At 56.9% G+C, this 57,671-nt stretch carries 53 protein-coding genes, 1 pseudogene and 1 riboswitch (2 of these 55 only partly in view); of the genes and pseudogenes, 26 read left to right on the forward strand and 28 right to left on the reverse strand.

What is annotated here, in order from left to right; genetic code table 11:
• The 5 genes from C8N30_RS02695 to C8N30_RS02715 form a co-directional block, all read left to right on the forward strand.
• Window positions 1-1,155, forward strand: partial view of a 3-deoxy-D-manno-octulosonic acid transferase gene (locus C8N30_RS02695; protein ID WP_170151155.1) — the 3' portion only. Its footprint begins 99 nt before the window's first position; the window shows 1,155 of its 1,254 coding nt (coding positions 100-1,254); the start codon falls outside the window, past its left edge; the stop codon is at window positions 1,153-1,155.
• A gap of 83 nt (window positions 1,156-1,238) precedes the next feature.
• On the forward strand, window positions 1,239-2,087 hold the full coding sequence (locus tag C8N30_RS02700) for a glycosyltransferase family 17 protein (protein ID WP_025062956.1): 849 nt from the start codon (window positions 1,239-1,241) through the stop codon (window positions 2,085-2,087).
• 395 nt (window positions 2,088-2,482) lie between these two features.
• Window positions 2,483-4,102: a GMC family oxidoreductase gene (locus C8N30_RS02705; protein ID WP_025062957.1), complete on the forward strand. Its 1,620-nt coding sequence runs from the start codon at window positions 2,483-2,485 to the stop codon at window positions 4,100-4,102.
• A 26-nt stretch (window positions 4,103-4,128) separates the two neighbouring features.
• Entirely contained in the window at window positions 4,129-5,850 is a 1,722-nt protein-coding gene (locus C8N30_RS02710; protein ID WP_025062958.1) for an aldehyde dehydrogenase family protein, read from the forward strand.
• A gap of 78 nt (window positions 5,851-5,928) precedes the next feature.
• Complete coding sequence (locus tag C8N30_RS02715; RefSeq protein WP_025062959.1) at window positions 5,929-6,531, forward strand: TetR/AcrR family transcriptional regulator; 603 nt, start codon at window positions 5,929-5,931, stop codon at window positions 6,529-6,531.
• Between the two features lie 432 nt (window positions 6,532-6,963).
• Here the strand turns inward: C8N30_RS02715 and C8N30_RS02720 are convergent, their stop codons facing one another.
• A complete protein-coding gene (locus C8N30_RS02720; protein WP_025062960.1) occupies window positions 6,964-8,832 on the reverse strand; it encodes a sigma 54-interacting transcriptional regulator in 1,869 nt (622 codons plus the stop codon).
• A 192-nt stretch (window positions 8,833-9,024) separates the two neighbouring features.
• Between C8N30_RS02720 and C8N30_RS02725 the strand changes: the two genes are divergently transcribed.
• Genes C8N30_RS02725 through cynS form a run of 5 tightly spaced genes read left to right on the forward strand, consistent with a single transcriptional unit; the run spans window position 9,025 to window position 13,108 of the window.
• Entirely contained in the window at window positions 9,025-10,398 is a 1,374-nt protein-coding gene (locus C8N30_RS02725; RefSeq protein WP_025062961.1) for a CmpA/NrtA family ABC transporter substrate-binding protein, read from the forward strand.
• Window positions 10,398-11,231 (forward strand): nitrate ABC transporter permease, encoded by an 834-nt coding sequence (ntrB, locus tag C8N30_RS02730; protein WP_025062962.1) that lies wholly within the window; start codon window positions 10,398-10,400, stop codon window positions 11,229-11,231. Before C8N30_RS02725 ends, ntrB begins: the two co-directional genes overlap by 1 nt.
• A 9-nt stretch (window positions 11,232-11,240) precedes the next feature.
• Window positions 11,241-12,137, forward strand: a complete 897-nt coding sequence (locus tag C8N30_RS02735) for an ABC transporter ATP-binding protein (RefSeq protein ID WP_025062963.1) — start codon at window positions 11,241-11,243, stop codon at window positions 12,135-12,137.
• A complete protein-coding gene (locus C8N30_RS02740) occupies window positions 12,134-12,613 on the forward strand; it encodes a nuclear transport factor 2 family protein (protein ID WP_025062964.1) in 480 nt (159 codons plus the stop codon). The genes C8N30_RS02735 and C8N30_RS02740 overlap by 4 nt, the downstream gene beginning before the upstream one ends.
• 42 nt (window positions 12,614-12,655) lie before the next feature.
• Entirely contained in the window at window positions 12,656-13,108 is a 453-nt protein-coding gene (gene cynS / locus C8N30_RS02745; protein WP_025062965.1) for a cyanase, read from the forward strand.
• 38 nt (window positions 13,109-13,146) lie between these two features.
• Here the strand turns inward: cynS and C8N30_RS02750 are convergent, their stop codons facing one another.
• From C8N30_RS02750 to C8N30_RS02805, 12 genes are all read right to left on the reverse strand, one after another.
• Window positions 13,147-14,637: a glycosyltransferase gene (locus C8N30_RS02750; protein ID WP_084273604.1), complete on the reverse strand. Its 1,491-nt coding sequence runs from the start codon at window positions 14,635-14,637 to the stop codon at window positions 13,147-13,149.
• Window positions 14,618-15,544: a glycosyltransferase gene (locus C8N30_RS02755; RefSeq protein ID WP_025062967.1), complete on the reverse strand. Its 927-nt coding sequence runs from the start codon at window positions 15,542-15,544 to the stop codon at window positions 14,618-14,620. Before C8N30_RS02755 ends, C8N30_RS02750 begins: the two co-directional genes overlap by 20 nt.
• A 111-nt stretch (window positions 15,545-15,655) precedes the next feature.
• Window positions 15,656-16,858: a M24 family metallopeptidase gene (locus C8N30_RS02760; protein WP_025062968.1), complete on the reverse strand. Its 1,203-nt coding sequence runs from the start codon at window positions 16,856-16,858 to the stop codon at window positions 15,656-15,658.
• 220 nt (window positions 16,859-17,078) lie between these two features.
• Window positions 17,079-18,359: a D-amino acid dehydrogenase gene (locus tag C8N30_RS02765; protein ID WP_338054580.1), complete on the reverse strand. Its 1,281-nt coding sequence runs from the start codon at window positions 18,357-18,359 to the stop codon at window positions 17,079-17,081.
• Between the two features lie 43 nt (window positions 18,360-18,402).
• Window positions 18,403-21,246, reverse strand: a complete 2,844-nt coding sequence (gcvP, locus tag C8N30_RS02770) for an aminomethyl-transferring glycine dehydrogenase (RefSeq protein ID WP_025062970.1) — start codon at window positions 21,244-21,246, stop codon at window positions 18,403-18,405.
• Between the two features lie 17 nt (window positions 21,247-21,263).
• The gene (gene gcvH / locus C8N30_RS02775; protein WP_025062971.1) at window positions 21,264-21,623 is read right to left on the reverse strand and encodes a glycine cleavage system protein GcvH; all 360 of its coding nucleotides are present in this window, start codon (window positions 21,621-21,623) and stop codon (window positions 21,264-21,266) included.
• A gap of 17 nt (window positions 21,624-21,640) precedes the next feature.
• Window positions 21,641-22,762, reverse strand: a complete 1,122-nt coding sequence (gene gcvT, locus C8N30_RS02780; RefSeq protein ID WP_025062972.1) for a glycine cleavage system aminomethyltransferase GcvT — start codon at window positions 22,760-22,762, stop codon at window positions 21,641-21,643.
• Between the two features lie 164 nt (window positions 22,763-22,926).
• Window positions 22,927-23,013: riboswitch (glycine riboswitch) on the reverse strand.
• 213 nt (window positions 23,014-23,226) lie between these two features.
• Entirely contained in the window at window positions 23,227-25,467 is a 2,241-nt protein-coding gene (ptsP, locus tag C8N30_RS02785) for a phosphoenolpyruvate--protein phosphotransferase (protein ID WP_025062973.1), read from the reverse strand.
• A 177-nt stretch (window positions 25,468-25,644) separates the two neighbouring features.
• Window positions 25,645-26,883, reverse strand: coding sequence for an aspartate kinase (locus tag C8N30_RS02790; protein WP_025062974.1), 1,239 nt, complete (start codon window positions 26,881-26,883; stop codon window positions 25,645-25,647).
• 63 nt (window positions 26,884-26,946) lie between these two features.
• Window positions 26,947-27,591, reverse strand: coding sequence for an SDR family NAD(P)-dependent oxidoreductase (locus C8N30_RS02795; protein ID WP_025062975.1), 645 nt, complete (start codon window positions 27,589-27,591; stop codon window positions 26,947-26,949).
• A gap of 15 nt (window positions 27,592-27,606) precedes the next feature.
• Window positions 27,607-28,053, reverse strand: a complete 447-nt coding sequence (locus tag C8N30_RS02800; protein ID WP_025062976.1) for a DUF1178 family protein — start codon at window positions 28,051-28,053, stop codon at window positions 27,607-27,609.
• A 61-nt stretch (window positions 28,054-28,114) separates the two neighbouring features.
• Complete coding sequence (locus C8N30_RS02805) at window positions 28,115-28,621, reverse strand: NUDIX hydrolase (protein ID WP_025062977.1); 507 nt, start codon at window positions 28,619-28,621, stop codon at window positions 28,115-28,117.
• A 123-nt stretch (window positions 28,622-28,744) separates the two neighbouring features.
• On the opposite strand from C8N30_RS02805, the gene modA reads away from it, so the two are divergent.
• Genes modA through modC form a run of 3 tightly spaced genes read left to right on the forward strand, consistent with a single transcriptional unit; the run spans window position 28,745 to window position 31,247 of the window.
• Window positions 28,745-29,482, forward strand: coding sequence for a molybdate ABC transporter substrate-binding protein (modA, locus tag C8N30_RS02810; RefSeq protein WP_025062978.1), 738 nt, complete (start codon window positions 28,745-28,747; stop codon window positions 29,480-29,482).
• Window positions 29,479-30,171 carry a molybdate ABC transporter permease subunit gene (gene modB / locus C8N30_RS02815; RefSeq protein ID WP_025062979.1) on the forward strand — a complete coding sequence of 231 codons (693 nt, stop codon included), beginning with the start codon at window positions 29,479-29,481 and terminating at the stop codon, window positions 30,169-30,171. Before modA ends, modB begins: the two co-directional genes overlap by 4 nt.
• A complete protein-coding gene (gene modC / locus C8N30_RS02820; protein ID WP_025062980.1) occupies window positions 30,168-31,247 on the forward strand; it encodes a molybdenum ABC transporter ATP-binding protein in 1,080 nt (359 codons plus the stop codon). The genes modB and modC overlap by 4 nt, the downstream gene beginning before the upstream one ends.
• 22 nt (window positions 31,248-31,269) lie before the next feature.
• Here modC and C8N30_RS02825 read toward each other — a convergent pair whose 3' ends face one another.
• Together C8N30_RS02825 and C8N30_RS02830 are read right to left on the reverse strand one after the other, a co-directional pair.
• Window positions 31,270-32,031: an EcsC family protein gene (locus tag C8N30_RS02825; RefSeq protein ID WP_025062981.1), complete on the reverse strand. Its 762-nt coding sequence runs from the start codon at window positions 32,029-32,031 to the stop codon at window positions 31,270-31,272.
• A 45-nt stretch (window positions 32,032-32,076) separates the two neighbouring features.
• Window positions 32,077-32,562, reverse strand: a complete 486-nt coding sequence (locus C8N30_RS02830) for a GNAT family N-acetyltransferase (protein ID WP_025062982.1) — start codon at window positions 32,560-32,562, stop codon at window positions 32,077-32,079.
• 86 nt (window positions 32,563-32,648) lie between these two features.
• On the opposite strand from C8N30_RS02830, the gene C8N30_RS02835 reads away from it, so the two are divergent.
• Together C8N30_RS02835 and C8N30_RS02840 are read left to right on the forward strand one after the other, a co-directional pair.
• On the forward strand, window positions 32,649-33,254 hold the full coding sequence (locus tag C8N30_RS02835; RefSeq protein ID WP_025062983.1) for a flavin reductase family protein: 606 nt from the start codon (window positions 32,649-32,651) through the stop codon (window positions 33,252-33,254).
• Window positions 33,255-33,280: 26 nt separating this feature from the next.
• Window positions 33,281-33,835, forward strand: coding sequence for a pyridoxamine 5'-phosphate oxidase family protein (locus C8N30_RS02840; RefSeq protein WP_025062984.1), 555 nt, complete (start codon window positions 33,281-33,283; stop codon window positions 33,833-33,835).
• Window positions 33,836-33,842: 7 nt separating this feature from the next.
• Here C8N30_RS02840 and C8N30_RS02845 read toward each other — a convergent pair whose 3' ends face one another.
• A complete protein-coding gene (locus tag C8N30_RS02845) occupies window positions 33,843-35,513 on the reverse strand; it encodes a SulP family inorganic anion transporter (RefSeq protein ID WP_025062985.1) in 1,671 nt (556 codons plus the stop codon).
• 326 nt (window positions 35,514-35,839) lie between these two features.
• Here C8N30_RS02845 and C8N30_RS02850 point away from each other — a divergent pair, with 326 nt between their 5' ends.
• From C8N30_RS02850 to C8N30_RS02865, 4 genes are all read left to right on the forward strand, one after another.
• On the forward strand, window positions 35,840-36,712 hold the full coding sequence (locus tag C8N30_RS02850; RefSeq protein WP_025062986.1) for an S-methyl-5'-thioadenosine phosphorylase: 873 nt from the start codon (window positions 35,840-35,842) through the stop codon (window positions 36,710-36,712).
• A 71-nt stretch (window positions 36,713-36,783) separates the two neighbouring features.
• Window positions 36,784-37,359 (forward strand): hypothetical protein, encoded by a 576-nt coding sequence (locus tag C8N30_RS02855; RefSeq protein ID WP_037967957.1) that lies wholly within the window; start codon window positions 36,784-36,786, stop codon window positions 37,357-37,359.
• Between the two features lie 110 nt (window positions 37,360-37,469).
• On the forward strand, window positions 37,470-37,739 hold the full coding sequence (locus tag C8N30_RS02860) for a hypothetical protein (RefSeq protein ID WP_147419674.1): 270 nt from the start codon (window positions 37,470-37,472) through the stop codon (window positions 37,737-37,739).
• A complete protein-coding gene (locus C8N30_RS02865; protein ID WP_025062988.1) occupies window positions 37,736-38,266 on the forward strand; it encodes an adenine phosphoribosyltransferase in 531 nt (176 codons plus the stop codon). The genes C8N30_RS02860 and C8N30_RS02865 overlap by 4 nt, the downstream gene beginning before the upstream one ends.
• Window positions 38,267-38,278: 12 nt before the next feature.
• Here C8N30_RS02865 and C8N30_RS02870 read toward each other — a convergent pair whose 3' ends face one another.
• From C8N30_RS02870 to coxB, 11 genes are all read right to left on the reverse strand, one after another.
• The gene (locus C8N30_RS02870) at window positions 38,279-39,700 is read right to left on the reverse strand and encodes an FAD-binding oxidoreductase (RefSeq protein ID WP_025062989.1); all 1,422 of its coding nucleotides are present in this window, start codon (window positions 39,698-39,700) and stop codon (window positions 38,279-38,281) included.
• Between the two features lie 52 nt (window positions 39,701-39,752).
• Complete coding sequence (locus tag C8N30_RS02875; RefSeq protein WP_025062990.1) at window positions 39,753-40,580, reverse strand: MBL fold metallo-hydrolase; 828 nt, start codon at window positions 40,578-40,580, stop codon at window positions 39,753-39,755.
• Between the two features lie 182 nt (window positions 40,581-40,762).
• The gene (locus C8N30_RS02880) at window positions 40,763-41,347 is read right to left on the reverse strand and encodes a GNAT family N-acetyltransferase (protein WP_025062991.1); all 585 of its coding nucleotides are present in this window, start codon (window positions 41,345-41,347) and stop codon (window positions 40,763-40,765) included.
• A complete protein-coding gene (locus tag C8N30_RS02885; RefSeq protein WP_025062992.1) occupies window positions 41,347-42,609 on the reverse strand; it encodes a M16 family metallopeptidase in 1,263 nt (420 codons plus the stop codon). The genes C8N30_RS02880 and C8N30_RS02885 overlap by 1 nt, the downstream gene beginning before the upstream one ends.
• Window positions 42,606-43,994 (reverse strand): threonine synthase, encoded by a 1,389-nt coding sequence (gene thrC / locus C8N30_RS02890; protein ID WP_025062993.1) that lies wholly within the window; start codon window positions 43,992-43,994, stop codon window positions 42,606-42,608. The genes C8N30_RS02885 and thrC overlap by 4 nt, the downstream gene beginning before the upstream one ends.
• A 3-nt stretch (window positions 43,995-43,997) precedes the next feature.
• Window positions 43,998-44,678: an SURF1 family protein gene (locus tag C8N30_RS02895; RefSeq protein WP_025062994.1), complete on the reverse strand. Its 681-nt coding sequence runs from the start codon at window positions 44,676-44,678 to the stop codon at window positions 43,998-44,000.
• A 97-nt stretch (window positions 44,679-44,775) separates the two neighbouring features.
• The gene (locus C8N30_RS02900) at window positions 44,776-45,585 is read right to left on the reverse strand and encodes a cytochrome c oxidase subunit 3 (RefSeq protein ID WP_025062995.1); all 810 of its coding nucleotides are present in this window, start codon (window positions 45,583-45,585) and stop codon (window positions 44,776-44,778) included.
• Window positions 45,586-45,608: 23 nt separating this feature from the next.
• Window positions 45,609-46,184, reverse strand: a complete 576-nt coding sequence (locus C8N30_RS02905; RefSeq protein WP_025062996.1) for a cytochrome c oxidase assembly protein — start codon at window positions 46,182-46,184, stop codon at window positions 45,609-45,611.
• The gene (locus tag C8N30_RS02910) at window positions 46,184-46,378 is read right to left on the reverse strand and encodes a hypothetical protein (RefSeq protein WP_025062997.1); all 195 of its coding nucleotides are present in this window, start codon (window positions 46,376-46,378) and stop codon (window positions 46,184-46,186) included. Before C8N30_RS02910 ends, C8N30_RS02905 begins: the two co-directional genes overlap by 1 nt.
• Window positions 46,378-47,316 (reverse strand): heme o synthase, encoded by a 939-nt coding sequence (cyoE, locus tag C8N30_RS02915; RefSeq protein WP_025062998.1) that lies wholly within the window; start codon window positions 47,314-47,316, stop codon window positions 46,378-46,380. Before cyoE ends, C8N30_RS02910 begins: the two co-directional genes overlap by 1 nt.
• A 113-nt stretch (window positions 47,317-47,429) precedes the next feature.
• Entirely contained in the window at window positions 47,430-48,326 is an 897-nt protein-coding gene (gene coxB, locus C8N30_RS02920; RefSeq protein WP_025062999.1) for a cytochrome c oxidase subunit II, read from the reverse strand.
• Between the two features lie 213 nt (window positions 48,327-48,539).
• Between coxB and tldD the strand changes: the two genes are divergently transcribed.
• From tldD to C8N30_RS02950, 6 genes and pseudogenes are all read left to right on the forward strand, one after another.
• Window positions 48,540-49,961, forward strand: coding sequence for a metalloprotease TldD (gene tldD, locus C8N30_RS02925; RefSeq protein ID WP_025063000.1), 1,422 nt, complete (start codon window positions 48,540-48,542; stop codon window positions 49,959-49,961).
• An 87-nt stretch (window positions 49,962-50,048) separates the two neighbouring features.
• Window positions 50,049-51,235 (forward strand): annotated as a pseudogene (gene dprA / locus C8N30_RS02930) (DNA-processing protein DprA).
• A 176-nt stretch (window positions 51,236-51,411) separates the two neighbouring features.
• The gene (gene topA / locus C8N30_RS02935) at window positions 51,412-54,231 is read left to right on the forward strand and encodes a type I DNA topoisomerase (RefSeq protein ID WP_025063001.1); all 2,820 of its coding nucleotides are present in this window, start codon (window positions 51,412-51,414) and stop codon (window positions 54,229-54,231) included.
• Between the two features lie 152 nt (window positions 54,232-54,383).
• Window positions 54,384-54,950 carry a L,D-transpeptidase gene (locus tag C8N30_RS02940; RefSeq protein ID WP_025063002.1) on the forward strand — a complete coding sequence of 189 codons (567 nt, stop codon included), beginning with the start codon at window positions 54,384-54,386 and terminating at the stop codon, window positions 54,948-54,950.
• Between the two features lie 100 nt (window positions 54,951-55,050).
• Complete coding sequence (locus tag C8N30_RS02945; RefSeq protein WP_025063003.1) at window positions 55,051-55,755, forward strand: CoA transferase subunit A; 705 nt, start codon at window positions 55,051-55,053, stop codon at window positions 55,753-55,755.
• A 2-nt stretch (window positions 55,756-55,757) separates the two neighbouring features.
• Window positions 55,758-56,381, forward strand: coding sequence for a 3-oxoacid CoA-transferase subunit B (locus C8N30_RS02950; RefSeq protein WP_025063004.1), 624 nt, complete (start codon window positions 55,758-55,760; stop codon window positions 56,379-56,381).
• Window positions 56,382-56,429: 48 nt separating this feature from the next.
• Here the strand turns inward: C8N30_RS02950 and C8N30_RS02955 are convergent, their stop codons facing one another.
• Window positions 56,430-57,254, reverse strand: coding sequence for a lytic transglycosylase domain-containing protein (locus C8N30_RS02955; protein WP_025063005.1), 825 nt, complete (start codon window positions 57,252-57,254; stop codon window positions 56,430-56,432).
• Between the two features lie 360 nt (window positions 57,255-57,614).
• Between C8N30_RS02955 and C8N30_RS02960 the strand changes: the two genes are divergently transcribed.
• Window positions 57,615-57,671: the 5' portion of a Flp family type IVb pilin gene (locus tag C8N30_RS02960; RefSeq protein WP_025063006.1), read on the forward strand. 147 nt of this gene lie beyond the right edge of the window; only the first 57 of its 204 coding nucleotides appear in the window; the start codon lies at window positions 57,615-57,617; the stop codon falls past the right edge of the window.

Here is a 57,671-nt window from a genome sequence, read left to right on the forward strand (position 1 = left end):
GGCGCGTTGCAAAGCCATGCTCCTGTTATATGGTTTCACGCCGCCAGTCTGGGCGAGGTTATGCAGATTGCACCCTTGGCGCAGGATCTAGCCCAAACCGAAAACTCCGCTATACTGGTGACAACGACCACCGCCACAGGTGCCGCCTGGGTTGCGCGGGAAATGCCCGATGCCATACACCGCTTCGCGCCCATCGACACCCCTTCGGCTGTTGCCTGTTTCCTGAATGGATGGTCGATATCAGCAGCTATTTTTGTTGAAGGCGATCTGTGGCCACGGCTGCTTTCAGAGCTTGGTCGTCGCGGTATCCCTCGCATACTCCTCAATGCGCGCCATTCCAAAACGCGTGCCCGTCTTCCGGCTGTTTTTTCGACGCTTCTCATGCCGTTTGCGCTCGTGACATGCCGCTCCGAAAGGGTTGCGGAGGATATCCGTGCGCTCGGCCTCCCTGCCGAAAACATCTATGTTCTTCCGGATTTACGGCTAACAGTTGAAAAGCTCAAAGTCCCGCAAGACCACCTAAAGGAGCTTTCGCAAGCTCTGGGGGACCGTCCTATGTGGCTGGCCGCCTCGACCCACCCCGCGGATGAGGACGCTATTTTGACAGCCCATCAGGAGGTTATAAAAACCTTTCCGGATGCCTTACTTATCCTCGCACCGCGTCACCCTGACCGTGGACCGCCACTGCAAAAGCTTGCAAAGACAAAAACACTCGTATCAGCCCGGCGCAGCAAAGGCGAAACGCTGTCGGATGCCACGCAACTCTATATCGCCGATACACTTGGAGAGCTTGGTATATTTTTTTCCCTCTCTCCCATTGTCTTCCTTGGAGGATCGTTCGGAGACGAGGGTGGCCATAACCCGTATGAACCTGCTCATTTTGGAGCAGCGCTGGTGCATGGCCCTCACGTTAAAAACTTTGCCGATGCTTATGATGCGCTTCATGTGGCAGGCGCAGCAGTTCAGGTGGACGCGCCAGAGCAGCTTGGCCCTGTCCTTGCGGATCTGATGAAAGGGGGTGAGGCACATGGAATGGCGCAGGCGGGACTGACTTTTATTGCAGATACGCAAAAATCGAGCGCCACTTATGCAGAACTGATTACCGGCGTGATAAGACGCTGCAATTCAACGGACGGGGCATACGATCACCGCTAATTACTTAAATTGCCGTATAATTTACTCCTATCTCGGTGTTTAAGACAGCTACCCGCCAAAAGATTACAGGATGAACGGACGATATGCGAATTTTTGACTGCTTTCCTCTTTTCAACGAAATTGACCTTCTTGAGCTCCGCCTCAACGAGCTTTGGAATGTCGTTGATGTATTCGTGATCGTCGAGGCCAGACAAACCTTCAGCGGCAACCCTAAACCCATGTGCCTGCTCGACAATAAGGAGCGGCTCGCAAAATATATGGATAAAATCCGCTACGTTGTGGTTGAAGAGTTCCCGAAAGGTCTGGATGACTGGGGTAAGGAAACTCACCAGCGCAACGCGATCCGCAAAGAGCTTCATGACCTTTCGCCAGATGACATTGTGATACTGTCAGACGTGGACGAGATTCCGCGGGCAGACGTAGTGAAACGCATTGCAGATAACGGCATACAGCCCAAAGAGATATTCTGTCTGTCTCTTGATTGGTTTTCTTATTACCTGAACGTCAAACTTCCCGAAAAATGGGATCGCCAGTCCACACGCATGATCCGCGCAGCCGATCTTCACGATGTTCAATCCTTGCGCCGTGTAAAAGGCCCGACCAAGGGGCTCGGCCGCAATCTGGTACGTCAAATAAAGTCTAGCAGAAGCATGGGATATTGGGTTCGGCGCGTTTTGGTCCCTGATGCGGGATGGCATTTCACGTGGTTGGGCGGTGCCGAGGCCGTGGCCCTGAAAGGCAGTTCGATCGCTGTGCATTCCAGTCTGCCGCAGGGCGAAAAAAGCACACAATGGGCAGATGCGCGAATGAAAGCACTTTTGGGGGATGCATCGGGTTATACAGTGATGAAAATAGATGAAAGCTTTCCGTCTTTCGTACGTGAAAATCCGGATATTTTCGACAAAAACATATTGCGCAAAACACCTGCATAGAACCTGAAGCACTGATTTCGAGAATAAGATCGCCCAAAAATACGATAGTCTGTTCTGACAGTACTGCCGTTGAGGCAAACTCGAGGATCCAAAGGCCGGCGTTCCGGCGTGTGGAGTGCGACATTACAGCGGATTAGCGTAGAATAGAAATTTCCATCTGGCGATGAATGGCTAATCGCAGACCCTGCAATCGGCAGCAGCCTATTTCCGATGTCTACCCCCTCCGCGCAGTGAAACACGATTGGGCCGCGCGCTCTTGGCCACTGTCACAGACCGGTCGACGCGCCCGCTCAGTCGTTGAAACAAAGCACCCTCCCGAAGAGGGAGTATATTTTCTGGACAGTTGTACAAATTTTCTGCTTAGCTGGTTGAAACTGGATCTTGGGAGGGATGCATTGGAGGAATTCGACTTTGTAATTGTCGGCGGCGGCTCTGCGGGATCAACACTCGCGTCACGGCTGAGCGAGAACCCCGATTTCCGTGTCTGTCTGATTGAAGCTGGCGGCAAAGGCACCAACATTTTGTTGCGCGCCCCCGCAGGGGCAGTCACCGTCATCCCCGGTCATGGTAAAATGTTCAACTGGGCGTTCAACACATTACCACAAGCAGGCCTGAAAGGGCGCCGCGGCTACCAGCCGAGAGGCCGCGCCCTTGGTGGATCTTCCGCAATCAATGCAATGCTCTATGTCCGTGGGCACAAATCGGATTACGACGATTGGGCGAACGAAGGATGTGATGGCTGGTCGTGGGAAGATTGCCTGCCATTTTTCAAGAAATCCGAAAACAACGAGTTGGGCAGTGACGGCATCCATGGCAGTGCGGGTCCGCTACAGGTTGCCAACCAGAAACAGCCGCGCCCAATTACCCATGCCTTTATTGAGGCGGCAAGCAAACTTCAGCACCGTCAGCGCAGCGACTTTAACGGCGGCGACAATGAGGGCGTTGGCCTCTATCAGGTCACGCAATTCCACAAAGGTGACAAAAACGGCGAGCGATGCTCTGCCGCGGCGGCATATCTACATCCTGTGATGGACCGCACCAACCTGACCGTCCTCACAAAAGCCCGCGCTACAAAAATCCTGTTCGAAGGCAAACGCGCCGTGGGAGTGACCTACCGGCAAGGAAGGTCGAACCGGCAGGTGCGTGCCACGCGTGAGGTTATTCTGTCGGGCGGGGCCTTCCAGTCTCCCCAGTTGCTACAGCTGTCAGGTGTGGGCCGCGCAGAAGACATCACACCCCACGGCATCGACATGGTGCACGCCCTTGGCGGTGTAGGACAGAACCTTCAGGACCATCTCGACTTCACCCTCGCTTATAAAACCGCAGACACCGACAACTTCGGCATCGGGCTTGCGGGCACCGCGCGACTGCTTGCCGCGATGGTAAAATGGTGGCGCAAGGGCACTGGCTTGATTGCCACCCCCTTTGCCGAAGGTGCAGCGTTTCTCAAGACAAGCCCAGCGCTTGACCGTCCGGATGTGCAACTGCATTTTGTCATCGCGATCGTAGACGACCATGCGCGCCGCCTGCATCTTGGCTACGGGTACAGCTGTCACGTCTGCGCGCTGCGCCCCTACAGCCGCGGCACTGTGGCATTGCAAAGTGCTGATCCGCTTGCCGATCCAGCCATCGACCCCCGATATCTTTCGGATCCCCGTGACCTCGAGACCCTGATCGCAGGTGCAAAGATGACCCGCGACATCATGAAGGCCGACCCTTTGGCAAAATATGAAAAGTGCGAATTGTTCGGTGTCGTGGACAACATGACTGACGGCGAATGGGAGGCCCACATCAGAGCGCGGGCAGATACGATCTATCACCCAGTCGGCACCTGCAAGATGGGCACCGACGATATGGCTGTGGTGGACCCACAGCTCAAGGTTCACGGAATGCAAGGCCTGCGTGTCGTAGATGCCTCGGTCATGCCGACGCTTATCGGCGGCAACACCAACGCCCCTACGATCATGATCGCAGAGAAATGCGCGGATATGATCAAAGCTGAATACGCGATATAACTTTAACAATTACAGGAGTTTACGATATGGACGGAACAATGAATGCCCCCCACCTTGAAGAATATGACGCGGCATTACACGCGCTGGACAAGGCCAAGGACAGCTGGGCGCGCACATCTGTCGCCAACCGCATCGCACTGCTGCAACAGGTAAAAGAAAACCTGATGGGTGTCGCAGAAGAGTGGGTCGCCATCGCCACCCGCAAAAAGCAAATTCCCGAAGGTTCCCCCCTCTCGGGTGAAGAATGGACCTCTGGCCCTTATGCGGTGATGTCGGCCTGCAACGGCTTGATGCACACCCTGAGCCAGATGGAGGGAAAATCGTTTCTTAAACATCTGCCGACCCGAACATTGACCACCGGCCAGACCGCGGTGAAGGTCATGCCCCATTCGATCTGGGATCACTTGTTGTTGTCAGGGGTAAAAGCCGAAGTATGGATGCAGCACGGCATCACACCGGCAAATTTGCCCCAACATACTGCTGTGGCATATGACATCCCGCCAAGCGACCGGCAGGGCAAAGTCGCCCTGATCCTCGGCGCAGGGAACATTGCCTCCATCGCCCCGCTTGATGTATTTCAAAAACTGTTTTTGGAAAATCAGGTCGTGATCCTCAAGATGAACCCAGTGAACGATTACCTGACCGAGTTCCTGACCATTGCCTTAAAGCCGCTGATAGACGTCGATGCCCTGCGCATTGTCAAAGGCGACGGCGCGGCGGGCGCATACCTCACCAATCATGACATTATCGACGAACTTCACATCACAGGGGCGGGCGCTACGCATGATGCCATCGTGTGGGGCACCGGACCCGAGGGCGCAGCGAACCGCGCCGCAAACACACCAAAGAACACCAAGCATTTCACCTCGGAGCTGGGTGCCGTCTGCCCAACGATTGTAGTACCCGGCCCGTGGTCTGCCGCAGATCTGCAATTTCAGGCAGAACATATCGCAACGCAGAAGCTGCACAATTCCGGTTTCAACTGTGTTGCCTGTCAGGTCCTCATCATGCCACGCGGCTGGGACAAAGCGGCGGTATTGCTAAAAAACATCGAGAAGGTCGCGCTTAAATCCACCCGTGGCGCTTATTACCCCGGTGCGAACGATCGGATGGACAGTTTTGCCGAAAAGGCCAAAAATCCGAAATTAGTCAAGCGGACCGCATCCCCCGCGCTGCTGATTAATGATGTGGATGACGCAGACTGGTTCCGCTCCAACGAAGTCTTTGCACCTGCGATGTCGACACATGAAATGGATGCGCCCGATGCGGCGACCTATCTAGTCAACGCTGTCCGGTACGCAAACGAACAGCTTTACGGCACACTTGGGGCGAACATACTTATCCATCCCAAGACAATCAGGGAAATCGGTAAAAAGCGGTTTGAGGAGATCATCGCCGAGCTGCACTATGGCACAATCGCTGTCAACGCATGGACAGGTTTGGCCTTTTTGGCAACATCCTGCCCTTGGGGCGCCTTCCCCGGTCACACACCGCAGGATGTTCAATCCGGGATCGGGACGGTGCATAACACATTCATGCTTGAAAATACGCAGCGCGTCGTAATCGAGGCGCCTTGGGCTCCCTTCCCCCGTAATGTAGTGTCAGGTCAGTTGACCTTGCTGCCGCGCCCGCCTTGGTTTGTATCCAATAAAAAGCAGGACAAAATCGGGCGTTTACTGACATCCTTCCAGTATAAGCCAAGCTGGTTCAAAATTCCTCGTATTTTCCTTAACGCCCTGCTCGGGTGACATCAAATCGGGCCGTATGAAGAATTTGCATCCGGCCCGACCTTATCCTGACATATCATACTCGAGATCCTGACAGATATGCCTACCGCTCCAGATTCCAGCGCAGTGCGAAAATCGGCAAAGCGCGACAGTAAAAAGCGCCAGATCGCAGACAGTGCGATCACGGCGCTACGCACCCTTGGCTATGCCAATACCAGCCTGCGCGACATCGCTGAATATAGCGGTATGTCGTTGGGAATTCTGCATTACTATTTTGAGGATCGCTCGGATCTAATTATCTATTGTGTGCGCCTGTACAAACAGGAGTTTGTTACCGGTATCCTTGAGACGTTGAGCGGCGCAGTGGGGCGCGCAGAAGTCATCAACATCTTGTCCGGTGCTCTTGCGCGCTCTATTGCCAAAGACTCAGACACGCACCGACTCTGGTACGATATCCGTAATCAGGCACTCTTTGATCCAGTTTTCAGGCCTGTAACGGCAGAAATCGAAGCGATGCTGGTCAGGATCGTGGCATCCGCATTCGCCAAATCAGGCCATGCCGTACCACCGATGATCGACCTTCAACTCGCCCTCCTTGATGGAGTGTTCCGTCACCTGATGCAAAAGCAACTCACGGAACAAAGCCGGACCGCAGCCGCGCTCAAGATCACGTTTGCTTCGGTGCTTGAACAAATTCTGTGACACCACAGCCCAGTGCGTCCTCTTTTATTTTGTTGGCGACGACAGCAGTTGCCTGACGATAGCCGCATTACGCTGCCTTTGGCTAAAACCGCGATAACGAAGGCATGCTACGCATTATTCTATCTGGCTCGTACTGCCCTAACCACAGTCCAATCACACAATAAAGGCTGGCCCGTCACTGCACAATCAGGGCTGCGTCACCGTCAGTCGGTAGCTCTGCCCCGTGCAGATCGTAGTCCATCTGTCAGCCCCGCGACATTATCTGCCTTCGACGGAATTCGCCTAATCTGGCCTACGCATGTTCTTAAGTCTGACAGCAATCAATAGCGGCAGCACAAGCAGTGCCGCGATGCCTGCAAACATCTTCTACGCCGATAAGCCGCACCTGGAGCTCGCGTGTACGCAGTGGACCAGATGGCACTGCACTTTAGGCTAACGCCTGCTTTCGCTTGCGGAGAGATTCCAATCGTCTTCGGACACGGACAGCGCCTTGATCTTCGAATACACCGTAGTCGGTGCCAGCTCCAGCAATCGCGCAGCGCCTTGCGGGCCGGATACCTTTCCTTGTGACCGGACAAGGCACCGGATCAGATTTTCGCGCTCGATGCGCCGGATATCCGCGCTGGATAAAATCCGGTCACTGGCATGAACAGTCGCTCCATGACCGGTCTGAAATTCGAACTGTAGCTTGCCTCCCTGCGCCAAAATGGCCGCACGCTCGATCACGTTCTCAAGTTCGCGCACATTTCCGGGCCAGTCATAGGCCAGTAGCGTTTCAATGTTAGCCTTTGAAAGCCGCGCTGCTGGCAATCTTAGCCGGCGCGACACACGGTCAAGAAAATGCTTGGCCAGCAGCGGGATGTCATCGGGTCGGTCGCGCAATGCGTCACACTGGATCGAGAATACGTTTAGCTCGAAAAAGAGGTCCTGCCGGAACCTGCCTGCCTGCACTTCCGCCGCAAGGTTACGGGTCGTGGTCGAAATGATCGTCATGTCCACCCGGATGTCGGTTGTATCGCCCAGACGGCAAAACATTCCTTCTTTGATCACTGTCATCAGCTTTGCCTGAAACGACTTGGGCAAAGCAGACACTTCATCCAGACACAGTGTGCCATTGTTGGCTAACGCCAGCTTGCCCACGGTGTCACGTACCGCCCCCCGGAACGCACCGCGTCTGTAGCCGAAGACCTCCGCCTCAAGTGCCTGCGCGGTGATGTCAGAGCAATTCACATGGACCAGTGGCCGCTTTCGACCACTGCTGGCCTCGTGCAACGCGCTAACGGCCAAACTTTTACCCGTGCCCGCAGCGCCCGTTATCAACACGTTTGTCTTAGTATCTGCCACCAGATCAATCTGCACATTAAGGTTCCGAACGGCCGCCGATTGACCCACAATGCCCGCATGTGAACGTACGTTACGAATTTCGGTGAGCAGGTAGTCGTTCTCCTGCTCGAGTTGCACGCGCAGCGTTTCCACTTCGGCAAGCGCATGACGCAGCTTCTTCTCACTCTCCTTACGCTCAGTCACGTCACGGAAAATCACTACCGCTCCCGCCAGCACACCGTGATCGTAAATCGGGGTCGAAACGTATTCGACCAAAATCGGCTTGCCGTCCTTGCGCCAGAACGCGTCATCTTCGACGCGCACAGTTTTGTCACGGCGGAATGAATCATAGATCGGGCATTCATGGGCGGGGAATTGCGCCCCGTCCAGATGATGGTGATGGATGATCGAATGAAGCTCGCGCCCGATCAGATCCTCCGCATTCCAGCCCAACATTTCCTGCGCGGCACGGTTTACAAATGTGGCCTTGCCCTCTGCATTAATGCCATAGATCCCCTCCCCCGCGGCCTCGAGAATGAGCTCGTTCTGGGCCTCCACCTCGCGGAAGAACCCATAGATGTTTTGCCACTGCATCAAACCGGCCCGGTGGTGCGCTTCCTGCTCGGCGAGATACTCCCGCCGGTTCTGGGCATTGAGATCCAGAAAACTGAGAACTATTTCTGATCCGCCGGAATGGATACCATAGACTTGCACCCGGAGCGAAGTGCCATCGGCGCGGACAAAATCCAATGCTGTCTCGATATAGCGGCCAAAGTACATGACCGCCTCCAGATATACAGCCATCGCACCAGAGGAAGACGTCAGAAACCTGCTCATTGAAGCTTCTTCGAGACTGCACCCGAACAATTGTGCTGCGGCGGGATTATATGTCAGGACCGCACCGTTGCGCGCATCCAAGACAAGAGCGGGCAGCGGATTGTGCAAAAGCACGTGAGGCAAAACAGAATCTTTTTCCATGCCTTAATGTGGCCCTATCGAAGCGCGCCAAGACAATTACGATATTTCGTATTTCACGAAATATCGTACAAAGTGCCATTTATTTAATCATTTTTATCAATGGATTGTATTTTTTGGACGTATGAAAAACCCGTCTCGTACAGAGGTGGACGCCGTGCCATCATAATTCCAAATCAGGTCATGGGGGATAATATGACAGTTAAGAGCCTTGGAAATCCGTTCTCGAAAGACACCGATCTGCGCCACGGGCAAAGCTGCTCGTGTGACACATGCCAGAGTACTCCAGCCACGGGCACGCGGCATATGTCCAGCGACGATATGCTGGAACAGGCCGTAGAGAGCGCCATCGTACGCTCCGTTTTTGGCCACAGCGACATCGGTCGCCGGTCGTTTATGGGGATGGTCGGCGGCAGCACGGCCGCAGCGGCACTTGCCTCCGTCTTTCCGTTGAGCGAGGCAAAGGCGGCGATCCTTGATAATCTCGGCACGCCAGAAAAGACCGATCTCAACATCGGCTTCGTCCCGATCACCTGCGCCACGCCGATCATCATGGCAGAGCCGTTGGGCTTTTATGCCCGCTACGGTCTGAACGCAAAAGTCATCAAAACCGCCGGTTGGGCGGTGGCGCGCGACAAATCCCTATCGGGTGAATATGATGCCAGCCATATGCTGACGCCTATGCCGCTGGCGATGACACTCGGCGCAGGCTCGATTGCAGAGCCGTACATCATGCCTGCTGTCGAAAATATCAACGGTCAGGCCATTGTTCTGGCCAACCAGCATATGGACAAGCGCGATCCGAAACAGTGGAAGGGCTTCACCTTCGGCGTGCCGTTCGAGTACTCCATGCACAACTTTTTGCTGCGCTATTACGTGGCAGAGTTCGGCCTCGACCCCGATGTCGATATCCAGATTCGCGTAGTTCCGCCGCCGGAAATGGTTGCAAACCTGCGCGCAGGAAACCTCGACGGCTACCTGTCGCCCGATCCGTTCAACCAGCGTGCCGTGTTCGAGGGCATCGGCTTTATCCACATGCTGACCAAGGAAATCTGGGAGGGCCACCCCTGCTGTGCCTTCGCCGCGCCCCTCTCCTTTGCCACTGAGCTACCGAATACTTATGGCGCGCTCCTCAAGTCGATCATCGACGCCACGCAATATGCATCCAATCCCGACAATCGTAGCGAAATTTCGACCGCAATTGCACCTACCAACTACCTGAACCAGCCCGTCACTGTGATCGAGCAGGTTCTGACCGGTACCTACGCCGACGGTCTGGGCGAGGTAAAGCGCGTGCCCGACCGCATCGATTTCGACCCCTTCCCGTGGCAGTCAATGGGCGTCTGGATCCTCACCCAGATGAAGCGGTGGGGCTACATCGAAGGCGATGTGAACTATAAGCAGGTGGCCGAGCAAGTCTATCTGGCAGCCGATGCACGCAAGATCATGACCGATCTGGGATATGATGCGCCTGCGGATAATTACAAATCCCACATGATCATGGGCAAGTCTTTCGATCCGGCCCAGCCCGAAGCCTACGTCAACAGCTTTGCGATCAAGGCGAAATGATGGGAACCCTGTCAGAGAACAAAAAAGCGGCGCTCTTGTCGGTGCTTCTGTTGCTGGTCGGTCTTTTTGTGTGGGAAATCTCTATTCCCGCCCAAAAAGCAGCCGAAGCACTGACCGAATACGAGCGTTTGACAGGGGTGGGCGCGCCAAAAGCCGGCGTCCCCCCGCCCAGTCAAGTGATTGTAAAAGCTTGGGAGCAACTGTCGAACCCGTTCTATGACGCAGGCCCGAATGACAAGGGCATCGGCATACAGATCGGATATTCCATATACCGCGTGCTGGTAGGCTATTTCTTTGCCGCACTCATCGCGATCCCGCTGGGTTTTTTGATCGGCATGTCCCGGGTGGCCTACAAGGCGCTCAATCCGTTTATTCAGGTATTGCGTCCGATCTCGCCGCTGGCCTGGATGCCCCTTGCACTGTTCATAATTCAAGACAGCGAGGCGTCAGCCATTTTCGTCATCTTCATATGTTCGATCTGGCCCATGCTCATCAACACAGCCTTCGGCGTGGCAGGTGTTCGCGAGGACTGGGTGAATGTTGCACGGACACATGAACTGGGCCCGCTCAGAACGGCCTTTACCGTAATCCTGCCCGCCGCCGCCCCCACAATTGTGACGGGTATGCGTATTTCCATCGGTATTGCTTGGCTGGTGATCGTTGCCGCCGAAATGCTCGTGGGCGGGACCGGCATCGGGTATTACGTCTGGAACGAGTGGAACAACCTCGATCTGACCTCCGTCATCTTTTCAATCCTCATGATCGGTGTAGTCGGCATGTTGTTGGACGCAGCCCTTGGCCTGCTCCAGCGCCGCGTCGCATACGTAGAATAAGGTATTCCAATGGCATCCTCCTTCCTGAGCATCGAACAGCTCACTCAGCGCTATCCCGACGGCAAGGGCGGCGAGTTCACGGTCTTCGAAAACGCTAGCTTCGGCATCGAAAAAGGTGAATTCGTCTGCATCCTTGGACATTCGGGCTGCGGAAAATCCACTATAATGAACATTCTTGCCGGATTGGCAGAGCCTACCGCAGGCGTAATCAAAATGGATGGTCAGGCAATCTCCGGCCCCAGCCTCGATCGCGGTGTGGTGTTCCAGAACTACTCCCTGCTTCCGTGGCTCACCACGCTCAAGAATGTGACCTTCGGGGTGGCAGCACGCTTTCCCAAATGGACAAAGCAGCAGGTGACCGACCATTCCATTGCATTTCTGGAAAAAGTAGGTCTGAGCGGGGATGCAATCCACCGCAAACCCAGTCAGCTATCGGGAGGCATGCGCCAACGGGTATCGATTGCCCGCGCCTTCGCAAACGAGCCCAAGCTCTTACTCCTCGACGAGCCGTTCGGCGCTCTTGATGCACTCACTCGTGGCACCATTCAGGACGAGCTGATAAAAGTCTGGAGCGGGACGGACCAGACGGTATTCATGATCACCCATGATATCGACGAGGCGATCCTGCTCGCCGACCGCATCCTGTTGATGACAAACGGTCCTATGGCACGCGTCGCCGAAAGCGTGGAAATCACAATTCCCAGACCGCGCAACCGTACCCAGATCGTTCAGCATCCGAACTATTACGCGATCCGCAACCATCTGGTCCAGTTTTTGGGCGAGCGATCGGTCAAACTTGCTGCGCAGCCGGCTGACGGGATGATTCATCGGCCCGAAACCGTGCGCATCGATAAGACAGAAGAACGCGCAGCCGACAAAGCTCCCCTGCGCGCGATCACGTCATGACAACAGAGCTACCGCGCCCACCCTTGCCGCCCTTCACACGGCAGGACGCGGTGCAAAAAGTCAGAATGGCCGAGAACGCATGGAACAGCAGGGACGTCGCCGCAGTTTCGCGGGCCTATACCTCCGATACGCGATGGCGCAACCGCGCCGAGTTTTTGGACGGACGTGCGCAGGTCGAGGCATTTTTGATCCGCAAATGGGCCGCCGAGGCCGATTACCGCCTGATCAAGGAGCTCTGGGCACATAGTGACACCGCCATAGCTGTGCGCTTTTGCTATGAGTACAGCGATGCACAGGGCAAGTGGTTTCGCGCCCACGGTAACGAGAACTGGCTGTTTGACGAAAATGGCTACATGGCCCGGCGCCATGCCTCGATCAACGATGTACATATAACCGAAGCTGAGCGGTTATTTCACTGGCCTGCCCCCGGACCCCGCCCAGAGGACCACAAGGGCCTGAGCGCTTTAGGCCTTTAATCTTTCCAAACACCCTTAATTATTAACAAAGGACCACGACCCATGAGCACCATGATGACAAAAGAAGATGTCACCGCAATGATCCTGTCTGCAAAGAAAACGGCAGGCCTCACATGGGAGGAAATCGCCGCGAAAATTGACATGTCCCCGGTATGGACCCATTCGGCCGCCATGGGCATGAATGCTTTCCCCCCGCAAAAGGCCGCATTGATGGTCAAGGTAATGGGCCTTCCCCAAGAGGCCGAAAGTCTGCTGTCTGAAAGCCCCACAAAAATCTGGGAGCAGGCCGTGCCGACCGATCCATGCATCTACCGCTTTTACGAGATCGTGGGCGTCTATGGCCCGACACTCAAAGCCCTAATTCAGGAGAAATTCGGCGATGGTATCATGTCAGCCATCGACTTCGAGATGAGTGTGGCAAGGGTGGAAAACCCCAAGGGCGACCGCGTCAAGATCGAGATGTCTGGTAAATATCTGGGATATAATAGTTGGTAAGAATGTAGCTGAACGACGAAGCATGATACTGGCGGCCCCTAATCCGCAAGGGGCGTGGCCGCCAGTGTTGTGACAAAGTTGCGGTAGTTATTCAGATAGGCCTCGCGGGTGTAGCGTTCCAACCCACCCGACGTTTCGCGCTGGAACCGCTCGGGGGTCGATAGCACCCGGCGCATCGCTTCGGCGATAGCCGCGATATCACCGCGCGGCACCAATATACCGTTCCGTCCGCTCTCAATCATCTCGCGCGGGCCATAGTTCACATCATACGAAATTACCGGACATCCGTTCGATAGCGCCTCGAGGATCGAAAGCCCAAACCCTTCGGTTGTTGTCGGATAGACAGAGGCCAATGCCCCCTGAAAAACAGGCAACGGCGCATTCGTATAGCCCGCCAACATCACGCGGCCCCCACAGCCAAGCCTTGCGATCTGGGCCTCTAGCTGCGCCGCGCCCGCCCCGGATCCGTAGATAAGGTAATCAACCTGCGGAAATTCAGTCATGATCCTGCAAAATGCCTCGATACATTCGTCGATCGGCTTTCCCACAAGATCAAGCCGCGAAACCGTCACAAAATGCCTGCGCAGTTGCGCGGGCGCAGACACCCGTTCGCAATAATGCGGGATCACATGCACTGATGCGGCAGGCGTCACGTCGGCCTCAATCTGCGCCTTATGCACACCAGTGGATGTGATGATGGCCTCTCCTTTGAAATTCTCGATTAGAAATTTCGAGCGGGGGACGATTTTCCCGTTCGGTCCTCGGTGATCTGCATGCAAAAACAGCGCACGCCGCGCTTTGGTCACAGGCGACAGATATGCCGATGTTACCCCGTCGAAAAATACGACTGCGTCGCCCCAGCCGATCATCTCGAAGATGTTTTGCTGAAATATCCGCTCCATCCGGCAGATTGTTCCGGTTACCAGATTTCTGCCGATCACAAATTTTCCTTCGTGGGTTTTGGCCCAGCGGACCGCCCGGCCGCTTACATAATCAGTCGTCTCGATTATACCGCCGCCCTTGTGCACCTTCAGCTGGTGCACCAATCCGTCGATGAGGGTAAAGCGTTGCTCACCCGCGCTGTTTGGCACTGTGCGCTTCGTGATGGTGCCTAACGTCGTGTGTTTCGTACGGTCAAGCATCACGAGAACGCCGTCCTGCAGATAGGTGGTTTTGCTCCTGCTGACTTGCGTTTCATCAAAATGCGGAAAATCTTCGAACGGCGCGATCCCTGCTGCGAGTGCCGCAGCATGACATGCCTCGGGAACAGTAAGATTACGCACGCCTGACGCAATGATCCCTCCGTCCTGAAGCTGGGAAAATTTAAGTTTCTGGTTCGGATTATGGTCAAGGTTGAGGATTACAGGATCAAATTCTGCCATTTCCGCAAGCGCGTTCATCCGCCTGTAGATGGCCCGCACCTTGCCACCTCCGCCGAGCCCGATCCGTTCGAAGATGCTGTAGACCTTCGTCACGCGAAGGCTCGCACAATTGGTGCGCCTTGATCCCTCATATCTTGGCGGCGGCATGCGCCACCGCCGCTGAAGAGTGCTGCGAAAGCTCCGCAGCACGCTCTATCTTGCGCACCAGTGCGGCGTAGTGCGGCTCACCCCCTTCGGCCAGAAAGGCAAACCATTTAGACAGGATCACTTCGGCACGCGCCGCATCTACCGGCACGTGACTGTTGCGGATATGCGCCATCGCCATGCTAATCGGCTCGGAATCGTGGCCGTCAATCTTTATCGAGATGTATCCCATTCCCGAATTATCCACGACGGCAGGAAATCGTTTATGCAGTGCATTGTGCCCAAAGGAAAATATCGTCCGCTCGTCGTGCACGCGGATTGCCGTGCCCATGCTGTTGAACGGCAGATGCGCCTGATAGACGAACATCGCATCGTCAGCTGCATATTTTGTGATAACCAGGCCGTTGGACCGCGAATATCCGACAGGTATTATATCGCCCAATCGCATCATATAGCGGCGCAACTCGTTGACATAATCATGTGACAGACAATCATCGTCATCAATGCGAAAATTGACCAAAGGCCGCCCTGCCGCATCGTTCAGCTCTGATAGTCTGGGCCAGATCGCGGCGTGCACGCTGGTCTCGGACGACACTACCAGTTCGAGGTTTGGATGATCGCCACAAAGGGTGCGCAGCCGTGACAGATAAGGCGCGGGCATGATGTCAGACGTCAGCACCAGACAGACATAATTCTTGTCCGATTGCGCCCTAAGCGATGGCAGCAAAAAATTCTCGAATAGATAGAAACGAAGCGCCATGCGTCCTGACGCATAAAGCGTTTCAGCATTCAGGGCACGCATCGCGTCAATCTCGTCGGGGGTGGTGGCCCCCCGTGAGCTGCGCCAATCGCCTTTACCACAAAAGGAGAACCTGCAAATACCGATTGCGGGTTCAAGTAACGGTATCATAGTCCAACACGCCCTGCCCAATTCCCACACTGCACTGCCCCTGAACCCTAGGCCTGCCGCCCGCACAAGTACAGTGGCTCCACGCGGGCAAAGGCCTGCGCGGAATGCGTTTCACCCGACGATATTGAATTCGGGCCCATAGGGATAGCCGGTGATATTCTCGTTACCTTCGGCATTGATAATTAAAATATCATGCTCGCGGTAGCCACCCGCGCCGGCACTCCCCGCGCCTATCGTGAGCATCGGTTCCATCGAGATGACCATGCCTGTTTCCAGCACGGTGTCCACATCCTCACGCAGCTCCAGCCCTGCCTCGCGACCGTAATAATGCGATAGCACCCCGAATGAGTGGCCGTATCCAAAGGTACGGTATTTCAGCAGGTCCCGCTCGGCAAAAAAATCGTTGATCTTTTGGGTGATCTCCGAGCATTTTGAACCAGGCAGCAGCAAACTCATTCCGTATTCATGCGCCGCGACATTGGCCTCCCAGATGCGTAGACTCGCAGCGTCCGCCTCGCCCACAAACATCGTCCGCTCCAAAGCGGTGTAATAACCCGAGATCATCGGGAAGGTGTTGAGGCTCAGGATATCGCCCCGCTCCAACTTGCGACTGGTCACGGGGTTATGGGCGCCGTCGGTGTTGATCCCCGACTGGAACCAGACCCAAGTATCGCGGTATTCAGCATCGGGGAACTGTCGCGCAATCTCAAGCTCCATCGCGTCGCGGCCCGCCATGGCGACATCAATCTCACGGGTGCCAACCCGCACGGCGTCGCGGATGGCATACCCCCCCACATCTGCCACTTTCGCACCCGCACGGATGAGGTCCAGCTCAGCAGCAGACTTGTGCATGCGTTGACGCATTGTAGCAGGCGCTACATCGATACAAGTCTTCGGAGTAAGGAATTCGTCCAGCAACACCTTTTGCGTAATGCTCAGATGGTCCCCCTCGAACCCGATCATTTTGTCCGTTCCGGTCACACTGCGGATCGCACGCCAGTAGTTATTCCGCTGCCAGTCAGTATAGGTTATATTGTCCCCATGACCCCGCCGCCACGGCTGTGCTGCGTCAATCCCCGCACTGAGCGTTACGCTGTCGGTAGGCGTCACGACCAAGGCATAGGGCCGCCCGAATGCGCAGTACAAAAAGCCTGCGTAATAGGCGACATTGTGCATCGAGGTGAACACACACGCTTCGACACCCGCCGATGCCATGTCGGCACGCAATTGCCTCAGGCGAGCGTCGTACTCCGCCCCCTCAAACGGCAAGGTTTGGTCACCTTGGTGAAAACGATAATACTGTGGACGGTCCATCATAAGTTCCTTCAAAAGCGCAAGCCAAAGCTGCGCGTGAAGGAGGGCCTTAATCCTTCCCCACCGCAAAGTCGGCAAAGCAAGATCCCGGCGTTCAGGAGAGGGTAAAGGTCATGCACAAGATGCTGGCGACGCCATCGCCGACCTGTGCATTATCTTTGCCCTGACGGACGGCCCTGTGGCAAGTGATTTTAGCGCGTGCGCCGCAAATTGCTGGCTCTTAGCGCCCGTAGCGTGCAGCCGTGAGGCCGTCCATGGAAATCTCGGGTGTGTTTCCCATCACCACATCCGCGACAGCGCGACCTGACCCACAGGCCATGGTCCAACCCAGCGTGCCGTGCCCTGTGTTAAGGAACAGGTTGCTATATTTGCTAGCGCCCAGCACCGGCGTCCCGTCCGGTGTCATAGGCCGCAATCCTGTCCAGCCCTCGGCGCGTGAAATATCACCGCCCTTTGGGAACAGATCGCCGATTACATGCTTGACGGTGTCTGTGGCATGGGGTCCCAGACGGCTGGAATATCCCGCGATCTCGGCCTGCCCCGCCACGCGTATCCGGTCCCCCAACCGGGTGATCGCCACCTTGTGTGTCTCATCCATAATTGTGGATTGAGGCGCAAAGGCATCATCGTTCACGGGCAGCGTCACCGAGTAGCCCTTGACCGGATACACCGGTAACCTGATCCCGATCGGATTGAGAACACTGACCGCATAGCTGCCCATCGCACAGACATAGGCATCGCCCGTAATGCGGCCCGCAATTTCCGTATCGACACCCGCAACCTTGCCGTTTTCGATGGCAATTGCCTTGATCGACTGGCCATATTGGAATTCGACACCCATCTGGATGCACTTTTCTGTCAGCGCGATGGTGAACATCCTGCAATCGCCAGTGCGGTCCGCCGTTAGACGCAAACCGCCGACAAATTTGTCGCGCACATGGCCCAGCGCCGGTTCCACCGCGACACAGGCATCGCGGTCCAGCACCTCGTAGGGAGAACCGTATTCCGCGAGAACCTCCTGATCCGCCTTCGATGCTTTCATCTGCTTGGCCGTCCGGAACAGTTGCAGCGTCCCCTGCTGGCGTCCGTCATATTCTATGCCTGTATCGGCAATTAGATCCGGCATCACGTCCCGCGAATAACTCGACACCCGCACCATGCGCCCCTTGTTGCGGGCATAGCTTTCCTCATTGCAGTTGCCGACCATCTGCGCACACCATTTCCACATGGTCGGACTCATCAGTGGCCAGATGAACAGCGGACGGCGCTTCATGAACATCCATTTTATTGCCTTGAGCGGTATGCCGGGTGCCGCCCAAGGCGAAGTCATCCCATAGCTGAGCTGCCCCGCATTGGCATAGCTGGTCTCAAGACCCGGCCCCGTCTGGCGGTCGATCACGACCACCTCGACCCCCTGTTTGGCAAGATAGTAAGCTGTAGTAACGCCAATGACGCCCGCCCCCATCACAACAACTTTCATCGGCCTATCCTTTTGGGGCAGCTTTGCGCTGCATCTGGTCTAGAAACGTCGCACGCTTAGACCCCTATTCCGCAGCTTCCAGATACTCGTCCATCGGCGGGCAGGTACAGCTGAGGTTTCTATCCCCCCAGACATTATCCACACGATTAACCGGCGGCCAGTATTTATCTACGCGGAAGGCCCCTCTGGGGAAACAGCCCTGCTCGCGGGTATAGGGGCGGTCCCAATCCTTGACCAAATCCTCCATCGTGTGCGGCGCATTCTTGAGCGGGTTGTTCGTCCCGTCGATGCGCCCCTCCTCGATGTCTGCAATCTCGCCGCGAATCGCTATCATCGCATCGCAAAACCGGTCCAGCTCGGCCTTGGTTTCGGATTCCGTGGGCTCGATCATCAACGTGCCTGCCACCGGCCAACTCATGGTGGGGGCGTGAAATCCGGCGTCCATCAGGCGTTTCGCAATATCGTCTACCGTGACATGCGCGCTCTCGGCGAAGGGGCGCGTATCGATGATGCACTCATGGGCGATGCGGCCCGTAGGTCCCTTGTACAGAACCTCGAACGATCCCTCCAAACGTCTGGCGATATAGTTGGCGTTCAAAATTGCCACACGCGTCGCCTGCGTCAGCCCCTCGCCGCCCATCATAAGGCAATAGGCCCATGAGATCGGCAACAGCGAAGGCGACCCGAAGGGCGCGGCAGATACCGCCCCCTCGCCACTGGTGGGATCACCGGGCAGGTGCGTGATCAGATGCTCTTTCACGCCAATCGGGCCCATGCCGGGGCCACCACCGCCATGCGGGATGCAAAACGTCTTGTGCAGGTTCAGGTGGCTTACATCACCGCCCAGATCACCGGGCCGCGACAGACCGACCATGGCGTTCATGTTCGCACCGTCGATATAGACCTGTCCGCCATTGGCGTGCACGGTGTCGCACACGTCAATTACCGTCTCCTCGAACACACCGTGCGTCGAGGGGTAAGTGATCATACAGGCCGCAAGGTTATCCTTATGCTCCGCGACTTTGGCGTTAAAATCGTCCAGATCAATATCGCCATTAGCGGCAGATTGGATCGGAACAACTTTCCATCCCACCATCTGCGCGGAGGCGGGATTGGTGCCATGCGCACTCATCGGAATGAGGCAAATATTGCGATGCCCCTGCCCATTCGCACGGTGATAGGCAGCAATCGTCAAAAGCCCCGCATACTCCCCCTGCGCGCCAGAGTTCGGCTGCATGGAGATCGCGTCATAGCCCGTTACATCACACAGCTTGGCCGATAGATCATCGATCATCTCGTAATACCCTGCCGCCTGATCCTTCGGGATATAAGGATGCAGCAACGCAAACTCGTCCCAACTCACAGGCATCATTTCCGCAGCCGAGTTCAACTTCATCGTGCAAGACCCCAGAGGGATCATCGCACGGTCCAGCGCCAGATCACGGTCAGCAAGGCGGCGCATGTAGCGCATCATTTCCGTCTCGGCGCGGTTCATGTGGAACACCGGATGGGTCAGGAAGTCGGAAGTACGGATAAGCTTTTCGGGCATTTGGTAATGCGGGGTATAATCCTTGTCTTCCCGCTCAATCCCGAAAGCCCGCCAGACCGCCTCGATCGTCGACGAACGTGTACGCTCGTCTAATGTGATCCCAACTTGGGTCGTGCCGACTTTTCGCAGGTTGATCCCCTCGTCCACTGCTGACTTCATCACCGCACTTTGCAGCGGCCCGACATCCACAGTGATCGTGTCAAAGAACGCCGCGGGACGCACGTCAAATCCTGCGGATTTGAGCCCCTCGGCTAGACGCGCCGTCTTGCGGTGTATGCGCTGCGCAATCGCTTTCAGTCCTTCGGGGCCATGAAACACAGCGTAGAAACCAGCCATCACCGCAAGCAACGCCTGTGCAGTACACACGTTTGAGTTCGCCTTTTCGCGGCGGATGTGCTGCTCACGGGTTTGCAGGGACAAACGATAGGCGCGGTTGCCGTGGCTATCGATCGACACCCCCACAATCCTTCCGGGCATAGAGCGGGCGTAGGATGCCTTTGTCGCCATATAGGCCGCATGCGGGCCGCCGTACCCGACCGGCACGCCAAAGCGCTGGGTCGAGCCCACTGCAATATCCGCACCCATCGCACCGGGCTCCTTGAGCAGGGTCAGCGATAGCGGGTCCGCCGCAATAATCCCGATCGCTTTTTCTTCATGCAGCGCTGCAATCTGCGGTGTAAAATCGCGCAGATGCCCGTAAGTACCCGGGAACTGGAAGATCGCTCCGAATACCTCGGCCGCATCCATATCGTCAGGATTGCCTACAATCACTTCGATTCCCAACGGCGCCGCCCGCGTCTTCATCACATTGATGTTTTGCGGATGACAGTTCTCGTCGATGAAAAACCCCATGACTTTGGTCTTGGCGACCCGCTTGGCCATAGTCATGGCTTCCGCGCAGGCAGTGGCCTCGTCCAACAGCGAAGCATTGGCAATCTCCAAACCGGTCAGGTCCGCCACCATCGTCTGGAAATTCAACAATGCTTCAAGCCGCCCTTGCGAAATCTCGGGCTGGTAGGGTGTATAGGCTGTATACCACGCGGGGTTCTCGAAAATATTACGCTGGATCGCGGGAGGCGTGACCGTCCCGTGATAGCCCTGACCGATGAGCGAGGTCAAAACCTTGTTCTTCCCCGCCACAACCTTCATGTGCCGCAGCAATTCCTGCTCCGACAATGGCTTGCCGAAGTCGAGCGGCTCGGCCTGCCGAATTTTGGCGGGCAGGGTATCATCGATCAGCGCATGAAGGTCCTTTGCGCCCACAACCTTGAGCATTTCCGCCATTTCGGACACGGACGGCCCGATATGGCGGCGGTTGGCGAAGTCATAGGGGAGGTAGTTTGTGGGCGTAAAGGTCATGATGCTTTCCTCGAAGGTCAGGCGATAAGGGCGTTATAAGCGGCTTCGTCCATATAGGCGTCCATCTGGGCCGGATCGGACGGCCTGATTTTCATAAACCACCCCTCACCCAAAGCATCCTCGTTTGCCAAAGACGGGGCATCACCGAGGGCCTCGTTGATCTCCACGATCTCGCCGTCGATAGGCGCAAGGATGTCGGACGCAGCCTTCACACTTTCGATCACCACAACTTCCTCGTCCTTGGTTACAACCCTGCCCACTTCGGGCAGTTCAACAAAGACGATATCGCCCAACTGCGTTGTGGCATGGGTCGTGATCCCCACCACAATCAGATCGCCCTCGGCGCGCAGCCATTCATGCTCTTCAGTAAATTTCATCAGTCGTCTCCGGTTGGTTATCGTTTGAAATTTGCAGGGACAAATGGCAGTGCCGAGACAGTAAGGGGCAGACGTTTGCCCCGTAACGCGCCAAACACCACAGTCCCCTCTTTGGTAAATTCAGCAACGAGCATACCCATCGCAACAGGACCGCCCACAGTGGGGCCAAATCCGCCCGAGGTAATCCGGCCAACAGGCGTTTCGCTGTCCTCATCGGCAAAGAGTTCGACTCCTTCGCGCATGGGCGCGCGGCCCTCAGGCAGCAGGCCTACGCGCTTTGTCGCCGGTGCTCCGGCCATCTCGCGCAGCACAACATCAGCGCCGGGAAACCCGCCTGCCCGCGCGCCGCCCGCGCGCCGCACCTTTTGGATCGCCCAGCCCAATGCCGCCTGCGACGGTGTGGTCGACGCGTCCATGTCGTGCCCGTAAAGGCACAAGCCCCCCTCAAGCCGCAAGCTGTCCCTTGCGCCCAAACCGACAGGCGCAACATCCTCGTGGGCCAAAAGTAGCTCGGCCAGAGCAACAGCCTGCTCCTGTGGTACTGAAATCTCGTATCCGTCCTCACCGGTATAGCCAGAGCGCGACACCCAACATTCGGCCCCCGCAAGCGACAGCGTTGCAACATCCATGAACCGCATTTCGGCCGCACGTGGATCAAGGGCCGCCAGAACGGCCTGAGCCGAGGGCCCCTGCAACGCCAGCAGCGCACGGTCGGTAACCTCGGTCACCGTCACGCGCCCAAGATTTGCGACCATATGCGCGATATCCGACGCCTTGCAGGCCGCATTCACCACAACAAAGATATGATCACCCCGATTAGCCAACATAAGATCATCCATGATCCCGCCAGCCTCGTTGGTAAAAAATCCGTAACGTTGGCGGTTTGGCTTCAAATCCAGAATATCAACAGGCACCAGCGCCTCAAGGGCCAGTGCTGTCGCGGCATAATCTGGGCCGCTCAGGATCACCTGTCCCATATGGCTTACATCAAACAGCCCTGCTTTTTCGCGGGTGTGGCTGTGCTCCTTCATCACACCGGAAGGATATTGTACCGGCATGGCATAGCCCGCAAACGGCACCATCTTGGCCCCCAGTGCAATATGTAGATCATGCAACGGTGTATGCAGCAGATCGGACATCAACAGCTCCCTCATCTTCAAAAGCCGCGCAGATTTTGTAAATCAAACGGCACCACGGGTACGCAGACGGCAGTGCGCCTTGCGTGTGATGCCCCCTCTGTCCTTGCACCTGAGAATGCTATCCCTTCGGTGTGCGCCAAACTGCGCCGCTCTCCAGAGTCTTCGTAACCGTGTCGGTCCATTTGCCTGAGAGTTTCCGGGGCGGTTGCTCCTTCGGCACCAGCTGTGCTGGTTCTCCCGACGACGATGTTAGCGGGAAGATGCAGCAACTGCGCAGCCGCCGCAAGATATTTTACGCAGCGGTGCGAAAACATGTTCGATGACACAGACCGCAAAAACAGCGTTCACACGCGACAAGATTTATCCACAAGACAAAGATCCGCAGACTAACATCGAAAAATATAACCAAGTCAGTAGCTACTGACCGATAGCTGATGCGTCGCGTGAAAAACTATCCACAGGCCTCAGTACTGGCCACGGAGATATTCCATTACAGCACTGCGCACCGACATGTCACCTTGCGCCCGCGCTTGCTCGATCACGGCGCGCACCTCGCTCAGGTCACAACGGCGCAACAAGCTCTTGACCGGCCCGATCGACGCAGGCCGCATCGAGAGCGTACGGAACCCGATAGCGGCAAAGCACAGCGCCTCGACGGGGCGTCCCGCATCCTCGCCACAAAATGACAGCGGCGTATTAGAGGCCTCGCAACGCTTCACGATCCCCTCCAAAAACGTCAGAAAACTGAGGTTGAGTGTGTCATAACGTTTGCGCACCCTTTCGTTCTCGCGGTCGGCTGCAAAGAAAAACTGTTTGAGGTCATTGCCACCGATCGACAAAAACTCGACTTCTTCGAAAAACTTATCCGGAGCGAATGCAAGGCTCGGTGTCTCCAGCATCGCGCCGACCTCAATTGATGAGGGCACGACATGACCGAGCTTTTTCTCGCGCAGCAGGGTTTTATCAACTTCGGCACGGGCGGCCCGAAACTCCTCGAATTGCGCCACGAACGGAAACATCACCGTCAAAGGCCCGCCATTGGCCGCCCGAAACAGTGCCTGCAGTTGCATCCGCATAATGCCCGGTTTGTCCAGCCCGACCCGAATCGCCCGCCATCCCAGTGCGGGATTCGGCTCATCGTTGGGCTTCATGTAGGGCAGCACCTTGTCAGATCCGATGTCCAGCGTACGGAACACGACACGCTTGCCCTGCGCGGCGTCCAGCACGCGTGTGTAAAGCGCGCTCAACTCTGATCGGCGCGGCATCTGGTTGCGCACCAGAAACTGCAACTCCGTTCGAAACAGTCCCACGCCCTCGGCGCCCGAACTGCCCAACGACGGCAGATCGGCCATCAGACCCGCATTCATATGCAGACCGATCACATTGCCGCATTTTGTCTCGGCGGGCTTGTCGCGGATCGAAGTATAACGCTCTTGCGCTGCGGCCTGCATCGCAATTTTATCGCGAAACGCTGTCGCAACGGTGTCTTCAGGGCGCAGATGAACAATTCCCTGCTCGCCGTCGACCATCACATGATCACCGTTCAGTGCCTCATTGGTAATCCGTCCTGCGTGCACGATCAGCGGGATCGCCAATGCCCGCGCAACAATCGCGGCATGCGACCCGACGGAGCCTTGTTCAAGCACGATACCACGCAAACTGCGCCCGTATTCCAGCAACTCCGCAGGCCCTATGTTGCGCGCCACAAGGATAGGATCACTGGGCATCTCTGCGCCAGTGTTCTTTCCCTGCCCCGTCAAAATTCTTAACAGACGGTTGGACAGATCATCGAGATCGCTCAGACGTTCGCGCATATAGCTGTCAGAGGATTGACCGATGCGCGACCGGGCGAGCGATTGCTCTTTTTCCACAGCAGCCTCTGCCGACAGACCCTGTGTGATATCCGCCTGCATCCGCTGCATCCAGCTTTTTGAATTCGCAAACATGCGGTAGGTCTGGATCACCTCCTGCTGATCCTTGTCCCCCATCGCCATACCCAGCATCTGATCAACACTCAGGCGCAAGGCATCAACCGCATCCGACAGCCGCTTTCCCTCACGTTCGGGGTCGTCAGTAACGAGGTTTGATACTACGACCCGCGGTTCATGCAGCCAGATATGACCCTCGGCCACGCCCTCCTGCGCCACAGTACCACGCAGCAAAACCGGCTGGCTGTGGCGCGCAGACATTGCAGCCCCCTCACCGACAAACGCGCCCAGTTCGGTCATCTCGGCAAGAACCATGGCCACAACTTCTAGGGCATATTCCTCGTCAGTATTAAATTCCCGCGCGATTTTGGACTGGACGACCAGCACGCCAAGCGTATCGCCCAAGCGTTGGATCGGCACCCCCAGGAAGCTGGAATAGATCTCCTCTCCGGTTTCGGGCATATACCTGAAACCAGTGGCCTGCGGCGCGTCGGGCGTGTTGATCACGCGCCGTCTCTTTGCCACCCGCCCCACGAGGCCTTCGCCCATCTTCATCCGCGTTTGGTGCACCGCGTCCTTTTTCAGCCCCTCAGTCGCGCATAGCTCCAAGGTGTCCTCGTCACGGAACAGATAGATCGAGCAAACTTCGCACCCCATCGAATCAGCAATGAGACTGGTGATTTTATCAAGACGGGCCTGACCCGCGTCATCACCTGCCATGGCGTCGCGCAGACGACCCAGCAGCTTGCGACTGTCGCTTTCTGTCCGATTTGCCATGGTTTCCCTAGTCCTTGGTTCACAAACACCATACCGCCTGCAACCTCGGATGGGGAGAGGGAAACACGCATATAGCGAGAATGCCGCGTCACTGCCCGAAATTAAAGCGCTGCATTAAGAACACCGCACACCGCGTTGTTATAAATCCAAAAAACCAGACCAGTGCAGCCCTCTCGCTCAGGAGGCCTTATCAAGTTCGAACGCATCGTGCAGCGCCTGCACCGCAAGCTCCATATATTTGCGGTCAATCAGAACCGAAATCTTGATCTCGGAGGTAGTGATAACCTTGATGTTCACGCCCTCGTCCGAGAGGACTTTGAACATTTTGGCAGCAACGCCTGTATGGCTGCGCATACCGATCCCGACGACCGAAACTTTCGCCACATCTTCATCCACAATCAATTCGTCGTAGTTGAACACGCCTGCTGATGCAGCTTTTTGCATTGCGGCATCCGCCCGCTTGACCTGATCCACGGGACACGACCATGTCATGTCGGTGCGCCCCTCTTCGGCGATGTTCTGCACGATCATGTCAACATTGACGCCGCCATCGCTCAGCGTGCCGAAGATTGCCGCCGCGATTCCGGGGCGGTCCTCGACCGATACCAGCGTCATTTTCGCTTCGTCGCGGCTGAACGCCACGCCCGCTACCACATTGCTTTCCATGATTTCCTCCTCGTCACAGACGAGCGTGCCGGCATCGTCTGATTGTTCCTCAAAACTGCTCAACACCCGCAACTTTACCTTGTACCGCATCGCCAACTCAACTGAGCGCGTCTGAAGCACTTTTGCTCCCAGCGACGCCAGTTCGAGCATTTCTTCGAAAGAAATCTTGTCCAGCTTGCGCGCTTTGCTTTCGACCCGCGGATCCGTGGTATAGACGCCGTCCACATCTGTGTAGATGTCGCACCGCTCGGCACCGAAGGCGGCCGCAAACGCTACCGCAGTAGTATCCGAACCGCCACGGCCCAGCGTTGTGATCCGGCCCTCCGGGCTCACGCCCTGAAACCCTGCGACGACGGCAACTTTCATGCCTTCAGCAAATTTTGCCATAATGTTGTCAGACGGGATCGCCTCGATCCGCGCACTGGCGTGGGCGGATGTCGTCTGCACAGGCACCTGCCACCCTTGCCAGCTTCGCGCAGGTACATCCATTTCCTGCAACGTCAGGGCCATCAGGCCCGCCGTCACATTCTCTCCGCTCGATACAACCGCATCATATTCGCGTGCATCATACAGCGGGCTCGTCTCATTTACCCAGCCGACCAACTCGTTGGTTTTGCCGGACATTGCCGAGACGATAACGATCACGTCGTAACCTTTGGCCACCTCTACGCCCACACGTTTTGCAGCGCGGCGGATACGGTCCAGTGTGGCCACCGAAGTGCCACCGAATTTCATTACCAATACAGGCATCTGACCCTCGTCCTATTGCTCCGCGCCGCGTCTACGCGAGGGAGCGCGGCTGCGCAACAAAGATCAGTAGGGGTGCGCCCGCCCATCCCACGTCTCGAAACAACCCGTTGTGCCAATATCCAACGCCTCGAAACGCGAAGCCAGTCCGGTCACGGCCTCATCGACTGTGATCGCAGCTGTGTCGCCCCCCATATCTGTCTGGACCCAGCCTGGATGATATATCCCCACAGCAATCCCTTCAGCCTTTAGGTCCGTCGCCAGATTACGCCCCAGATTGAGGACGGCCGCCTTGGAAGCACGGTAGATATAGCTGCCCCCTGGAGCGAGCTCGCTCGACGCCATTTGCGACGAGATGATCGCGATGCGCGGATTTTCTGCACGGCGCAAATGAGGTAGCAACGCCTGAACGGCCAAGAATACCCCAGTTACATTTGTGGCAAAGCTTTGGGCCCATAGATCAGCCCCGTATCCCGTCTCGATATCGTTGCCTTTATCGAGATAGACGCCTGCGTTACATACCAGCAGTTCTACCGCGCTGTCGCCCAGCGCCGCGGCCATATCCTTGTGGCTGCTGGGGTGCGTCACATCCAGCGAAATATCACCCATGGGGGACCGGCTGGTGCCCGTCACGTCGAACCCTGCGGCACGGTAATGCGCGGCAAGTCCCGCACCGATGCCACGACTGGCGCCCGTTATTACAACTGTCATCAGGTCTTCCTCACGTTATTGGAGTTTCTGTTTTGGCTTGAATGGCAGCGAGATCACCGGCACACCCTCTTCAATAAGCTGCCGCGCCTCCTGCGCGGTCGCCTCACCGTATATTGAGGTCTCGGGCGCCGTGCCCTCATGCATTGCACGTGCTTTTTCGGCAAACTTTCCGCCGACATAGGTCGCGTTTTCCTCGACCTGTTTGCGCATTTTTGCGATCGCGATTTCCATGGCCTCTTTTGACAATGGCGGCTGGCCCGACTTGGGCACTTCCGGCATATCAGCAGCAACCGACGATATTAGAGCGACCTGCGGCGCCATCAGCGCCTTGGAGACGTCTGCCCCTCCGCACACAGCACAGCTTACCTGCCCTGCTGCGAGCTGCGCATCGAATGCCGCAGCCGAGGCAAACCACCCGTCAAACGTATGGCCGTGATTGCATTTCAACGCATAGCGGATCATCTGGCCTCACTTCCTGTTTCATTCACAAGCCTGTTGCGCGGGCATGCTCCGCCGCCGCAGGTCAAGCAGGTCGCGCATGTTTCTCTGCTGACTTATCTACCGGCTTGAGTGCGCTCTTGGGCGGACTAAAGCTATTGATAAGCTTTGACAATTCGCGCTCGTTCACCAGTTTTGCGGCCTTCTTGCGTGAGACCCATTTGCGCCGCCGGTATTTTCGCTCCGGAAACTTCGTCTTTAGTGTCTTTACCTTGACCGGATATAACATCGCTAGGCAAGGAACATCCTCCTCGCCCTCTCTCATCCGCGCGTAGGAATACACACCGATGCAATCATCACTCGCCGTGCCCACAACTCCTGCCTCTTCCCAACTTTCCGTGAGGGCGCAATCCGCAGGGGTCTTGCCGTCCATGGGCCAGCCTTTTGGCACAATCCAGCGTTTGCGCCTCCGCGAGGTGATAAGCAAAATCTGCACCTTGCCGCGCCGTACACGCCAGCATAGTGCCGCAAACTGTGTGCGCGCACTGCCTTTTTCACCGCCATGTAACGAGATCGGCAATTGATTTGCCATTATCGCGTAACCCTCGCCTCAAAACCTCTTAACCTCCTGTTCTACAGGGTTTCCCCTCCAAGCACCAGCACCCTCCCGCGCCCTCTTGCGGGGGCGCTCCGCTTGGCGGATAACCGGAGGCATATGGCGCGCCTATTTTTCCTTTTTGTTTCGATTGTCGTAATGGTTCTGCCAGCGCAGGCCCAGCCTGTGAATTCACCCCCCGTGACCGTGTTTGCCGCCGCCTCCCTGCGCGATGCCCTGAGCGAGATCGCAACCAAATACCCCGCAGAGGTGACTCTATCGTTTGCAGGCTCAGGCACCCTTGCCCGCCAGATCGACGCAGGAGCTCCGGCGGATGTGGTCATTCTCGCCCATCGCGACTGGAGCGCGTGGCTGTCACAGCGCGGTCTGATCCTCAACGGCACACAGACAGAGATCGCCGGTGGTCGCCTTGTGCTTGTCGGTGCGGCAGATGCCCCTGATCTAAGTGTCGCTAATGCGGATACACTTCTCGCGGCGCTTGATGGCGGACGCCTCGCCATAGGTCAGCGGGATGGCGTGCCCGCAGGCGCCTATGCGCGCGAGTGGCTCACGGATATTGACGCATGGGATACGTTATTGCCACAGCTTGCCGAAACCGACAGCGTGCGCGCCGCTCTCGCCCTTGTTGCTGTCGGGGCGGCCCCACTTGGTGTGGTCTATGCCTCTGATGCTGTTGCAGAAGCGCGTGTAAGGGTGGTCTATACCGTACCCGATGAGAGCCATTCCGCGATCCGCTATCCTGCCGCCGCTGTAACGGAGGCGGGCCGCCCCTTCCTCACACTGCTGTCCAGCCCTGCCGCTGCTGCCATCTTTGCAAAATACGGCTTTACGCCGTGACGCTGGACGCCGTCGCATGGGAGGCACTCCGCCTTTCACTCTGGGTTGCCCTATGGGCGACGATCATCGCCGTACCACTGGCCCTCTGGGTTGCGTGGCTGCTGGCGCGCAAAGAGTTTTATGGCAAATCCCTGCTCAACGCGCTGGTGCATCTGCCGCTGGTCCTGCCGCCAGTGGTGACAGGCTACGTTCTTCTGGTAATCTTTTCGCCCAATGCTCCTGTGGGCGCCACGCTCGCCGCTGTGGGGCTCACTCTGGCGTTCAAGTGGACCGGCGCCGTGCTGGCCGCCATTGTGATGGGGTTTCCCCTGATGGTCCGCGCAATGCGTTTGGCGATAGAGGCGGTCGATCCAAGGATCGAGGACGCCGCAGCCACACTTGGCGCCTCGCGCGTGGGCGTGTTCACCCGCGTGACCCTGCCGCTTATCGCGCCCGGTATCCTTGCTGGAGCGGTCATGGGCTTTGCCAAAGCTATGGGGGAGTTTGGCGCAACCATCACCTTTGTCGCAAACATTCCAGGCCAGACGCAGACCCTGCCCATCGCCATCTGGACTGCCCTTCAAATTCCGGGCGGTGAGGGTAAAGCAGCCGCAATGGCCCTGCTGTCGTGTGCTGTGGCGCTGGGTGCGGTTTTCCTTTCCGAAGGACTGGCGCGCCGCGTCGCAGTCCGGATTTCCGGCGCGTCATGAAGCTCCGCCTGAAACATAAATTCGCGGGCTTCACCCTTGACCTCGACCTTGAGGCAGGCAGCGGGATTACAGCCCTTTTTGGCCGCTCCGGTGCAGGAAAAAGCACTATTATCAATGCCATTGCAGGCTTGCTTCGCCCTGACGAGGGCTATCTCGAAGTTGACGGAACGGTTTTGATGGACACTACCCGTGGCTTACACATGCCACCGCACAAAAGGCGCTTTGGCACCGTGTTTCAGGATGCACGTCTGTTTGCACATCTCACCGTGGCGCAAAACCTCGATTTTGGCACCCGCTATGCGCCACGCGGTACTTCTGTCCCCCGCGCCGAGGTGATTGACCTTCTGGGCCTTGCCGGTCTGCTGGATCGTGCGCCGAACACACTGTCCGGCGGCGAGAAGCAACGCACAGCACTGGGCCGCGCCCTGCTCAGCGCACCACGTATGCTGTTGATGGATGAACCCCTTGCCAGTCTCGATAGTGCCCGCAAACACGAAATCCTGCCCTACCTAGAACATTTGCGCGACGGCCCTCTAAACCTGCCCATCCTCTACGTCAGTCATGCGGTAGACGAGATTACCCGCCTTGCCGATACGCTGATCGTAATAAAGAAAGGGCACATCGCTGCCCAAGGGCCCTTGCGCGATGTCATGTCGGACCCTGCTGCCGTGCCCCTGATTGGCGTGCGCGAAGCCGGATCAGTGATTGAGGCCACGGTTCAAAGCCATGATGCGGACGGCCTGAGCACGCTCAGGCTTCGCGGCGGCAACCTTGTCCTGCCGGGTGTCATGGCTGCTGTCGGCACCACACTGCGGCTGCGGATCAAAGCGCAGGATGTAATGATCGCACGAACACGGCCTGAGGGCATCAGCGCGCTTAACATCCTCGCGGCGCGTATTATAGGGATTCACGCAGGCGCCGGCCCCGGCGCTGCGGTGACACTTGATGTCGGGGGCGAGCAGATCCTCGCCCGCATCACCGGCCGCGCTGTATCCGCCCTCGGCTTGGAGGTTGGAACATCGTGTTTTGCAGTGCTGAAGTCGACAGCAATCGCCCAGTCGAGCATCGGGCGATAGGCACACACCGTCCGTCATATCTTCAGGCCTTGGCAAGCAGCTTCATTTTGCCTGCCAAGCGCTTGTTCAATTCGTTTGGTGCGATATCCGCGTCAATCGCAAGCTTGCGCAGACCGAAATGCACATGCGCCATGTCCTGATAATAACTGGTATAGGCGTAATTCGTCGCAGCGCCTGCAACAGCCCCCAGTACCGGCACGGCTTGCGCTGCCAATTTTTGCCCCAGCACCACCGCAAGGCGCGGCGCCACTTTGTTGATGACCGTCTGCACTGCCTTCCCGGACAAAGCCAGCCGCGCCGTCAAGAATGCCAACTCCGATCCGTCGTCATCGGTGAGTGGTCCCGCAGCAGAGAAAACCTGCACACAATCGAACCGCACAGATTCGAGTTCTGGGTCGAACCCGTATTCGACGGCGACCCCCTCGATCACCCGCAACAGTAGCGTGGTTGTCACCGGCAGTTCTGCCAGTGCGGTGGGCAGCCCGCCTGCACCGCCTGCCGCCCCCAACCCCATCGAAACGGCAGAGTTTAGCCAAGCCGCCTGATCGGGCACCCTGCTGCGGCTTTTATGTGCTGCGGACATCGCATGGTTGAGTGCGCGCACGGTCGCCCCCTCCAGCTGTCTTCGTACCGATGCGGGCAAACGCTCCAGCAGGTTCTCCGCCTGTCCGCCAATCAGATTAAGCACGTTAATCCCGACACCGCCTGCACCTTTGTACAGGCGCGCAATCCGGTCCAGTTCAGCTTCGACATCTACAACGGCAGGCAACAGTGGCTTGGGCATGATGGAACTCCTTCCCGCTATAAGTGGGCGCAGCAGGACTGCATTTCAACGGACACGCATCACCTCGCCTGTAACACCCTCCCAAGCCCCGTCGACAAGGGCGCGGCCCAGAACGCGGTCGGGATTGGTCGGTGGGGGCATGACAACATCATCAAGACGCGCAAACCCGAACCGCCCGTAATAGGGCGCATCGCCCACCAGCATCACACGGTGCCATCCCAACGGTACAGCCTGCTCAAGCGATGTGACAATCAAAAGCGCCGCAAGGCCTTCACCTTGCCGCGTGGGGTGCACTGCAACAGGCCCTAACAGCAGAACATCTTTCCCGCCCACACGTACAGGCCAGAACCGGATCGCTCCCGCCAGAATTCCCAGATCGTCGCGCGCCACAAGGCTAAGACCCGCGACAGGCGGCACGCCCTCACGCAGGCGGTACGACGACAGCGCCGTCCGGCCAGGCGCAAAACAGGTATCATATAGCGCTTCGACCTCCCAGAGGTCAGCCGCTGTTTCAGGGGCAATCTCGTACAAAGGCAGTGCTCCGGGGTTTTCTACTGGTCACCGCCCTATCACGGCGCTAGCTGTTTGTTCAATCACAACCCGAGGACCGCACCCTTATGTTCTATCGCCCGAAAGACGGCCACGACCTGCCGCACAATCCCTTCAACGCTATTGTCACGCCCCGCCCGATCGGCTGGATCAGTACACGCGATTCACAAGGCCGCGACAACATCGCTCCCTATTCGTTTTTCAACGGCGTTGCTTACGTGCCGCCGCAGGTCATGTTCGCCTCTACCGGTATTAAGGATGATGTAGACGGCACAAAGGACAGCATGGCGAACATCAAAGAGACAGGCGTATTTTGCGTAAATATCGTCGAATATGCAGCGCGTGAAGCAATGAACAAATCCTCTGCCACCCTGCCCCACGGTACCGATGAGTTCGCCCACGCGGGCATTGAGAAGGCGGAGTGTTCGGAGATCGACTGCGCCCGCGTCGCGACCGCACCGGCCGCCCTTGAATGCCGCATGACCCAGATTGTCCAGATCGAGGGCGAGGCGAATTTTGTCTGCTTTGGCGAAGTAATAGGCGTGCACCTGCGCGATGATTGTGTCGTGGACGGGCGCTTTGACGTGACAAAATACGTCCCCCTTAGCCGCTTGGGTTACCGCGACTACACCGCTGTGCGCGAGGTCTTCGAAATTATTCGTCCCGACGATTGACCCCCCCAACAGCGAGAAAACAAGATATGAGCGATCCCAATGATCTCGCGGCCTTCCTTGCGCAAGCATGGCAGCATCTCGGACGGGGTGTTGCAGACCGACGCGCCCCTGCGCGCTATCCTACCTTCGCTACGGTTAGCCCCGAGGGCATACCCCAAGCGCGGACAGTTGCCCTGCGCGCCGCCTCCTCCACTGCCGGCACACTGGAAGTGCATACAGATATCGCCACGGACAAAGTGGCCGCCCTGCGTCATAATCCAGTGGCTGCCCTGCACATCTGGATACCGCGGTCTGATCTACAAATAAGGGTTACAACGCAGGTCGCCATCCTGACTGGAGAGGCCGTCGAGGCGCAATGGAGGCAAATTCCCGAAGGATCACGCGTCTCGTATGGTACTGTGCCCGACCCGGGCGCACCGATTGCATCAGTCTACGATTACGAAAAGCCCGCTAACAGAACGCGCTTTGCCGTACTGGAGTGCACGGTTACTGCCTTCGATCTTGTGCATCTGGGGACGCAGCACCGCCGCGCTGCCTTTGTGCGCGCCGATGGGTGGGCGGGCCAATGGGTCGCCCCCTGAGCGTGGGTCAGTGCCCCCCTAAAATACCCGTACGCACCTGATAATCGACCGCGATCTGATAATCTGGATCATCGTCGCTGTCGATCATCAGATGTCCGGCTTTGGTCAGCAGCGCATGACAATCCCGGGTCAGATGCCGCAACTCGATCCGTTTTCCGGCGTTCTGGTACTTGCTTGCTATCGCCTCGATCGCCTGCAATGCAGACTGGTCCACAACACGGCTGTCGTTAAAATCAACGATTACAACAGATGGATCATTCAGCACGTCAAACAACTCTGCAAACCCCTCGGCCGAACCGAAAAACAACGGCCCCTGCACCTGATACACCTTGGCGCCTTCAGGTGTGATATAAGTCTTAGCGTGGATGCGCCGTGCGTTGTTCCACGCATAAGCAAGCGCGCTTACGATCACACCGACGACCACCGCAATCGCAAGATCCTTATACACCGTCACAACCGTGACCAGCAGGATCACAAAGGCATCCGTCAGCGGCACCTTGCGCAGGATGGTAAGGCTGTTCCATGCGAATGTCCCGATCACGACCATGAACATCACTCCGACCAATGCCGCCAGCGGGATTACCTCGATCAGGGGCGCGGCAACGACGATAAACATCAGCAAGCAGACCGCCGCAAAAATGCCCGCGACCCGCGTGCGACCGCCGGATTTTACGTTGATCATTGACTGGCCGATCATGGCACAACCGCCCATCCCGCCAAAAAAGCCGGTGACTGTATTAGCCACACCCTGCGCCAAACATTCCTGGCTGGCACCGCCCCGCGTATTGGTCATATCCCCCACAAGGTTGAGCGTAAGCAAGCTCTCGATCAGGCCGATCGCAGCCAGGATCACGGCATAAGGCGCGATGATATAAAGAGTTTCCATGTTAAAGGGAGCAAGCGCGGTGCCATAAAGGCCCAGACCTTCACCAAAAGGATTGTGCAAGGTCGGCAGACCGCCACTGATGGAGGCCAGATCACCGACCCGCGGCACATCCATGCCGGTAAAGATAACCACGGCCGCCACAATGCCGATCCCCGCCAAGGGCGCGGGGATTACTTTTGTAATCCGCGGCATCACCCAGATAATCGCCATCGTCGCCGCCACAAGTGCCAGCATCAACGCTAATGGCATCCCCGTAAGCCACTCACCACCCGACAGACCATGGCCCGTATCCACCATTGTGCCGGGCACCTTGAACTGTCCCATCTGGGCCAGAAAAATCACAATCGCGAGGCCATTCACAAAACCTAACATCACTGGATGCGGCACCAGCCGGATAAATTTACCCCACTGCATAACACCTGCAAAAATTTGCAAAAGCCCCATTAAAACAACGGTCGCGAACAGATACTCGACCCCGTGCTGCGCCACGAGGGCCACCATGACCACAGCCAAAGCGCCTGTCGCGCCCGAGATCATCCCCGGACGCCCGCCGATCAGCGCGGTAATCAACCCCACGATGAATGCAGCATACAATCCAACCAGCGGGTGCACGCCCGCAACAAACGCAAACGCCACAGCCTCGGGCACCAGCGCTAAGGCTACTGTCAGGCCAGACAGTAGTTCGATGCGAAGTCGAGACACAGAAAATCCGTCATCGCCCATCCAGCGCAGGTCGGTCATGTCTTTGGGGGTCAAAGCTTGGGTAAAGCTGCGAAATGCTGTGCGCACCATGAGGGCATCCTGTCTCAATGTCTGGAAGTCGAAAATGTGCAAACGCACGTTGACGTTGCCCTACCAAGGATGCCGCAAAAGTGCAAACCCCACCCCTCAAGGCTTTGAACTTCGGCATTAGATAGCTTTGCGTAGGTCCCTGTTGTCTAACTGAGGTAAAGGTAAACTCTTACAGGTTTCAGAACCGCGCAGTAGACAACGTTACCCCGCTCGGTGTTCGCCCAGCCGGAAAAAGGTGCGCGAAGCCCCCCAAGGCATACGATTTGTTCGGTTGCATTCGCCATTGCGCCGCGCCACCATTGCTCCAACCGAACCGAGGATATCCCATGACAAACACTAAAATCGCCATCATCGGCGGATCCGGCATCTATGACATCGACGGGCTCGAGAGCCCGCAATGGACCACGGTCGAGACCCCTTGGGGCGCGCCATCCGATGCGATTCTCACCGGCACTCTCGACGGGGTCGAGATGGCGTTCCTTCCCCGGCACGGGCGCGGTCATGTCCATACGCCCAGCACCGTTCCCTACCGCGCCAATATCGACGCGCTCAAGCGTCTGGGCTGCACGGATGTGATCTCTGTCTCCGCATGCGGATCATTCCGCGAGGAAATGGCACCCGGAGATTTTGTCGTTGTCGATCAATTTATTGACCGCACTTTTGCCCGTGAAAAATCGTTCTTCGGGGCCGGATGTGTGGCCCATGTAAGCGTAGCCCATCCTACCTGCCCGCGTCTGTCGGATGCCTGTGAGGAAGCCGCAAAAGCCGTTGGTGTAAACGTGCATCGCGGCGGCACATATCTCGCGATGGAAGGTCCGCAATTCTCGACATTGGCCGAAAGCAAAATGTACCGCAGCGCATGGGGTGCCGACGTGATCGGCATGACCAACATGCCCGAAGCAAAACTCGCCCGCGAGGCCGAGCTTTGCTATGCCAGTGTTGCGATGATCACCGATTACGACAGCTGGCATCCGGATCATGGCGAGGTTGACGTCACCGAGATCATTAAGACCTTGCAAGGGAACGCCGCCAATGCGCGCAACCTGGTGGCCCGCTTGCCCACTTTGCTCGGGGCTGATCGTGCGCCCTGCCCGCATGGCTGTGACCGCGCATTGGAGTATGCAATCATGACCCAGCCGGATGCACGCGATCCTGCCCTTATGGCGAAACTGGACGCGGTGGCAGGGCGGCTGCTCTGATCCGTCTGCTGCTCTTGATTTGCATGGCGCTACCGGTCCGTGCACAGGATTTTATCGACAGCAGCGGCCCCATGAGCGACGAGGCCTTCTACCGCCTCGTTGCTTGCGCTGCACCACCTGAAGGGGACTGTGCGAAACCATTCTATAAATGGAAGAAAACGGATATCAGTGTAGGCCTTATCCAGCGTGATCCGGTCTTTCTTGGCGGTAAGCTTAAACGGGCCGAGGCTTCTATTGTGCGTGCCCTCCAGCACCTGAATGCGGTTGACATGGGTCTGCGGCTGATCCTGATCGACGGGACACCTGACATCACCATACACCTCCTCGACATTCCGCGCGGGCAAACCATCACCAGCAGCACTGCCGCCCTCCTCAGCGGCCTGACCATCGCTAACGCGATCACTGCTCTGGACGTAGAAGGCAGTACGATCAAAGGGGCGGCCATCGGCGTTTCCAATACGCTGACGATACGCCAGTACGAATCTGTCATGCTTGAGGAGATCACCCAAGCCCTCGGCCTGATTACAGATATACGGAACCCCCACTACACCACCCGCTCGATACTATCCCAAGAGGCCGACAACAGCTTGAAAACTTTGGGCGCTCAGGACACGATGGCGCTGCAACGCCACTACCCGCCTGATTAAAGGTTTATCGATGCCCTTGGCCTCTGGTTTGCGCTTTTGATCGCAAGGGCATGGTGATCACAAAAAATATAAGTCCCCGCCATGCGTTCGCCCACACAGCAGCATTGACGGTGCTAAATCCGAAACGGATCGCGCTGCTAATTGTCTTTGTTCTGCAAATCACCAAGGCGGGCGCGGCTCTGCTGCCGCAGTTGTCCACTCTAGTCGTCACCGTCGTAATGCTTGCAGCGCTCAACGCACTGGCCTATGCACTGGCGGCCGACCGTCTGCGCTGCCTGATCGCACGGCCGAATATTATCGCGTGGATCACCCGCGCCGGAGGGGTCGCACTCATCATGATGGGTGTCCTCACCGCCACCCTTCGCCGGAGCACGACATGAAATCCGTAGCTGACTATATTCGCACCATCCCCGATTTCCCCCACGAAGGAATCATGTTCCGCGACGTGACCACCCTGTTCGCCGATCCGCGCGGTTTTCGCATGGCCATTGACCAGATGCTGCACCCCTATGCAGGGATGCGCATCGACAAAGTTGTAGGCCTCGAGGCACGCGGTTTCATCATGGGCGGAGCAATTGCACATCAGCTTAGCATCGGCTTTGTGCCGATCCGCAAGAAGGGCAAGCTGCCTGGAAAGACGCTGTCACAAGATTATAAGCTGGAATACGGCGAGGCGACGATGGAAATTCACACTGATGCCATTCAGCCCGGTGAAAAAGTGCTTGTAGTTGATGATCTGCTGGCAACGGGTGGCACGGCAGAAGCAGGAATTAAGCTGCTTGAAAAACTGGGCGCCGAAATCGTATCAACCAGTTTTATCATTGATCTACCAGAACTGGGCGGCCGCAAGCGCTTGGAGGCGATGGGCATGGACGTACAGGCGCTTTGCGCGTTTGATGGCCACTAGGGCCACCACAGGCTAGCGTCTGAGCACGGCACCCGGGTTCATGATGCCAATGGGGTCGAGCGCGGCCTTGATGGCGCGCATGGCCGACAATTTGGCGGGGTCACCGTATGTCTCCAGATCGGCGACCTTCACCCTACCGATGCCATGCTCGGCCGAGATCGAGCCGCCCAACTCGTGCACCAGATCATGCACACAGGCCTTTATCGCGACGCGCTGGTTCTCGTGATCGGCGCGGCTCCGGCCAACCTGCGGGAAAACGTTAAAATGCAGATTTCCGTCACCTACGTGGCCAAAACAGTTGATCCTGAAATCACCCATCTGTGCCAGCCGCGCGCCGCCCACCTCGATGAACTCGGGGATTGCGCCCAGTGGCACAGATATATCGTGACTTGAGACAGAGCCGATGCGGCGGTTGGCCTCGGGAATACTCTCACGGATTGTCCAGAAATCATTGGCCTGCGCTGCAGATTGCGCAATGAGCCCATCCGGCACAAGGCCCTCTTCCGACGCCTTTTCAAACAACGTTTCAAGCGCGCCTTGCGGATCCATATCAGCCGCCAGACCCAATTCAACCAGCACGCACCATTCAGGCGGTGTGGCAAAGGGCTGGCGCACTTCCGGCATCGTTTCGGTCAGAAAATCAAATCCCTGACGGTGGATCAGCTCAAACGCGCTGACCATTTCCCCAAACAAACCACGAGCCATGCTCAACAGCTTAAGGGCTGCATCAGGGCTTTCGACAACCAATAGCGCTGTGCCGGTTTTTGCAGGCCGCGCGAACAGTTTGAGCGCTGCTGCTGTGATCACGCCGAGTGTACCTTCAGCGCCGATCAGCAAATGACGAAGATCGTAGCCAGTATTGTTTTTGCGCAACCGCGTCAGGCCGTGCCAGATCTGCCCGTCGGGCAGCACCGCCTCCAGCCCAAGACAAAGGTCCCGCGTATTCCCATAGCGCAGTACGCCCGTACCGCCCGCATTCGTCGCCAGATTGCCACCGATCCGCGCTGTACCCTGCGCAGCAAGACTGAGAGGGAACAGGCGGTCGGCCTCTTGAGCCGCATTTTGAACATCAGCGAGGATAACGCCCGCTTCGGCCACCAGCACATTTTCATCAGGATAAATGGCACGGACCTTGTTCATCCGCTCTAGAGAAAGGATAAGAGGCGCAATCTCACCTGTGGCCACCTGACCGCCAACAAGCCCCGTACCACCGCCATAAGGGATAACCCCCACCCGCGCCTGCCCGGCCATACGGATCAGGGTTGCAACCTGCTCTACCGTGCGCGGCTTGGCCAGAATACTGGTCTGACCGGCATAGCGCCCCCGCGGTTCTTCGAGGTAGCGGGCGGATGCCTGATCGAGTGTCCCCTCAGGCAATGCGGCGCGCAGGGTTTCGGCAAAGGCGGGATCGGCGGGATTAAGTGTATGTGTCATATCTATTGATCTAATGCCCAGCGGCAGGATGCAAGGGGCAGACGCCGCCTGTCTAATCTTCGCTGATATATGTCGGCCGGAGCACCATGATCGTGGGCTGCCCGGGCAGGCTGTCGCGCCGCACGCTGAGCATGCCGCCCTCTACCTCGACCACTGCGAATTCATCGCGCATGCCGTCCAGAAAATCATCCAGCGCAAACAGCGAGAACCAGTGCATCGGGATGACGATGCGCGACCGCAGGCGCTTGAGCACGCTGATCATCGTGGGCTGATCAAGGGTGTAGCCCCCGTCGACAGGTGCCATCACAACATCCAGCCGACCAATCGCCGCGTATTGCTCGTCATTGGGTGCATGGTGCAGATGGCCAAGATGCCCGATGCACAGGCCCGCCATCTCGAATACAAAGATCGAATTGCCGTTCTCCTCGATGCCCGAAAATTGCGAGCGTATATCGGTCGAAACGTTACGTACCAGCACCTCCCCAAGATCGAGCCGGTGCTGGACCCCTTCGCCGAATTCACCCCATCCGGGCAGCACATGCGGGATCGCAGGATCGGGAAAGGCGGTCCAATGGGTGTCATGGGCGTGGTTCATCGTGACAACATCAGGGATCATTCTGGTGGACCCGATAAACCCTGTAAAATCCGTAACGATATTTAGCCCGCCCGCAGAGCGAATGAGAAAACTGGCGTGGCCAACATAATGCAGGTCGACCGCCTCCTCAGGCACTGTGCGCAGGGCTGCGCGGTGTACATATTCCATCCCCTGCGTTGCACCAGCAAGTGCGTGACAATGACTGGGAATACGGGTTGCAGCCGCATTTTGCGCCTGCACTGTCCCCACCATCAACATCCATATGGCTGCAATTCTTAAAATCATCTGCAAAACGTAACAGCAGTTTGCGGAAATCCGAAACCCATTATTGGACCTGCGTCATTGCGCCACCGATCACATCAGCCTTTGCCGCCTGCATCAACGCGATACTGCGTCGGATGCCGCCTTAAATGGAACCATCTGAAGCAAAGCGATGTGGATGACAGCGGAAACTTATGCCCTCCGGATCAGCTTGCAGTCGTCTTCCCACGACGATCCCCCCGCAGACTGGCGTAAAGCACATGGGTGCGCCAGCGTCCGTCGATCTGCAAATAGCTTTGGGCGACGCCCTCGTATTTAAAGCCGGACCGCTCAAGCAATCCGCGAGAGGCCGCGTTTTCGGGCAGGCAAGCGGCCTCTATCCGGCTCAGCTCCAGATGCGTGAAGGCATAATGCACGACCGTCTCTATAGCTTCTCGCATATATCCCTGCCGCGCGAACGCAGCACCTGTCCAATAGCCAAGTGTTCCCGCAAGCGCGGGACCGCGCCGGATATTGTCGAGGGTAATTGCGCCCAACAACATGTTGTCGGACCGTCTAACCAGAAACAGCGGTACCGCCGTGCCCGCATTGATCGAACGGTTGGCCCAATAAACACGGTTTGAGAATGCTTTTCGACTCAGGTGGTCTGCCGACCATGCGGGCTCCCAAGGCGTCAAAAACTCCCTGCTTGCACTGCGCAGCGCCACCCATGGACGAAAATCATGATGTGCGGGCGCACGCAGCGTCATCCGCGCTGTCTCAATCGTAAGTTTACGCCGCAAGGACAGCATCAGGCGACGCGCCTGGCCTCAAGTTCCTCAAGGGTAGGCGCGCTCTCTACAGGACCATAAAGCGCCAATGCAGCCGGTGCAGTTGCCGCCATCCGCTCTGCGAAATCACGGACATCGCCAGTGGTAACAGCATCAATTTGGGCAATAGTTTCTTCCAGTGCGGGAATACGGTCCCAGATCTGGATCAGGCGGGCCAGACGTTCGGCACGGTTAGAGGGACTCTCCAACCCCATCAACAGGCCGGCTTTCATCTGTGCCCGCGCCCGCGCCACTTCGGCGGGAGACATATCGGTCGCTGCGCGCTTCATCTCGTCGATGGTAATACCCGCAAGCTCTGGCAACTGTTCACCGGACGTTCCGGCATATACCGTCATCATGCCGGTATCGGCATAAGCACCCGCTTGGGCAAAGATGGTATAGCAAAGTCCACGGTTTTCACGGACCTCCTGGAACAGGCGGCTCGACATCCCCCCTCCCAGTGCGGAAGCATAGATTTGTGCCACATAAATATCGTCGGCACGATAGCCGGGACTTTCGAAACCTAACGCAAAATGTGCTTGCTCCAGATCCTTGATCTGGCGGTGCTCCCCACCGGCATAAACACCGGGCAAAGCGCGCATCAGCGGCTTTGGCTTCATATCTCCAAACAGTTTCTCGGCCATTGCTACCAACGCATCATGATCAACAGCGCCTGCAGCACTCAGAATCATTTGCTCGGGCCCGTAATGCTGGTCGATAAATCCTGTAAGGTCCTGACGCGAGAAGTTAGACACACGCTCTGCCGGGCCCAATATCGTCCGACCCATGGGCTGGTCGGGGAAAGCTTGCTCTTGGAGCCAATCAAAAATCACATCGTCCGGTGTGTCGAGCGCCTGTCCAATCTCTTGCAGGATCACACCGCGCTCAACCTCGATCTCTGCCTCATCCATCAACGGGTTGCGCAGGATATCCGCAATCACCTCAAGGCCAAGCGGCACATCATTTTCAAGCACCCGCACATAATAGGCTGTCACCTCGCGCGAGGTATAGGCATTGATATATCCGCCAACGTCCTCGATCGCCTCGGCAATCTGGAGGGATGTGCGTGTCTTGGTCCCCTTGAACGCCATATGCTCAAGGAAATGCGCGATACCATTCTGGGCGGGCGTCTCGTGTCGGCCCCCTGCGCCGACCCATATCCCGATAGAAGCAGAGGCAAGGCCCGGCATGGATTCAGTTACGATGCGAAAGCCGTTTGAAAGGCGGTGGGTTTGAAGGGTCACTGAGCAATCAGTCCTTTGATCTGGGTCTTGAGCGCTTCAAGGTCGTTTGGCACGCGGGTCAAACGCTCGGGGCGGTCATAAAGGTCGGCCATACGCGGTGGCAAGGGCGGGCGTATGCCTGTCGCTGCTTGCACCGCATCGGGGAATTTGGCGGGATGCGCTGTTGCCAATGTGATCATCGGTGTAGCCGGATCACGCAACTCCTCTGCCACCTTCACACCAATGGCGGAATGGGGGCACAGCAACTCGGCGCTATTTTTAAGTGTCTGTGTAATCGTATTAGAGGTCTCTTCTTCGGAGGCGCGACCGGAGGAATAATGCTCTGACAAAGCCTGTGCTGCCCCTTGTGAGACATCAAAGCCGCCCTGCCCCAACTCGGCCATGAGCTGTGCCACAGCACCGCCATCACGGTCGTAGGCGTCGAACAAAGCTCGCTCGAAATTGGAGCTGACCTGAATATCCATTGATGGGCTAATAGAAGGGTGCACAGTGCTTTTGTGATAACCTTCTCCACTCAGGCAGCGGTGCAAGATATCGTTCTGGTTCGTCGCTACGATGAGCTGCTCAATCGGCAGACCCATTTTCTTAGCAATATAGCCTGCAAAAATATCTCCGAAATTTCCTGTAGGGACGGTAAAGCTCACCTTCCGGTCCGGCGCGCCAAGACTCACGGCGGAGGTGAAATAATAGACAACCTGCGCCAACACACGACCCCAGTTGATCGAATTTACGCCCGCCAGCTTCACGCCGTCGCGGAACTCGAAATCGTTGAACATATCCTTGAGGCGGGCCTGACAATCGTCAAAATCACCATCCACTGCCAGCGCATGCACGTTACTCTCTGATGGCGTAGTCATCTGGCGGCGCTGCACCTCGGAGACGCGGCCATGGGGATAGAGGATCACTACGTCAACGTTATCAAGGCCACGGAACGCTTCAATCGCGGCTGAGCCTGTATCACCAGAGGTCGCGCCGACAATCGTCACCCGCTCACCTTTGCGCCCCAGCGCAAGCTGGAACATCTGGCCAATCAACTGCATCGCAAAGTCTTTGAAAGCCAATGTGGGGCCGTGGAACAACTCAAGCAGGAAATGGTTGGGTGCCAGCTCCTTAAGCGGGGCGCGGCTTGCATGTCCGAAGCCGGCATAGGCCTTGGCGATCAGATCGCGGAATTCGGCATCCGTGAAAGTATCTCCGATAAACGGGCGCATCACTGTAAATGCCACGTCTTCGTATGACTGCCCTGCCATTGCTGCAATATCTGCACGGCTCAGCTGCGGGATTGTTTCGGGCACATAGAGGCCACCATCACGGGCCAAACCTGTCAGCATTGCCTCCTCGAATGTCAGGATGGGGGCAGTGCCACGGGTGGAGATATAACGCATCTGTCAGCTCGTCTGTTTGGGCGCACGGCGGGCACGCAGGGTAAAGGCAAGGGTCATCGCAATCCATATCGCAGCAAGCGAGAACCACGTAATCGCGTATTGCAGGTGGTCGTTTGGAATCGCGCTCGTGTCAACAGGCAGCGGGGACACAGGGGCATCGTCGAAAGACGTCTGTTTGGCAACCACGAGGACCTCATCCGTGTTCAAAGCCTCTGCCATAGCGGCAACATCGCGGGCAAACCAGATGTTTTCGTTAATGTCGGGCTCGGGTGTGAATCCGTCAGTTTCCTGCGGCCATTGCAGATTCCCTTGCACAGTCTCGGACCCTTCATGTGCTGGGATATCCAACTGATCGACAGGTGTGAACCCACGGTCGAGAAGCACGCGCCGCCCCCCCATATCCATCGCGGAGATAATGCGGTAGCCAGCGCCAATTTCTTTTTGGCTAACCAATACGCGCAAATACTCGGACGCGACCACGCCTCTGATTTCAACCGGAAGATAAGCATCCTGGACCGGATCAAGGACATCAGGCAAAGGGATCGGTGCCGCTTTAATCCGCGCATCGATGTCGGCAATGACGCCCAGCTTCCATTCGAGGCGCTGCATCTGCCAAAAGCCGAGCCAGAGAAGGATCGCAGCTCCGCCCACCCCGATGATACCGAAAAACAAAACGCGACGCATGACAGCTCCCGTGAGCGGTAGGAATGAAAAACGCGCGAGGCATAAAGCCTCGCGCGTCGGTGTTTAACTTGTATCGCTAGAGGTGCAATACCTGACCTTAGTTTCCAGGGATGCCGAAAACGTAGACGGCAAAAAACAGAAAGAGCCAAACCACGTCCACAAAGTGCCAGTACCATGCTGCGGCTTCGAAACCTACGTGACGCTCGGAAGTGAAGTGACCAGCACGGGCGCGCATCCAGCAGACGAACAGGAAGATCGTGCCGATGATCACGTGGAAGCCGTGAAAGCCTGTAGCCATGAAGAAGTTGGAGAAGAACTTGTCCCCGCCGAACTCCCAGCCTTCGTGCAGCAGATGCTCGTATTCGTAAGCCTGAAGTGCAGTGAACAGCAAACCCAAAACTACTGCGATCAGCAACCCGTTCTTAAGGTCGGCACGGTTATTTCCATGAACCAGCGCGTGGTGCGCCCATGTGACAGCACACCCCGACAGCAGCAGGATTAGCGTGTTGATCAGTGGCAGGTGGAAAGCATCGACCTGATAAATCACCGGTGGCACATAGGTTGAGCCAAAATACTCGTTCATCGGATACATCGCGTGTTTGAAAAAGCTCCAGAACCACGCAACGAAGAACATCACTTCGGACATAATAAACAGGATAAAGCCGTAGCGCAGGCCAATCTGTACCACTGTTGTGTGATCGCCGATCTTGCTTTCCTCAACAACCTCGGACCACCATGCAAAGCTGCAATACAGTGTGCCAACGAAGCCGATCAGAAAAACAAACGGCGTTACGGAATGCATCCACAAGACACCGCCCGTCAGCATGACAAACGCAAAAAGCGAACTCAGCAGCGGCCAGATAGAGGGGGCTAGGATGTGGTAGTCGTGATTTTTTGCATGGGCCATGGCGCGCGTCCCTTGTCCTTTTGTTAGTTTAATTCAGGTGTCTGGTCTGCCTCGAGGGCGGCATACCCTTCCGGCAAATCAATTTCGTAGAATGTATAGGATAGCGTGATGGTATGTATATACTGACCTTCACGATCGCCCACAATTTCGGGGTCAACAAAAAAGCTGACGGGCATTTGCACACGCTCGCCCGGGGCGAGGACCTGCTCTTCAAAGCAGAAGCAGTCTATTTTCTCAAAAAACGCGCCGGCCTGATATGGCGTTACGTTATAGGCCGCTTGCCCCGCGATGGGACGGTCTGTGGGATTATACGCCTCATAGAATGCCAGACCGGTCTCGCCGATGCGTATTTCCATTTCGCGCACAACAGGCTTGAACTCCCACCCCATATGATTGTTCAGCGAGCCGTCAAACCGTACCTTGATCGTCTGTTCAAGCACTTCGTCAGAGGCCACAGTCGAAATGCCCGGAACACCGCCAAATCCGGTAACGCGGCAGAACCAATCATAGAACGGGACGGAGGCCCAAGCGAGACCGCCCATTACCACAACCAATCCTACAGTCTGGGCTACAGTTTTTTGGGGACCGGTGATTGCCATTAGTCAGTGCCTCCTACTGTGGTCTGCTCGCCCACACCTTTTGCTTGTGATGCAGGGAGCTGGAATTCTGCGGACGTAATTTTGGTGAAAGTAAGAACCATCACCAGCAGGACGAAACCGCCCAACATCAGTCCAACACCAATGTTCAGGCTTTTGCGGCGTCCATGAATTTCATGTTCAGGGCGAAGGGCCATTACCAGCCTCCAAATCCAACAGGTTTCAACAGCGCTTCCAACAGGATCGCGCCAAAATGGGCAAACAGATACCACAGCGAAAGGCGGAAAAATTTTCGCTCGGTGGCAAAGTTATCGACTTCGCACATATCCTCGTCCCGCTTCCAGATGTCATACGCACCCTTGAGGAAAAGTGCATTCAGCACGAGTGCGGTTGCCAGATATATCCAACCGCCAATTCCCGTGAAGGCAGTACCGACAGCAAGGATCACCAGCAACACCGTGTAGGCGAGGATGTGATTACGCGTCACGCGGCGTCCGTGGGTCACGGTCAGCATCGGAACATTCGCATCATCGTAATCGTTGCGCATGAACAGTGCCAGCGCCCAAAAGTGCGGCGGCGTCCACATGAAAATAAGCGCAAACATCAACCATGGCTCAAGGACCATGATGTCACCGGTCGCAATGATCCACCCGATCACAGGCGGAAATGCACCAGCAGCCCCACCAATCACGATATTCTGCGGCGTGGACCGTTTCAGCCACATGGAATAGGGAACGACGTAGAAAAAGATAGTAAAGGCGAGCATGAAACCAGCGAGCAGGTTTGCGCTGAGCGAAAGCATCATTACCGACAGGCCGGAGAGGGCTACACCAAGATACATCGCGGACTGCGCCGTCACCTTACCTGCGGGAATAGGCCGCTTAGCAGTGCGCTTCATCACGGCATCAATATCGGCATCCCACCACATATTAAGAGCGCCGGATGCCCCTGCCCCAATAGCCAGAAATAAAATGGAGGCAAAACCGACAACTGGATTAACGCCAACCGGCGCAGCCAACATCCCGACAACTGCCGTAAATACCACCAGTTGCATCACACGCGGCTTCATCAGCGCGTAATAATCGCTCAGTTGTGGATCGTTCTCGAAGCTTTGGGCATTTGTCACGTCGGTCATTGTCCGGTCATCCCAATTTAATCGTGTGGGGGCAAATCTTGCGTGCAGCACCGCGCAGGGTCAATTGCGGGGCCACAGATGTGAAGGCGGGGCTACGTTCCCCGCCCTTCTCTTTAGTCAGCAGATGCGACTGTAACGGTCGGAACAATACCTGCGTACTCTTCTTTCGCACGGCTCAACCATTGGGCGTACTCGGCTTCTGAAACAACTTTAACCGTGATCGGCATGTATGCATGTGCCTGACCACAAAGCTCGGAGCACTGGCCAAAGAAAACGCCCTCTTTTTCTGCTTTGAACCACAGCTGTGCCAAACGGCCCGGCACGGCATCCTGCTTCACGCCAAACGCAGGGATCGTCCAAGCGTGTATCACGTCCGAGCCTGTCACCTGCATCACAATCGTTTTGTTCACAGGCACAACAACCGCTGTATCGGTCGCAAGCAGCCATTCGCTCTCAGAATAACCGGCGGCTTCAAGCTGCGCTATCACTTCAGGTGTTTTCATGTTCTCGCCGCCAAGCGCCGGAGCACCGATCATGTAGCTGTCAAAGCCAAAATCGTCGTCGACGTACTCGTAGGACCAATACCACTGGTTACCGATCGCCTTGATTGTGACGTCAGCAACAGGAATTTCCTGCTGACGGAAAAGGATCGGAAGCGACCAAGCACCAATCGCCACGAGGATCACGATTGGCACAACCGTCCATGCAATCTCGACGGGTGTGTGGTGGGTGAAGGACGCAGGAGTCGGGTTACGCTTGGCGTTATAGCGGAAGGCAACCCAGAGGATCAGCGCGGTCACAAACACTGTGATCACACTAATGATCACAAGAATCATACCGTCGAGCCACTGAAGATCAGTCGCAAGCTCGGTTACTCCGGGCTGGAAGCCCATCAAACCGTCAACAGGCTTTCCGATGATCTCAAGGCCTTGTGGATCAATGCTTTGTGCCCATGCTGGAAGGCTTGTAAAGCCAGCCAAAAGACCGGCAAGTGTGAGGTGCTTTGTCATCATATTCGTCCTGATTTTCTTGACCCTAAGTGGCTTATCCCGACAGGGATGCTGCCCTGCCGTTGTAATCTTGCGCCTTACAATCATATTCTGGTTACGAAAGAAAGTCCTATGCTTGCGTCAGATGGACGCGAAACGCACCGCCGAATTGCCATTCCCTTTAACGTCACGATGATCGTCCCCTTCCCTTCCCGCCTAACGGAGCTTACCCAGATGTCAGACGCCCCTTTTTCGCCCTTTGATGACCTTTTGGACCGGGATACAGCGCTCCGCGTCCTGCGCGAGGCCGTCGCGGGCGCCGATGACGGCGAGTTGTTTTTCGAGCGCAGCCGATCGGAGGCGCTGATGTTCGACGATGGCCGCCTCAAGACAGCCAGCTATGGCGCCGCCACCGGTTTCGGACTGCGCGCCGTGCGCGGCGAGGTTGCGGGCTACGCCCATTCAACCGAGATATCCGAAGCAGCCCTGAGGCGTGCTGCACAGACGGCCCGCCTTGCTGTTGGTGATGGCGGTGGCACATGGGCGGATGCACCGGTGGGGACCAACAAACAACTTTACACCGATCAGGACCCCATCGCAGGCGTTGGGTTTTCCGTAAAAGTAGAGACATTGCGCGAAATGGATGCATTTTGCCGAAGCCTGGACAAACGCGTTGTACAGGTCAGCGCCTCGATCGCCGCCTCGCTTCAAGAAGTCGAAATTTTGCGCCCCGAAGGAACTTCTGTGCGCGACATCCGCCCCATGACGCGTGTAAATGTCTCGATCATCGTCGAGCATGAGGGGCGCCGTGAAAGTGGCACAGCGGGCGGCGGTGGGCGCGCCTCACTCGACGGTCTCATCGCTGCCGAAGACTGGCAGGGCAAGGCCCGCGAGGCGCTGCGTATCGCCCTTGTGAATCTTGAAGCCGTCCCTGCCCCTGCAGGTATGATGGACGTGGTGCTCGGCCCCGGCTGGCCTGGCATCTTGCTGCACGAGGCCATCGGTCACGGCCTTGAGGGGGATTTTAATCGCAAAGGCACATCCGCCTTTGCAGGTCTCATGGGCCAGCAGATCGCCGCAAAAGGTGTGACTGTTCTGGACGACGGGACCATCCCCGACCGACGCGGCTCCATCTCCGTAGACGACGAAGGGACGCCCAGCGCCAAAAATATCCTGATCGAGGACGGCAAGCTGGTCGGCTATATGCAAGATCGCCAGAATGCACGCCTGATGGGTGTAAAAAGTACGGGCAACGGCCGCCGTCAAAGCTTTGCCCACATCCCCATGCCCCGCATGACCAATACCTACATGTTGGGCGGCGATACCGCTCCGGGTGACATCGTGGCCGACCTCAAGGATGGCATCTATGCCGTGGGGTTTGGCGGCGGTCAGGTGGACATAACCAACGGCAAGTTCGTATTTTCCTGCACCGAAGCATATCGCGTGCAAAACGGCGTTGTCGGCGCGCCTGTCAAAGGGGCAACCCTGATCGGTGATGGCGCTACTGCACTCCAACAAATCCGCGCCATCGGCAATGACCCCTCCCTCGATCCCGGCATGGGCAACTGCGGCAAGCAAGGCCAGTGGGTGCCTGTGGGCGTTGGCCAGCCGACCCTGATGATCGGCGGCCTGACTATTGGAGGTGCTGCGGCTTGATAGACCGGGCAATTCCGAAAGGATTGATTCACCCTCTGTTAACCAACGAGGACTATATCTGATTCCAGCAACAGACGGAGCGACGGGATGACTGACAGGAATTACGATCCTTCTTCCACTCACCCCCCACTCCCACCCACCCCGGAAGACGAACAGTTTGCCCGTCTCCGTCTGTTGCGCTCGCGCCGGGTCGGTATATCCACGTATAAACGACTGCTGATCGAACACGGCACTGCGCAAAATGCGCTGGCCGCGCTACCCGAGGTGGCGCGGTCTGCGGGCGTTGCAGGATACGAAATCTGCCCTGAAGGTGTTGTACGTGCAGAACTGCGCGCCGCCCATGCTGCAGGGGCAAAGCTGCTGCACATCGACCACCCCGATTATCCTGCTTCGCTGGCCGAGCTTGACGATGCACCACCTTTTTTATGGCTGCTTGGGGATTCTGCATTATTGGCACGGCCCATGATCGCGCTGGTCGGTGCGCGCAATGCATCCTCGCTGGGTACGCGGATGGCCCGCACACTCGCCCATGATCTGGGTGATGCGGGGTATGTTGTTGTGTCAGGTCTGGCGCGGGGCGTGGATGCTGCGGCGCATCTGGCGGCACTTCCCTTCGGTACTATCGCGGTTCAGGCGGGCGGCGTAGACATCATTTACCCCGCTGAGAATACAGCTCTGGCAGAGGATATTGCGCGTAAAGGTTTGCGCCTGTCCGAACAACCCATGGGCCTTACCCCCACGGCGCGATATTTCCCCAAACGGAATCGTATTATTTCCGGCCTTGCCCGCGCAACGGTCGTGGTGGAAGCCGCCGCGAAATCCGGAAGTCTAATTACCGCACGTGATGCCCTTGATCAGGGGCGCGACGTCATGGCCGTCCCCGGCCATCCGTTTGATGCACGCGCCGCTGGAGGCAACATGCTGATCCGCGATGGTGCTACCCTTATTCGCAGCGCAGCCGATATTCTGGAGGCATTCGCAGCGCAGCCGATATTCTGGAGGCCATCGGTCCGCTCCACAGTAATGCGTCACGACTACCTCTGCTCACCCCACGCACAGCATCGCAAAGCCCCAAACCGCGCCGCACGTTGCGCGAAACCGCCAGCCTGCATTTGTCAATTCTGAGCCGGCTCGGCCCCTCCCCCGTAGCCGAAGACCAGCTTATCCGTGACCTGCAATTGCCCTCCTCCGCACTCACGCCCGCGCTGGTCGAGTTGGAGTTGGACGGCAAGGTTTTGCGTGGTGCAGGGGGACTTCTGTCGCGAGCCGTTTAGCCCAAAATGCCGGACGGTTGCGCCAAGTAAATTAGGTTAACTGCGTCAAAGGTTGGCATTTTCACCGTGGCTGCAGGCCGTGCTGATCCCGCCGCGCATTGACAAAGGCCCCTTGCATCCCACATGTCAAAGGCCATAGACGCCGCAACACACCTCCGTCGAAGGACCTTATTTGCATGCCAGTAGTCGTTGTCGAATCTCCCGCCAAGGCCAAGACGATCAACAAATATCTTGGTGACAACTTCACGGTTCTGGCATCCTACGGCCATGTACGTGACCTGCCAGCCAAGAACGGATCGGTGGATACCGACAACGACTTCGAGATGTTGTGGGAGATCGACAGCGGCTCCAAAAAGCACATGAAGGCGATCGCCGATGCGCTAAAACTCGACAATGAACTGATCCTCGCAACCGACCCCGACCGCGAAGGGGAGGCAATAAGCTGGCACCTGCAGGAAGCTTTGACGCTGCGCAAATCCATCAAAAAAGACACGCCCGTGAGCCGGGTTGTCTTTAATGCGATCACCAAGACCGCCGTAACCGAGGCGATGAAAAACCCCCGTCAGGTCGACATGCCGCTGGTCGAGGCCTATTTGGCGCGGCGCGCGCTGGACTATCTGGTGGGTTTCAACCTCAGCCCTGTTTTGTGGCGTAAACTGCCAGGTGCCAAATCCGCAGGCCGCGTGCAATCGGTCACGCTGCGCATCATCTGCGAGCGCGAGATAGAGATCGAAGCGTTCAGGCCCCGCGAGTTTTGGAGCGTGAAGGCACTGGTCTCTACCCCTTCAGGGCAGGAATTCGAAGTTCGCCTGACAGAGCTTGCCGGTAAGAAGCTCGACAAGTTCGATCTTGATGATGCGACCAAAGCAGAGATGGCAGTGCAAGCTGTATCGAGCAGGGATCTCAAAGTAGCCTCCGTCGAAGCCAAGCCCGCCACACGCAACCCTTCTGCGCCGTTTATGACATCGACCCTCCAACAGGAGGCGAGCCGCAAGTTCGGCATGGGCGCGCGCCAGACGATGAGTACCGCCCAGCGCCTCTATGAGGCAGGACACATCACCTACATGCGGACCGACGGCATCGATATGGCGCCCGAAGCGATGGAGATGGCCCGCGAAGCGATTACCGAGCGCTATGGCGACAAGTATATTCCTGAAAAGCCGCGCCTTTACAAAAATAAAGCCAAAAACGCTCAGGAAGCGCATGAATGTATCCGGCCCACAGAAATGTCGAAGGATGCGGATGCCCTCAAGCTGATGGATGGCGACCAGCGCAAACTGTATGATCTGATATGGAAGCGCACGTTGGCTTGTCAGATGGAAAGTGCGCGGCTGGAGCGGACCACTGTCGATGTCTCTTCCGCCGACAAACAGGTCACATTGCGCGCCACAGGCCAGGTTGTTCTCTTTGACGGGTTTCTCAAGGTCTATGAAGAGGGCCGCGATGACGTGGCAGACGACGATGAAAAGCGCCTGCCACAGATAAGCCATGGCGATGCGCTCAAAAAATCACCCGCTGCGCGCTATTCAGAAGAATTCGCCAAGGCCACCGGCATAGAAGGCGACGATGCGCTTATTGACGCAAGCGACAAAGGTGCTGCGGGCATGCAACGCAAGTCCGGTGCGCTCTTGGCCGAGCGCGATGCCGTTCTTGGAGGACAACATTTTACGCAGCCGCCACCACGCTATACCGAAGCGACGCTTGTAAAACGGATGGAAGAGCTCGGCATTGGTCGACCCTCCACATATGCCAGCATTGTCACCACCATTCAGGACCGCGGCTACGTGCGCCGCGAGGGCCAGCGTTTGATCCCCGAAGACAAGGGACGTCTGGTGACTGCGTTTCTGGAAAATTACTTCAAACGCTATATCGGCTATGACTTCACCGCAGATCTCGAAGACCAGCTTGATAAAGTCTCCGCAGGAGAGGCCGAATACAAGAAAGTGCTCGACAGGTTCTGGCGCGATTTTTCGGCCGCGATTGCAGAAACGTCCGAGCTTCGCATCACCGAAGTGCTGGAAAAGATAAACGATGTGCTTGCGCCGCATTTGTTTCCTGCCAATGCGGAGGGAACTGATCCGCGGTTGTGCCCCAACTGCGAAATTGGCCGTCTTAGCATGCGAACTGCGCGGTCCGGCGGGGCGTTCATCGGCTGCTCGAACTATCCCGAGTGCCGCTATACCCGCCCCTTCGGCCCACCTGATCCAGAGGCCGAAGCATCGGCTATTCCACCCGACGGCAAGCTGCTGGGCGAGGACCAAGGCGACGAAATTCGCGTATTTAAAGGGCGCTTTGGTCCCTATGTACAGCGTGGCGCACAGACCGAAGAAGTGCCAAAGCCTCCGCGCCAGTCGATCCCAAAAGACTGGGAGCCGGAACAGCTTGATCTTGAACGCGGCGTTATGCTGCTGTCGCTCCCGCGGGAGATCGGGCCGCACCCCGAGGACGGCATCATGGTTTGGGCCAACATCGGGCGCTACGGCCCTTACCTCAAACACGCGCCCTCCACGTCCGACCGTGGTGGCACAAATGCAAACCTCGAAGGGATAGACGAGGTGTTCACCGTCGGGATGAACCGAGCCGTGCAACTGTTGGCGGAGAAAGTTGCATCGCGCGGGCAACGCGGTGTGGCTGCGGCCCCCCTGCGCGAGCTGGGCGAGCACCCCACAGCGGGAGGACCTGTCAATGTCATGAAGGGTAAATACGGCCCCTATGTGAAGTGGGACAAAATCAACGCGACAATCCCCGACACGGTAGAGCCCGAAGACATCACCATTGATCAGGCGGTTCTACTTATCGATGAGCGGGCCGAAAAATCGGGTAAGAAAAAACCTGCTGCGAAAAAGAAAGCAGCCCCTAAAAAAGCCACCGCAAAGAAACCTGCTGCCAAGAAAGCAGCTCCCAAAAAAGCCGCTGCAAAAAAGCCAGCGGCCAAGAAGCCCACAGCGAAAATAGCAACAGCATCTAAAACTGCATCCAAGGAAACGGATGCATAGACAGCATATCCTTGGTGCAGCGTCCTTTCCCTGACCGGGAACGGGCGCTGCACTGCGATAACATTTACGTCAGGGCTGTCTGCTATCCCTTTAATCTCTCCACCCGATAGATAAGTACTGCCTTAGGCCTGTCAAAAGGAGAAAGCAGTAAGATGACCAATAAACCTTTTTCAAGACGTCGCATGATACTCGCCGCCGGCGCGTCGCTCGCGTTGCCATCGCTTGTCCGTGCGCAGGATGCACCCGATATTGTAGAAAACCGCCGCAATATCATGAGCTTTCGCACACAGCGCTGGCAGGATCACTTTGAGACCTTGGGAAAGGGTGCGATTGTTGCTGATATTTCATCGCGCACCCTGCACTATTGGGACGCGGACGGCGTGACTTACAAAATCTATCCCTCCTCGGTGCCCCGCTCCGAAGAACTCACCAAACGGGGTTATACACAAATCGTGCGTAAGCGTGTTGGCCCCGACTGGACCCCAACGGCATCGATGATGGAGCGCGATCCTACGCTTGCCTACATGCCTCCCGGCCCCGGAAATCCACTTGGGACTCATGCAATGTATTTGTCATGGCCCGCCTATCTGATCCACGGCACCCACGATACCCGCAAGATCGGGCGCCAGTCCTCGGACGGCTGTATCGGCCTGTATAACCACAAGGTTGAGGAGCTTTTTGCAATGGCACAAGTGGGCACGCAAGTGCGCCTGGTCTAGTATCGATAAGCCTGCTGCGGCGCGGCATATGATTGACAGCTCCCTGCCCCCGCGTCACAACCTCCCCTGACCACTTCACGGATCAGGGGAGCACGAAATCATGAAAAAAGTATATGCGAACGCCGCCGAGGCCCTAGACGGGATTCTCGAAGACGGCATGCTGATTGCCTCGGGCGGCTTCGGCCTTTGTGGCATTCCCGAACTCCTGTTGGCCGCAATCCGCGAGTCAGGCGTCAAAGATCTCACATTTGCGTCAAATAATGCGGGCGTGGACGATTTCGGAATCGGCATCCTGTTGCAAACCAAGCAGGTGAAAAAGATGATTTCGTCCTATGTGGGCGAGAACGCGGAGTTCATGCGCCAATACCTCTCTGGCGAGCTGGAGCTGGAATTCACACCTCAGGGCACGCTGGCCGAGCGCATGCGCGCTGGTGGTTCTGGCATTCCGGGCTTTTACACAAAGACCGGCGTAGGCACCGTGATTGCCGAAGGCAAGGATGTGAAGAACTGGAACGGTCAGGACTATATTCTTGAGGAAGGGATTTTTGCAGACCTCGCCATTGTGAAAGCTTGGAAAGCGGACGAGACCGGCAATCTGATTTTCCGTAAAACCGCACGCAACTTTAACCCGCCCGCCGCGATGTGCGGCAAAATCTGTGTGGTAGAAGTAGAAGAGATCGTGCCCACAGGCAGCCTTGACCCCGACCACATCCACCTGCCCGGCATCTATGTCCACCGCATCATCCAAGGCGATCACGAAAACCGGATCGAGCAACGCACAACCCGTAAACGCGAGGAAGCATAATCATGGCATGGGATCGTAACCAAATGGCGGCACGCGCCGCACTTGAGCTGGAAGACGGCATGTATGTGAACCTCGGCATCGGCATCCCGACGCTGGTGGCCAACTATGTCGGCGACAAGGACATCACCCTCCAGTCAGAGAATGGCATGCTGGGCATGGGCCCCTTCCCCTTTGAGGGCGAAGAGGACGCAGACCTAATCAACGCGGGAAAACAAACCATAACCGAGATGGACCGCACGGCATATTTCGATTCAGCGATGTCATTCGGGATGATCCGTGGCGGCAAAATCGCTGCGGCGATCCTGGGTGCGATGGAAGTGTCGGAGAACGGCGATCTGGCAAACTGGATGATCCCTGGCAAGCTGGTCAAGGGCATGGGCGGCGCGATGGATCTGGTTGCGGGCGTGGGGCGTGTAATCGTGGTCATGGATCACGCAAACAAGCACGGCGAAAGCAAGGTTCTTAAGGAATGTACCCTTCCCCTGACCGGTAAAGGGGTTGTCGACCGTATCATCACCAATCTTGGCGTACTCGATGTGGTCGAGGGCGGTTTGCGCATTGTTGAATGTGCAGAGGGCGTTACCGAGGATGAGCTGCGCGCGGCCACTGACGCAACGCTGATCTAGACCGCTGCAAAAGTTGCGGCCCTGAATGTCCGTTACGCTTTACCGCATCTACTTCATCAAGTTGAACACACAGCCGTCCGAGATTAACTCGGGCGGCGTTTTACATAACCCCTTGGCGACCTGAAAAGCAGCCAGTACTTTTGGCACATAGTCACGCGTTTCGGGAAAGGGCGGCACGCCTGCGTGTTTGCGCACAGACCCCTCGCCCGCGTTATAGCCCGCCAAGACAAGTATCGGATCATTGGCAAACTCGCCCATCAACCAGTCGAGATATTTGATACCACCAGATATGTTTTGTTGTGGGACATTACTGTCGGTGACGCCAAAGCGGATGGCAGTGTCAGGCATCAGCTGCATCAGGCCCTGTGCGCCTGCGCTACTAACGGCGTCGACACGCCCAGACGATTCTACTGAAATCACCGCAAGTGCCAGCGCAGGCGATACCTTTGTCCCGATGGTCGAGCGCAGAATATCGATGCCATGCAGCTTTGCGATGTCCTGCATATGCTGAAGCCGCGGCGCAGGCACACGCGATGTCGCACTTGAAAGGGCCGTCATCGCGATGTCGAGGCGTCCGGGACCGGATTGAGAGGCCTCGGGTGATACCTTGGCCCAGAACCAGTCATACTGACCGCGGTTTGTACGCTCCAGCGCGCCCGATGGCGCGAGCTGCGCGGCAGGTTCAGGTATGAGAGAGGGCGCGGGGCGGTTAATCTGTACGTTAACCCGTTTTCGCGCCCCCGCTTTTGGCGGTTGTACGAATTTTGGCTGGAAGTCAGGGAAAGGCGCGGGAGATTCCGCACCTGAATCACCAGCCACCGGCGAAATGGCCAGCGCAACACCCAGCGCGAGCGACAATCTTATACGTTTCATAGGCCCTGTTTTCATTTTTGAACTGCTTTTTTGATTCAATATTGCGCAAAAAGCCCATCAAAACCAGCAAATGAGGCAGCGAAACATGGCGAATTTGCCATAATTGGGGTGTTTTGGTCGCATCTCCGCACATACCCAAAAGGTTTTTTAATTAAAACCGTTCAATAACAGAAGGTTGCCAAAAATTTATTTAAATAATTTGTACCAACTGAAAATGCCTCATTTGCTGCCAAATTCATGCCCCAATCTTACAGCTATATAGGGTCATACCAAGTCGAGCAGGTCTGAATGAGAGCGGGCCACACGGTGAGACAGGGTTGTAACTCAGAACTTAAAAACATCCTTTGGAGGGATAACAACATGATGAAATTCGTAAAAAACTTCCGCAATGACGAAGACGGCGCAGTAACAGTTGAC

It is taken from the genome of Sulfitobacter guttiformis (assembly GCF_003610455.1).
In the GTDB taxonomy this organism is placed as follows: domain Bacteria; phylum Pseudomonadota; class Alphaproteobacteria; order Rhodobacterales; family Rhodobacteraceae; genus Sulfitobacter; species Sulfitobacter guttiformis.

Bases quoted from the DNA above. Each gene is read 5' to 3' on its own strand.
- C8N30_RS02870 (WP_025062989.1), bottom strand. From the start codon at position 39,700: ATGACACATACACTTAATCCCGCCGATCCCGCCTTTGCCGAAACCCTG.
- C8N30_RS02940 (WP_025063002.1), top strand. From the start codon at position 54,384: ATGACCAATAAACCTTTTTCAAGACGTCGCATGATACTCGCCGCCGGC.
- C8N30_RS02880 (WP_025062991.1), bottom strand. From the start codon at position 41,347: ATGCTGTCCTTGCGGCGTAAACTTACGATTGAGACAGCGCGGATGACG.
- C8N30_RS02955 (WP_025063005.1), bottom strand. From the start codon at position 57,254: ATGAAACGTATAAGATTGTCGCTCGCGCTGGGTGTTGCGCTGGCCATT.
- C8N30_RS02875 (WP_025062990.1), bottom strand. From the start codon at position 40,580: ATGATTTTAAGAATTGCAGCCATATGGATGTTGATGGTGGGGACAGTG.
- C8N30_RS02790 (WP_025062974.1), bottom strand. From the start codon at position 26,883: ATGCCTGTATTGGTAATGAAATTCGGTGGCACTTCGGTGGCCACACTG.
- C8N30_RS02725 (WP_025062961.1), top strand. From the start codon at position 9,025: ATGACAGTTAAGAGCCTTGGAAATCCGTTCTCGAAAGACACCGATCTG.
- C8N30_RS02710 (WP_025062958.1), top strand. From the start codon at position 4,129: ATGGACGGAACAATGAATGCCCCCCACCTTGAAGAATATGACGCGGCA.
- C8N30_RS02795 (WP_025062975.1), bottom strand. From the start codon at position 27,591: ATGACAGTTGTAATAACGGGCGCCAGTCGTGGCATCGGTGCGGGACTT.
- C8N30_RS02800 (WP_025062976.1), bottom strand. From the start codon at position 28,053: ATGATCCGCTATGCGTTGAAATGCAATCACGGCCATACGTTTGACGGG.
- thrC (WP_025062993.1), bottom strand. From the start codon at position 43,994: ATGCGTTATATCTCCACCCGTGGCACTGCCCCCATCCTGACATTCGAG.
- C8N30_RS02895 (WP_025062994.1), bottom strand. From the start codon at position 44,678: ATGCGTCGCGTTTTGTTTTTCGGTATCATCGGGGTGGGCGGAGCTGCG.
- tldD (WP_025063000.1), top strand. From the start codon at position 48,540: ATGTCAGACGCCCCTTTTTCGCCCTTTGATGACCTTTTGGACCGGGAT.
- C8N30_RS02715 (WP_025062959.1), top strand. From the start codon at position 5,929: ATGCCTACCGCTCCAGATTCCAGCGCAGTGCGAAAATCGGCAAAGCGC.
- C8N30_RS02750 (WP_084273604.1), bottom strand. From the start codon at position 14,637: ATGCCGCCGCCAAGATATGAGGGATCAAGGCGCACCAATTGTGCGAGC.
- C8N30_RS02910 (WP_025062997.1), bottom strand. From the start codon at position 46,378: ATGGCCCTTCGCCCTGAACATGAAATTCATGGACGCCGCAAAAGCCTG.
- topA (WP_025063001.1), top strand. From the start codon at position 51,412: ATGCCAGTAGTCGTTGTCGAATCTCCCGCCAAGGCCAAGACGATCAAC.
- coxB (WP_025062999.1), bottom strand. From the start codon at position 48,326: ATGACAAAGCACCTCACACTTGCCGGTCTTTTGGCTGGCTTTACAAGC.
- cynS (WP_025062965.1), top strand. From the start codon at position 12,656: ATGAGCACCATGATGACAAAAGAAGATGTCACCGCAATGATCCTGTCT.
- C8N30_RS02845 (WP_025062985.1), bottom strand. From the start codon at position 35,513: ATGGTGCGCACAGCATTTCGCAGCTTTACCCAAGCTTTGACCCCCAAA.
- C8N30_RS02850 (WP_025062986.1), top strand. From the start codon at position 35,840: ATGACAAACACTAAAATCGCCATCATCGGCGGATCCGGCATCTATGAC.
- C8N30_RS02905 (WP_025062996.1), bottom strand. From the start codon at position 46,184: ATGGCAATCACCGGTCCCCAAAAAACTGTAGCCCAGACTGTAGGATTG.
- C8N30_RS02700 (WP_025062956.1), top strand. From the start codon at position 1,239: ATGCGAATTTTTGACTGCTTTCCTCTTTTCAACGAAATTGACCTTCTT.
- C8N30_RS02945 (WP_025063003.1), top strand. From the start codon at position 55,051: ATGAAAAAAGTATATGCGAACGCCGCCGAGGCCCTAGACGGGATTCTC.
- C8N30_RS02760 (WP_025062968.1), bottom strand. From the start codon at position 16,858: ATGGACCGTCCACAGTATTATCGTTTTCACCAAGGTGACCAAACCTTG.
- C8N30_RS02865 (WP_025062988.1), top strand. From the start codon at position 37,736: ATGAAATCCGTAGCTGACTATATTCGCACCATCCCCGATTTCCCCCAC.
- C8N30_RS02855 (WP_037967957.1), top strand. From the start codon at position 36,784: ATGAGCGACGAGGCCTTCTACCGCCTCGTTGCTTGCGCTGCACCACCT.
- gcvP (WP_025062970.1), bottom strand. From the start codon at position 21,246: ATGACCTTTACGCCCACAAACTACCTCCCCTATGACTTCGCCAACCGC.
- C8N30_RS02950 (WP_025063004.1), top strand. From the start codon at position 55,758: ATGGCATGGGATCGTAACCAAATGGCGGCACGCGCCGCACTTGAGCTG.
- C8N30_RS02805 (WP_025062977.1), bottom strand. From the start codon at position 28,621: ATGGCAAATCAATTGCCGATCTCGTTACATGGCGGTGAAAAAGGCAGT.
- C8N30_RS02840 (WP_025062984.1), top strand. From the start codon at position 33,281: ATGAGCGATCCCAATGATCTCGCGGCCTTCCTTGCGCAAGCATGGCAG.
- C8N30_RS02835 (WP_025062983.1), top strand. From the start codon at position 32,649: ATGTTCTATCGCCCGAAAGACGGCCACGACCTGCCGCACAATCCCTTC.
- ntrB (WP_025062962.1), top strand. From the start codon at position 10,398: ATGGGAACCCTGTCAGAGAACAAAAAAGCGGCGCTCTTGTCGGTGCTT.
- modC (WP_025062980.1), top strand. From the start codon at position 30,168: ATGAAGCTCCGCCTGAAACATAAATTCGCGGGCTTCACCCTTGACCTC.
- gcvH (WP_025062971.1), bottom strand. From the start codon at position 21,623: ATGAAATTTACTGAAGAGCATGAATGGCTGCGCGCCGAGGGCGATCTG.
- C8N30_RS02720 (WP_025062960.1), bottom strand. From the start codon at position 8,832: ATGGAAAAAGATTCTGTTTTGCCTCACGTGCTTTTGCACAATCCGCTG.
- C8N30_RS02735 (WP_025062963.1), top strand. From the start codon at position 11,241: ATGGCATCCTCCTTCCTGAGCATCGAACAGCTCACTCAGCGCTATCCC.
- C8N30_RS02755 (WP_025062967.1), bottom strand. From the start codon at position 15,544: ATGATACCGTTACTTGAACCCGCAATCGGTATTTGCAGGTTCTCCTTT.
- ptsP (WP_025062973.1), bottom strand. From the start codon at position 25,467: ATGGCAAATCGGACAGAAAGCGACAGTCGCAAGCTGCTGGGTCGTCTG.
- C8N30_RS02900 (WP_025062995.1), bottom strand. From the start codon at position 45,585: ATGGCCCATGCAAAAAATCACGACTACCACATCCTAGCCCCCTCTATC.
- C8N30_RS02740 (WP_025062964.1), top strand. From the start codon at position 12,134: ATGACAACAGAGCTACCGCGCCCACCCTTGCCGCCCTTCACACGGCAG.
- cyoE (WP_025062998.1), bottom strand. From the start codon at position 47,316: ATGACCGACGTGACAAATGCCCAAAGCTTCGAGAACGATCCACAACTG.
- gcvT (WP_025062972.1), bottom strand. From the start codon at position 22,762: ATGTCCGATCTGCTGCATACACCGTTGCATGATCTACATATTGCACTG.
- C8N30_RS02825 (WP_025062981.1), bottom strand. From the start codon at position 32,031: ATGCCCAAGCCACTGTTGCCTGCCGTTGTAGATGTCGAAGCTGAACTG.
- modA (WP_025062978.1), top strand. From the start codon at position 28,745: ATGGCGCGCCTATTTTTCCTTTTTGTTTCGATTGTCGTAATGGTTCTG.